Here is a 55,942-nt window from a genome sequence, read left to right as displayed (position 1 = left end):
CCAGGTAGCGGTCGTAGCAGTCGCCGGTCTTGCCCACGGGCACGTCGAAGTCCATGCGGTCATAGACCTCGTAGGGCTGCGACTTGCGCATGTCCCAGGCCACGCCGGAGGCACGCAGCATGGGGCCGGTCAGGCCCAGGTTCATGGCACGCTCGGCCGTCACCACGCCGATGTCCACGTTGCGCTGCTTCCAGATGCGGTTGTCGGTCAGCAGGGTCTCGTACTCGTCGGCGCACTTGGGGAAGCGCTGCGTGAAGTCGTCGATGAAGTCCAGCAGCGAGCCCTGGCGGTTGCGGTTCATGACCTCGACCGAGCGCGCATTGCGCACCTTGCTGGCCTTGTACTGCGGCATGGTGTCAGGCAGGTCGCGGTAGACGCCGCCCGGACGGAAATAGGCCGCGTGCATGCGCGCGCCGGAGACCGCCTCGTACATGTCCATGAGGTCTTCGCGCTCACGGAAGGTATAGATCAGCGTCGTGGAGCTGCCTGCATCGTTGCCGCTGGAGCCCAGCCACATCAGGTGATTCATGATGCGGGTGATCTCCGAATACATCACGCGGATGTACTGGGCGCGAATGGGCACTTCGATGCCCAGCAGCTTCTCGATGGCCAGGCAGTAGGCGTGCTCGTTGCACATCATGGACACGTAGTCCAGCCGGTCCATATAGGGCAGCGACTGGATGTAGGTCTTGCTCTCTGCCAGTTTTTCCGTCGCGCGGTGCAGCAGACCGATGTGCGGGTCTGCACGCTGCACCACTTCACCGTCGAGCTCCAGCACCAGGCGCAGCACGCCGTGCGCTGCCGGGTGCTGCGGACCAAAGTTCAGGGAATAGTTCTTGATTTCAGCCATGGTCGTCCATCAAAAAGGCGCCTGCAGCGCCTTCAGTGCAGGCCCCCGTAGTTGTCTTCGCGGATGATCCGCGGCGTGATCTCGCGGGGCTCGATGGTGACCGGCTGGTACACCACGCGCTGCTGTTCGGGGTCATAGCGCATCTCCACATGGCCCGACAGCGGGAAGTCCTTGCGGAAGGGATGGCCGATGAAGCCGTAGTCGGTCAGGATGCGGCGCAGGTCGTCATGGCCATCGAAGACGATGCCGAACAGGTCGAACGCCTCGCGCTCGAACCAGTTGGCGCCGGCCCAGATGGGAGTGACCGAAGCCACCACCGGAAAATCGTCGTCGGTACAGAAGACGCGAACGCGCAGGCGCTGGTTCAGGCTGATCGACAGCAGGTGGGACACCACGGCAAAGCGCGGCCCTTCGCGGCCGACTTCCGCATAGGTGGAATAGTCCACGCCACACAGGTCCACCAGGACCTCGAACCGGCAATCCGGGGCGCTGTGCAGAACCTGCATGGCCTCCAGATAGTTGGCAGCGGACACTTCGACCGTCACCTCGCCCAGGGCCACGGTCACGCTGCGCGCCTTGTCGCCCAAGGCAGCAGCCACCACATCCCGAAGCACTTCGGGGTGAATCGCAATAGCAGTCATCATCTAGCCCTTAGACGCGAGCGATGGTATGGGTGCGGCGGATCTTCTGCTGCAGCTGGATGATGCCGTAGATCAGGGCTTCCGCCGTGGGGGGGCAGCCAGGCACATAGACATCGACCGGCACGATGCGGTCGCAGCCACGCACCACGGAATAGCTGTAGTGGTAGTAGCCGCCGCCATTGGCGCACGAGCCCATGGAGATGACCCAGCGGGGCTCCGACATCTGGTCATAGACCTTGCGCATGGCGGGCGCCATCTTGTTGCACAGGGTGCCGGCCACAATCATCAGGTCCGACTGGCGGGGGCTGGCACGGAAGACTTCCGAGCCAAAGCGGCCAATGTCGTAACGCGCCGCCGCAGCGTGCATCATCTCGACCGCGCAGCAGGCCAGACCAAATGTCATGGGCCACAGCGAGCCCGTCTTGGCCCAATTCACCACCGAGTCGTAACTCGTGGTGATGAAGCCTTCCTTCATCACGCCTTCGATCATCGTGTTTCCTTAGTGAACCCGCATCAATCCCAGTCCAACGCACCCTTCTTCCATTCGTAGACAAAGCCCACGACGAGAACGGTCAGGAAAATCAGGACAGCGGCGAAACCAGCCCCACCCACGTCCCGAAGCGCAACGGCCCAGGGCAGCAGAAAGGCGATTTCCAAATCAAATAGGATGAACAGGATGGCGACGAGGTAGTAGCGCACATCGAATTTCATGCGCGCGTCTTCGAAGGCCTCGAAGCCACATTCGTAGGGAGAGTTCTTGGCGGCATCGGGCCGGTTCGGACCCAGCACATACCCCAGTACCAGGGGGACTACGCCGACACCCATGCCGACGAGAATGAACAAGAGAACGGGAAGATACTGGTCGATGTTCATCGTGTGCGGCTACCTTGAAAGGCATGCCCGCACCGATCAGCCTGATCAGCAGGGCAGGCTCTTAGTTATATCTTGGTGCCGTCGGCGAGACTCGAACTCGCACAGCTTTCGCCACTACCCCCTCAAGATAGCGTGTCTACCAATTTCACCACGACGGCTACGTCTCGATTTCGGCTGGCTCTTTATCTTCGTTGCAAAGATTCCGCCTACCGAACAATCTCTAGATTCTACTCTGAAAAACCCTCGGACCAGGAGGACCGAGGGCTTTGTTCGAAATTATTTCGTGGGGATCTGGGCCGCACCTTCAGCACCGGCAGCAGGCGCCTGACCTGCCGCAGGAGCAGGCACTTCGCCAGCAGCGCCAGGGACGGCGGGAGCCGGTGCCGTGATGGGGGCCGCGCCTTCCAGCACGCTGCCCGAGCTGACGGGACGCGCATTGCTCAGATAGGCCAGCGCCAGCGTGGTCACGAAGAACACCGTGGCCAGGCCTGCCGTGGAGCGCGACAGAAAGTTCGCGCTGCCCGAGGCACCGAACAGGCTGCCGGAGCTGCCGCTGCCGAACGAGGCACCCATGTCGGCGCCCTTTCCGTGCTGGATCAGGATCAGGCCGATCATGCCGAGTGCCGACAGCATCTGGACGGCGAGGATCACGCTTGCGAATGCATTCATTGGTTGTACCTGCTAGTAACGCGAGAGCTAAAAAAGCGAATGGAGAAACTGCTCCGGCTCACTGGGCCGCAGCGATGATGGTCAGGAAATCCGGCGCCTTGAGCGACGCCCCGCCCACAAGACCACCGTCAATGTCGGCCTGGGCCAGAAGCTGGGCTGCATTGGAGGCATTCATGCTGCCGCCGTAGAGCAAGGGGATGCGGTCAGCCTGCCGGCTGGCAGCCGCCAGCTGGGCGCGCAGCACGGCATGCACCTGCTGCGCCTGCTCGGGTGTTGCGGTCCTGCCGGTGCCGATGGCCCAGACAGGCTCGTAGGCCACGACCAGCTCACTGATGCACTGCCCCACCTGATGGATCACGGCTGCCAGCTGGCGCTTGACGACTTCCTCGGTCTGCCCCGCCTCGCGCTCTGCCAGCGTTTCGCCCACACAGACGATGGGCGTGACGCCCTTGGCCAGCGCAGCCTGCGCCTTCAAGGCCACCACGGCATCGGTTTCACCATGGTATTGGCGACGCTCCGAGTGCCCCACCAAGGTGTAGCGCACGTCAAAATCCTGGAGCATGGCAGCCGAAAGCTCTCCCGTGTAGGCGCCCGAGTCATGCTGCGACACATCCTGCGCAGCCACGCCAATGGACGACCCTGCAAGCTCGGCCTGGGCCTGGGCCAGATAGGCGGCCGGCACGGCCACCGCCACACCCGCATTTCCACCTTCGGGCAGCCCCTGCTTGAGGGCCTTGAGCAACACGGCATTGGCAGCCAGGCTGCCATTCATCTTCCAGTTGCCGACGATGAGTTTCTTCTTCATGGTTACCACGTCAAAACGATTTTGCCGGTGTGCTGACTCGACTCCATCAGCGCGTGCGCCTTGTCGGCATCAGCGGCAGCAAAGGTGCTGTGAATCACAGGGCGGATACCGCCTGCCTCGATGAGCGGCCAGACCTCGCGCCGCAGCGCCTGGGCGATGGCCGCCTTGAAGGCGACAGGACGCGGACGCAGCGTGGAGCCCGTCACCAGCAGGCGACGGCGCAGGACCAGGCCCGCATCGAACTCCGCCTTGATGCCGCCCTGCACCGCAATGATGACCAGACGGCCATCCTCGGCCAGGCTCTGCACTTCGCGCGCCACATAGCTGCCCGCCACCATGTCCAGGATCACGTCCACGCCCTTGCCGTCGGTGATGCGCTGCACCTCCGCGGCAAAGTCCTGGGTACGGTAGTTGATGGCATGGTCGGCGCCCAGCTTCAGGCAGTCGGCGCATTTGGCATCGGAGCCAGCCGTCACGATGACCGTGGCGCCACGCGCCTTGGCCAACTGGATGGCCGTCACGCCAATGCCGCTGCTGCCGCCCTGCACCAGCAGGGTTTCGCCCGCCTGCAAGGCGCCGCGATCGAACACATTGCTCCAGACGGTGAAGAAGGTTTCGGGCAATGCCGAAGCCTCCACCTCGCTGAGCCCCGCCGGGATGGGCAGGCACTGGGCCACTGGCGCAACGCAGTACTCCGCATAGCCACCACCGGCCAGCAGCGCGCACACGCGGTCGCCCACGCGCAGGCCTGCCAGCCGCATGGCGTCGTCGTCACCCGACACGATCACCCCGGCCACTTCCAGCCCGGGCAGATCCGAGGCACCGGGCGGCGGGGCGTAGTGCCCCTTGCGCTGCAACACATCAGGGCGATTGACACCGCTGGCCGAGACCTGGATCAGCAACTCCTGCGCGCCGGCCACGGGCAGCGGACGCTCGCCCAGGCGCAAGACATCGGGACCACCAAAGTCCGTGAGTTCCACGGCACGCATGATTTGCTTTTCCATTTTTCGAACTCGCAATCCCTGTCAAAAATGCCACAAGCGCTGAACAGGTCAGCGCTTTTTCCAGTCACCGCATGCACCTGCAAGGCCACCCCCCTTTTTGGGGAACGGCCTTGCCGGGCATTACTGCTGCTGTTGCTGTTGCTGCTCGCCCTCGGCAGCCGGACGGCCGCCGTCACGGGGCTCGCGAGGTTCACGCGGCTCGCGGTACTCGCGTTGCTGGCGGGGCTCACGCGGCTGGCGGAACTCACGCTCGGCAGGCGCGGGGCGCTCGCTGCGCTCCATGCCGGCAGGACGCTCGGTCAACGCCTTCAGCGACAGCTTGACACGACCCTTTTCGTCGGTCTCCATGACCTTGACCTTGATGATCTGGCCTTCCTGCAGGTAGTCGGCGACGCGCTCCACGCGCTCGTGGGCAATCTGGCTGATGTGCAGCAGACCGTCCTTGCCGGGCAGCAGGTTCACGAGAGCACCGAAGTCCAGGATCTTGGTGACCGGGCCTTCGTAGATCTTGCCGATTTCGACCTCGGCCGTGATCTCTTCGATGCGGCGCTTGGCTTCGTCGGCCTTGGCGGCATCGCTGGAGGCGATGGTGATGGTGCCGTCTTCGCCGATGTCGATCTGCGTGCCGGTCTCTTCGGTCAGTGCACGGATGGTGGAGCCGCCCTTGCCGATCACGTCACGGATCTTCTCGGGGTTGATCTTCATCGTGTACAGCTTGGGAGCGAAGGACGAGATCTCGGCCTTGGCTTCGCCCATGGCTTCCTGCATCTTGCCCAGGATGTGCATGCGCGCTTCCTTGGCCTGGGCCAGGGCGACCTGCATGATTTCCTTGGTGATGCCCTGGATCTTGATGTCCATCTGCAGCGCGGTGATGCCGCTGGTGGTGCCGGCCACCTTGAAGTCCATGTCGCCCAGGTGATCTTCGTCACCCAGGATGTCGGTCAGCACGGCGAAGCGGTTGTCTTCCTTGATCAGGCCCATGGCGATGCCGGCCACGTGGGCCTTCATCGGAACGCCCGCATCCATCATCGACAGGCAGCCGCCGCAGACCGAGGCCATGGACGAGGAGCCGTTGGACTCGGTGATTTCCGACACCACGCGAATGGTGTAGGGGAACTCTTCCTTGCTGGGCAGGCAGGCCGCCAGGGCGCGCTTGGCCAGACGGCCGTGGCCGATTTCGCGGCGCTTGGTCGAGCCCATGCGGCCCACTTCGCCAGTGGCAAAGGGAGGCATGTTGTAGTGAAACAGGAAGCGGTCCTCGAACTCGCCGGCCAGCGCGTCGATGCGCTGCGCGTCGCGCTCGGTACCCAGCGTGGACACGACCAGGGCCTGCGTCTCGCCACGCGTGAACAGGGCCGAGCCGTGCGTGCGGGGCAGCACGGAGTTGCGGATTTCGATGGGGCGCACGGTGCGCGTGTCGCGGCCGTCGATGCGCGGCTCGCCGGCCAGGATCTGGCTGCGAACGATGCGTGCCTCGATGTCGAACAGCATGCCTTCGACCTTGACGCCGTCGAACTCCACGCCCTGGGCCGTCAGGCCGGCCTTCACGGCGGCGTAGGCTTCGCGGCAGGCCTGCGTGCGGCTTTGCTTGTTGCGGATCTGGTAGGCCGCGCGCAGGGCTTCGTCACCCAGTGCGGCCACCTTGGCGATCAGCTCTTCATCCTTGGCGGGAGCGACCCAGTCCCAGACGGGCTTGCCGGCTTCGCGCACCAGTTCATGGATGGCGTCAATGGCGATGCGGCCTTGCTCGTGGCCGAAGACCACGGCGCCCAGCATCACGTCTTCAGGCAGTTGCTGCGCCTCGGACTCCACCATCAGCACGGCAGCTTCAGTACCGGCCACGACCAGATCCATCTGCGAATCCTTGCGCTGGGTCTGGCCGGGGTTGAGCACGTACTCGCCATTGATGTAGCCCACGCGGGCGGCACCGATGGGACCGTTGAACGGAATGCCCGACACGGACAGGGCGGCCGACGTGGCGATCAGGGCGGCGATGTCGGCATCGACTTCGGGGTTCAGCGACACGGTGTGGATAACCACATGCACGTCGTTGTAGAAACCTTCGGGGAACAGCGGGCGGATCGGACGGTCGATCAGGCGGCTGGTCAGGGTTTCGAGTTCGCTGGGCTTGGCTTCGCGCTTGAAGAAGCTGCCGGGGATCTTGCCTGCGGCGTAGGTCTTCTCGATGTAATCGACGGTCAGCGGGAAGAAGTCCTGGCCGGACTTGGCCTGCTTGGACGCCACCACGGTGGCCAGCACCACGGTGTCATCGATGTTGACCAGCACGGCGCCGGAAGCCTGGCGGGCGATCTCGCCGGTTTCCATGGTGACCGTGTGCTGGCCCCACTGGAAGGTCTTGGTGACTTTGTTGAAGATGGACATTGTTGCTCCTAGGGAATGTTGGCCAGATGCACTCATCCGGCCATGATGGAGAGCAATTCAGAACACGATGCCATTCCATTGCTGGATTTCTTGCTATCAAATCCGCAGCAATGGAATGACACAGCTTCGCTCTGTCTTGCTTTCTCCGAAGTAAAAAACGCCTGAGCTAGACAGGCTAACTCAGGCGTTTCGATCTCCCACCGTGCTTACTTGCGCAGGCCCAGCTTGGCGATCAGTGCGGTGTAGCGATCAGCGTCCTTGGACTTGAGGTAGTCCAGCAGCTTGCGACGGCGGCTCACCATGCGCAGCAGGCCACGACGACCGTGGTGGTCCTTGGCGTGTTGCTTGAAGTGAGGGGTCAGCTCGTTGATGCGTGCGGTCAGCAGGGCCACTTGCACTTCTGGGCTACCAGTGTCGTTGGCAGAGCGTGCGTTGGACTTGACGACTTCAGCCTTCACGGAAGATGCGATCATTTTTTTTCCTTGGAAATTGGCGCCTCAAAGACAAAAGCAAGGAGGCAGCCTTGGTTACTTGCGCCGGGACTGGAAAGGCCCCGACGTGCGTCTTGCACCATGCAAAACCCTGGGATTATAACAAGCACGCCCGGACCGGCATCCACACCTGATTTGCGGCCCTTTACCACTTCGGCCTGCTGCCCGCCCAGAATCCCGCAAAGCCCGCGCCACAGGCATGCCGTCACGAAGCACGGATATGTGGTGCGCAGGCATTCCATACACCAAGGGAGGGCCACGCCATGGCAGTGCGTTTTTCATTCATTCCATCGACCCGACAAGCGCAGCGGCGGCAATGCGCCCTGCTCTGCCTGGTCGCGGCCCTGGGCCTGGCCCTGCCTGCCCAGGCTGCGTCCCACCGCGCCGACGCATCGGCTGCGCAAGGCTACAAGCGCAAAAAGGGCGGGCAGCGGGTCCGGGTGCCGACGCAGCGCAGCAGCTCCGACGAGTCGCCCGAGCAACGCGACAAGCGGCTTTACCGCGAATGCCAGGGCAGGAACAACGCCGGAGCATGCGCCGGATACACCGGGCAGCCGCCGGGCAGGCGCCAGCGCTGACACGCTCCCAGAAACAGTCCTAGGCCGGCCTCGAATACCCAAAAATCCGGCAAAGCCTTGCCATCATTGGATTTTTTCGCACCTCTGCACGCCTGAATTCAGCCCCATTCACTGCACAACTCCTATTTTTTGACCAAAGAAACAGATTGGTCTGAAAGACATGCACGAACAACCCCAATAGATTGAGCGGCGCACGAAACAAGCAGCAACAACCAGCGTTGCGCAAGCCAATCGACGGGGAGGGATTCAAGAGATGTCATCGACCAGGCCTCAGGCTCGCCCGGGCGCCAAAGGCTTCACTGCCATCGAGTTGATGGTGGTCGTCGCCATCCTCGCCGTGCTCACCACGCTGGCAGCTCCCAGCTTCAACCTCATCATCGAGCGCTGGCGTGTTCGCCAGACCGTCGAGGCCCTGCAATCGACGCTGCAGTACGCGCGCTCCGAAGCCGTGCGTCGCGGTGGCGGCGTTTTCATCCAGAAACTGCCCCAAGGCACCAAGGGCTGCACCCTGGCGGCGCAGCACGCCGACTGGGGCTGCGGCTGGGTGGTGTTCGTCGACCGCAATGGCAACAGGCACTGGGATCCCAAGGAGGAGCTGCAGCGCTTCGACACGCCCGCCCGCACCCTCGTCACCCGCTCCCGGTCTGCCTCCATCATCAGTGTGGACCGCTGGGGTCAGTTGGGCGGACTCACCGCCATGGGTTTCGCCATTGCGCCATCTCCGGCCGGAATCACTTCCGCCGCAACCCAAGGCATTTGCGTCTCGTCCGGCGGACGCATCCGGGTGGTCGGCCAGGAGGGTATTCCATGCGCCTGACACGTACCCGCAATCGGCATCCCAATGGCTTTACCCTGATCGAAACCCTGGTCGCCACCGTCATCACGGCCCTGGGTGTTCTGGGAATCCTGGGACTGCAGATGCGCACCCTGGCCGACAACCAAAGCGGCGTGCGCCGCGCCCAGGCCATCCGGCTGATCGAGGACCTCAGCGAGCGCACGCACGCCAACCCCAACTCCCTCGGACAGATCGGCCGCTACGTTTCCGACTGGAATCACGCCCCCGAATCCGTCGCCGACTGCAGTGCCGCCGCATGCGGCCCGGACGCAATGGCCAGCTACCACCTCGCACGATGGAAGGCATCCGTTCGCCAACTGCTGCCAGGCGGGGCCGCCAAGGTCTTCCTCGCAGGAAACGAGGCAGCCGCCAGCGCCGGCAACGGGCGCCAGCTGGGGATCATGATCAGTTGGCGCGAGAACGAAAAGTCCGGCAAGGCCGACTACAAGGACCCCATCGGGCTTGATGGCGATGGCGATCTCATGCACGGAGACCAGGCCATGGCCTGTCCTGCAGGCAGAACCTGCCACCTGCAATACATCCCACTCAGCGCTCGCTGTGCTCCCTACCTTGCAAACAACGCAGTCCAGTTCTTCTGCGCAGGCCCATGAAACCCCATCGCATCGCCACCGCCATTGCGGCCAGACCGCGTCAACGCGGGCTGAGCCTCGTCGAACTGCTGGTCGGACTTTTCCTGGGACTGCTGATCATCGGCGTGGCCATGGGCGCACTCATGGCGTCACGCGCCGTGTCCGCCACCATCAGCGATGCCAGTCAGTTGCAACAGCAGGCTTCCCATCTCTTCCGCGTCATGGGCCGGCAGATCCGGCAGGCGGGGTCCCTGCGGCTGCTTCTTGCATCACACAAGAAGGCAACAGAAGCCATTGACGTGGCAGACCCCGTTGCATTCGAGGTGGGCGCACTGGACTTCAACCCCGCGCACGACACCATCCAGGGCCTCGATGCACCCGGGCGCTCCCAATACAAGCTCGCCGTGGGCTACAGCAATTACACGCAGCCGCTGCACACATCGGCCATCGAGACCTCACTGCAGCGCAATTGCCTGGGACAGACCAACAGCGACAGCCTCATCCTGAGCCGCTTTGTCCTGGACGCCAGTAAAAACACCCTGCGCTGCGCCGGAGCGCCCTCCGCGGGTGCCCAGCCCCTCGCCAGGAACGTCGCCAACTTCCAGGTGCGCTACCTGATCCAGGCGCCGGGGGGCGCCGCCCGCATCCAGTATGTCAACGCAGCCGCCGTAGGCCAGGACTGGCCTCGCGTCGTCGGCGCCGAGGTCTGCCTGGTGCTCTTCGGCAACGAGGCCATCGACATGCCCGCCAACAGCAGCTATACCGACTGCGCCGACAGCGACGGTACGGCCGAATCCATCCACATGGCCACGCTGCCTGCGCCCAGGACGCGGCGCCTGCACATGGTCTTTCGCAGCGTGTACCAGTTGCGCAGCCAGGGGTTGGCGGGATGACGCACAAGGCTGCAGGCATGCGACATGCCCACACCTGCGCAGCGCAGCGCCAAAAAGGCATCGCCCTGTTCATCGTGGTGGTCCTGGTCATGCTGTCCATGCTGCTCGCCCTGTGGGCGTCGCGCAGCGCACTGTTCAACGAAATGTTCGTGGGCAACGATGCCGACTACCAGCGTGCCCTGGAGGCTGCACAGGCCTTGCTGCAGGATGCCGAACTGGATATTCGGGGCGAACAGGCCAGCGGCGCCGCCTGCGCCGCCAGCAGCAGCCAGCCATCCGTCTGCCGCAGCGGTGCAGGCATCGCACAGTTCCCCCGGGAAACCGGGGAAGTCGGCCTGCTGCTGGCCAGCCTCGCTGAGGCCACACCCACTGGATGCCGCGATGGCCTGTGCACCAAGCGCACGGGACCTCAGGACTTCTGGAACAACGCGGACGAAGGCCAAGGGATCACGCTGGGCCAGATGACTGCCGCTGACGTCGGCGCACGCTACGGCCAGTTCACGGGCGCCATCGCTGGCGGAAAGAGCGACTCCATCCTGGCAAATCGTGAGGCAGGAAAGGGAGGCTGGTACTGGATAGAGATCCTGCCCTATGACGTCAACGCAGGGAACTCGGGCGTCATCGCCAACGGATCACCCCGACTGGCCCTTTACATGCAGCCCCAGGTGATCTATCGCATCACGGCCATTGCCCATGGCCGCAAGAGCAACACCCAGGTGGTGATGCAGCAGACCTACGCCCGGCAGAAACGCCGCGACTGACTCAGGACACCTGACATGCCCCACCTCTGCCATCCCTGGCTCCGGCGCATCCTGCTGCCAGCGCCGACAGCCGCAGCCATGGCCGCTGCAGTCCTGGCCGCGCAAAACAGCCAGGCAATGGACATGATTCAGTCGTCGCTTGGGCCCCGAGTCAAGGTCACGATAAAGCCTGGCCTGCCGGCACCCATCCAGGTCCAGCAGGTCTCGGAGGCAGACACTCCAGTTGCCAGGGTTCAGGCAGATGGCACCGAATTCGCCGCGCCCATTGAAGACTGCCCGGTCGGACAACAGGCAGATGCCAAGGGCCGCAGCAGCTCCATGGCCTCCAGCGGCAGCGTGATTACGCGGGCCGGCGTGGACATATTCAGCGCCCGCTACAGCGCAAAAGCGGCCTGGAGCGGCTGGATCAGCGCAGAAACCGTCCAGGCCGATGGCAGCCTCACCGCAACAGCCGGCTGGCAAGGCAAAACCACGGCCGGCCACCTGGATGCACTCAGCGACGAACAGGCAATCAATGACCGTCTGATCCTGACCTGGAGCGACAGACTGCAAAGAGGCGTGTCCTTCAAGTGGAATGAACTCGACCACCGGCAGAAAGCCTCCCTGGGCATCGATGTCGAAGGAAGAGCAGACAACCTGGGCAAGCACAGGCTCAACTTCATACGCGGCGACCGCCGCATGGAAGCGCCGGGACAACCGCCGCGCGTTGGCCCCACCCGTCCTTTTCGCCAGCGCAGCTCGCGCCAGGGCGACATCGTCAACTCCCAGATCTGGCATGCCGGCCATCCCGTGGACAACTGGCCCCTGCCGGGCTATGCCGCCTATACCCTCGCCCAGCAGAACCGCCAGCCCATGATCTATGCAGGCGGCAATGACGGCATGCTGCATGGCTTTTCGGCCACCGACGGCAGGGAAAAGATCGCCTACATCCCACGAGGCGTGATCTCCGGACTGGCAAGACTTTCCGACCCCGACTACGACGCCCGGCATCGCTACTTTGTGGACGGCTCCGCCATGAGCGGCGACATCCCCTCGGGCAGCGTTGCGTCCTCGCAGTGGCGCACTGTGCTGGCTGGCATGGCGGGCGCCGGAGCCAAGGGCTACTTCGTGCTGGACATCACCCATCCGGAGGCTTTCAGCGAGTCCGGTGCCAGCTCGCTGGTCCTGCTTGACCGAACCCAGACACGCAACAGCGATCCCGGCGACTGCACCAGCCTGGATGACATGCGCCAGCGCGCCACTTGCCAGGAAAACAAGGACCTGGGCCATATTTTGGCGGCGCCCGTGCTGGACGATGCCAACCCGCAACGCAGCACTCAGATCACGCAGTTGAACAACCACCGCTGGGCACTGGTGACGGGCAACGGCTACCACAGCACCAACCAGCGGCCCGTGTTGCTGATCCAGTATCTCGATGGCAACCAGGAGCTGTTGCGCCTCGTTGCCACGGGCAATACCCCAACCGGCACCACCCCCGAGACCACCCGCAACGGACTCTCCGCCCCGCGCCTCGTGGACATCAATGGAGACGGCCGGCCCGATGTGGTCTACGCAGGTGACATCCAGGGCAATCTGTGGAAATTCCTCATCGCCAGCGGTGCCTCCTCCCGCTGGGGCGTGGCCTTCGACGGCCGGCCGCTGTACACAGCCTGGGGTGGCAATTCTCCATCGGCCACTCGCAACCTGCGTCAAGCCATCACCGCCCCTCCTTCCGTACGCGCCAATGACCGGCGCAGGGCCAGCAAAAATGCCAAAGAAGGGCGCGAGCGCTTGACGGCAGGCGGCATGCTGGTGGCATTCGGTACCGGACGCCACATCACGCGGCAGGATTCTGGCAACACAGCGGTCCAGAGCATCTATTCCATCCTCGACAGCACCCGCTACAGGCTGCTCGCGGACGGCAGAGTGCAAGCTTGCCTCGATGGCAAGGATTCGGACTGCAGGCAGCCTGACGGACAGCGAGCGGCACCCGTTTCAGGCATCGGAGAACTGGCCAGGCGCTCGGTGAACCATCAGCCGGCAGGGGCGGCCGGCCAAGGCTTCTGGCGCGTTGACTCCACGACCGACCTCGACTGGACACGGCACAAAGGCTGGTACATGGACCTGCCCCTGCCGGGCGAGCGCCTGCTCAAGCCAATGGGCTTCTACGACGGCAGCAACATCCTCGCGATCTACAGCCAGATACCTGCCGGATCCCCCAGGCGCCCCGGCGAAAACGCAAGCCCGCCCGACGCCTGCAATGCGAGCGAGGAGCGCCAATTCCTGACATTCATGAACATCATGGATGGCAAGCGACCCGGCGTTCCGTTGATGGACAGCAACGGCGATGGGGTCTACGGCACGGCAGATGAGGAGGTCTCGCGCGCAAGCGTCGCCAGGGGATCCCAGGCCTTGCTCCACAAGGGCCATCACGCCATCGGCTACGACGCCGAAGGCCGCCGCAATGTACTCGCCCGCATGCCGGAGCAATCCCTGCGCCCCAGCTGGCGCCAAATGAAATGAGGCACCACATGCGCTGCCCTCGATCCCCAGGATTCACGCTCATCGAACTCATGATCGTCGTGGCCGTCATCGTCATCCTCGGCACGGTCGCCGTCCCCAGCTACAACGAGTACATCCGCGCAGTCCACCGCGCCGACGCCCGCGCCGGCCTGCTCCAGGCCCAGCAATGGCTGGAGCGCGCCGCCACCGCCAACGGCACCTACCCCACCGAGTTGCCAGCAGATCTGACCTGGGCCCACGACTCCAGCAAGCGCTACACCATCGACTTCCTGTCAACCAGCGGCCACGACGACGACACCTACACCCTGATCGCCACACGCCGCGGCTCCCAGTTCGGTGACCGATGTGGCGATTTCACGCTGACCCATACCGGAGAGCGCAGTGGTGCGAATGTGGCCTCCAGCACCACAGCCGCTGAATGCTGGGGCAGATAACCCTGCGCATACCAGCCCTGTTTCCCAGGCAATCACCCAGGGTCCATTGCGATCAACGGGCCCCATGCACCCTCGTGATGCGGGAACTACCCGCAGTTCCGCCAGCCACTCATCCCGAGGTTGCATCCATTCATCCGGCTCCTTCGCCTGCCTCTGGACACAATGCCTAGCATCCGGGTATGCATGCATTGTCTCCACGACGGCCACCACGAACCAGGTCTCCCAAACAGGGCTCCAGAGGGTTCACCACCCTGGAACTGATGGTGGTGGTAGCCATCCTGGCCATACTCACAGCGCTTGCTGTGCCCAGCTTCACCTTGATCATTGAACGCTGGCGCGCGCGCGGAGTGGTTGAGGACCTGCAAGCAACGATCTACCTTGCGCGTTCTGAGGCCATCAAGCGCGGCGGCAACGTCCTCATCGACAAACTAGCCAGCGGCAATGGTTGCACCAGCACCGTCGGCAACACCTCCTGGGACTGCGGCTGGCGTGTAGTAACCAGCGGCGGCACCGTGGTACAGCAAAGCTCTGCGCCCAACCGCGTAGAAGTCAATCTGACCAACCTCACGGGCAGCATTGCCGTGGACCGCTGGGGCATGCTGACTAGCGGTGGCGCAGACGCCACGGCCATGGCCATGGAGTTCGTCATCGTCCCCAAAGGCAAAGATGTCAGCGACAACAGCGCGATCCGCCTGTGTGCAGGCATGGGCGGACGAATCGTTCAGGCAAAGGGCAGCGAAGCATGTCCCTGAATTCAACCCGAGACCATCCCATGCACCAGCCGAAACACACCCGGCCAACCCCGCACCGCCGACAGGGTGGCATCACTTTGGTCGAGTCCCTGGTGGCCATCGTGGTGGCTGCCCTGGGCATTCTTGGCATTCTAGGCACACAGATGCGTACGCTGACCGATACGCAAACCACCCTACGCCGCGCGCAGGCCATTCGTCTGATAGAAGACCTGAGCGAGCGGATGAGGGTCAACCCCAACGCATTGGCCAGTCTTGACGCCTACGTTTCCGACTTCTCCAGCAGCCCTTCGCCCGGTGACTGCCGCAACACTGCGTGTACTCAGGATCTGCTGTCCACCTACGACATAGGCTCATGGAAGCAGTCCGTCAGAGACACACTTCCGCTGGGCCGGGCCAATGTGTTCATTGCACCAGCAGATACTTCCGCCACGAATCGTCGGCAACTGGGCGTTATGGTCGGCTGGCGTGAAAACGAGCGGGACATTGCCAACGCAGCCGACAAGAAAACCTACAAGGACAACATAGACGCCACCCAGGTGCGGGCAGCCGACGGCACCCTCAGTTCCGGGGCAGGCACAGCTGCCACCTGCCCGGATGGATTCACCTGCCATCTGCAATACATCCCCATCGCAGCCCGCTGCGCGCCTTACCAACCTCTAGGCAATCCAGTCCAGTTCTACTGCCCGGGAGCCTAACCATGGCCACACGAATCCAATTCTTTAAAACCCCGCGGCCCGGCGCACTAAGTGCTAAGCCCGCGCTTGCAAGCCCTCGGCGCGCCATGGCGCAACGCGGCGTCACCCTGATTGAATTGATGGTGGGCATTGCTATAGGCCTGCTGGTCGTGGCTGTGTCCATGGCGGCACTGATGGTGTCGCGCGGTGTCTCCGGCACAGTGAGCGATGCCAGCGGCCTGCAGCAGCAGGCCGCCTACGCCTTACGCGTCATCGGCCTACAGCTGCGCCAGTCCGGCTCTCTGTATCTCAACCTCAACCCGACCAGCGCGATCGCGGCCAACAGTTCCGCCGCTCCGGTGGCATTCGAGACCAAGGCGGAGTCAGTGAACAAGGGAAATACCTTCGATCCGGTCACCAATGCCATTCTGGGCACAGCCAGCCCGACCACACTCGCGGTGGGCTATCGCCGCTACAAGGAGCCTGTCTACAGCAGTGCCGACGAGCAATCGCTGGCGCGCAATTGCCTGGGAGGCCCTGCCAATGCCAGCACCGATCAGCGCGTGGAAAGTGTGTTCCAGCTCAGTGGCAGCCAACTCCAATGTCAGGGTAATGGGTCAACCCCTCAGACCCTGGCGCAGAACGTCGCCAGCTTCCAGGTTCGCTACTCGTTGCAGGACAACACGACCTTGGGCAAACCCAAGATCCAGTATGTGACTGCCACGAACGTGGACAACTGGGGCAAGGTGCAAGCGGTAGAGGTATGCCTGGAGATCTATGGCAACGAGCCCGTGGACATGCCCGCCGGAAGCACCTATGTGAACTGCAACGGTGCGGCCGTCGACATGACGACGCTGGCCGCCCCTCGGACCCGACGCATGCACCTGACGTTCCGCAGTGTCTACCAGCTCCGCAGCCAAGGGCTGGTGGGGACCGTGCTGTGACCCTTTTTGCCAACTCCTCCATGCACCTGCGCATGCAACTCTATTCAAAGGACCGCCGGCAGCGTGGCGTGGCGCTGTTCGTCGTCCTCGTGTTCGTCATGCTCTCTATGCTCCTGGCATTGTGGGCCACCCGCACCTCGCTGTTCAATGAGATGGTGGTCGGCAACGATGCCGATTACCAGCGCGCCTATGAGGCCGCCCAGGCACTGCTGCAGGATGCCGAGTTGGATATACGCGGCGAACAGTCCAACGGCGCGGAATGCAGTGGCAGCGGCGATGTCTGCCGCAAGACGACCGCAGACAAGATCCCTCTGGAGGCACAGGACGTCACTCCTTTGCTGGGCCAACTGGAAGCACAGCCCACCCGATGCCGCAATGGCCTTTGCGCCAAGCGCACGGGCAAGCAGGATTTCTGGAACAACTCGGACGAATCTCAGGGGCCCACGTTGGCACAGATGACGGCCAGTACGGTTGGTGCGCGCTATGGCCAGTACACGGGCGCAGCGAAAGGCTCCAGTTCCCAGCCCGCCAACCCCATCCTGACGGACACAGGCAGCGCCAATCGGGGAGGCTGGTACTGGATGGAGGTTCTTCCCTACCAGGACAACAAGAATTCCAGCCTCATCATGGGCGGCCCGCACAACCTGCTGCCGCTGAACCTCAAGCCCTTCGTGGTGTATCGCGTCACGGCGCTGGCCTATGGGCGCAAGCCGAACACCATGGTGGTCCTGCAGCAGACCTACGCACAGCAAAAACGCAAGAACTAGGCCAACACGCCTTGCCATCCGCCAAGGCATGCAAACCCTTCCACATTCACCATATTGACACTAAGAGGAGCAAGCGCCATGAAATGCAAGCCCCCCGTTTCGCTGCACACCTTCCGCCGGACCTTGCTTTCGCTGGCCGCGGCAGCCGCGCTGCTGCCGCAAGGCGCCATGGCGCTGGATCTTTCGCAGTCGCCGCCCGGCACTAAGGAACCTTACGTTTCACCCAACGTCATCATCTCCATTGACGATTCGGGAAGTATGAATTTCCGGCTCGACAGCGAAAGCACCAGCGGCGCGAGCAACCAGACCACACCCAACTCGGATGGTACTTGGCCCATGAGCAGCCGCCGTGTCAACGTACTCAAGTACGCACTCATCGGTAACAATGGATCCGGCGGTATCTTCCGAGACACCACGCTGCTGCCCGACAAGAAAATCCGACTGGCCTGGCAGGCCATGTGGAACAACGGTCGCTCTTCCGATGCCGGCAATGTGGACAGCGGCAGTGGCAGAAGCGCCGTCCAGATGAATACGAACTCCATGCGCCCGCTGCAAGGTTCGCATCGCACGAACTTCATCTCCTTCATCAACAACCTGAGCCCCAGCAACGGCACACCGTCGCACCTGATGTTCAGTCAGGCGGACAGTTACATGCGCCGCGCAGTCAGCAAGGACGGACCGTGGGCCAGCGATCCAGGCAATACCGGCGCGCCTTACCTTGCCTGCCGACGCAATTACCACATCATGATGACCGATGGCCGCTGGAATGGCACAGCTACCAATGTCCCCAATACGAATTGGAGAGACAATGCGACCAACCTGAAGTTCAGCGACAACATGGTGTACGGCGGCAGCACGGCGGACCAAAAGAAATCCGCCCTCTACCGTGACGAATCCAAAGGTACGACCTTGGCCGACTGGGCGTTCTACAGCTGGGCCAATCCGCTGCAGACTTCGGGGTTGACAGGGACCATGCAGCCTACCGCCGACTACCGCAAGGCCTCCTCCACCGAAACCTTCACCAATGCCAGCGGCACCTCTGCCACGCTGGATCGCTATTGGAATCCACGCTACAACCCGGCCACCTGGCCCCACATGGTGACCTACACCATCGGCTTCAGCAAGATGGCGTTCGAATGGAGCTATTCATCCATCACGCGTCCGACACAAATGGTACCGTTTGGCTACGACGGAAGTTTCCCAGGCTTGGCCAACGGCACCATCGGCTGGCCTGACCTGACCGCCAACACGGAGTCGCGCAATGCCCTGGATCTGTGGCATGCGGCACTCAATGGTCGCGGACGCTTTTATGCCGTGGAAAAAGGCGAGGATCTGGAAAAGGCCTTCCGTGAGATCTTTGGTCAGATCAACACGCAGACCGAACCCGACCTGACATCCACTGCCACCAGTGGCTCCAACGCCTCACGCAACGATGTCGGCAAATTCACCGGTGCCTATGAGCCGCAGAACGCCTGGAAGGGCTTCGTGACGGCAGAGACCGTGCAAAAGGATGGCACGACGATTTCCGCCCCCGGATGGGGCGGAAAAAATACGGCAGACAAGCTCGATGCGCTGACCAGCGTGGCTAGCCGTCTGATCCTGAGCTGGAGCGACAAATGGGACACCACCAAATACAAAGGAGGCACGTCCTTCAAATGGGCCAACGATGAGGCCAATCTGAGCACGGCGCAAAAGGCAATGCTGGGGTTCAACCCCAGCGACACCAGTGTCACCGTGGCAACGAACGGACAGAACCGGCTCAACTTCATCCGGGGTGACCGCAGCCTGGAAGGCTCCGACAACAATGGCTACACCACATCCCAACCATTCCGCGAACGCAAGAGCCGCCAGGGCGATATTATCAATTCCGTGGTGTGGTATCTCGGCAAACCTTCGAGCAGCTATGCCCTGACCGGCTATGCCGAATTCACACGCAACAATGCCGATCGCCCCCCCATGATCTATGTGGGCGGCAACGATGGCATGCTGCACGGTTTTTCGGCCGCCGACGGCAGCGAGAAAATTGCCTATGTCCCCCGCGGCGTGATTCCCAACCTCAAGCTGCTGACATCTCCCGATTACAACAGCACGCACAAATACTTCGTGGATGGCTCGCCAATGACTGGCGATGTGGACCTGGGCACTGGCATCCAGGCGACCGACGATCCTAACTATGCGATCAACTACGCGGCCAAATGGCGTACGTTGCTGGTGGGAGCCCTTGGCGCCGGAGGCAAGGGCTACTTCGTGCTGGATGTCACCAATCCAAACTCAGCCACCACCACGGATGGCGCTCTGGGCTTCACCGAAGCCAATGCCTCGCAACTGGTGAGACTCGACCGTACCCGCGGCGCTGGGGAGACGGTGCTTGACTGCGCAAGAACGGGTATAGGCGTGTCCGAGAAGGCCGCATGCCTGAAAGCCGTGGAAGAGGACAGGGATATCGGCCATATTACCGCCCGCCCCGTGCTCGACGAAAACGACCCCATGCGCACCACGCAGATCACACGCATGAACAACAACCGCTGGGCAGTGGTGATGGGCAATGGCTACAACAGTGCCAATCAACGCCCCGTGCTGCTGGTCCAGTATCTGGATGGCGCACAGGAATTGGTGCGTATCCCCGTCACCACGGAAACGGCTGGCACAGGCAAGGCGGCAGACAACGGCCTGTCGGCCCCGCGCCTGGTGGACATCGACGGCGATGGCCGACCCGACGTCATCTATGCCGGAGACAACCTGGGCAATCTCTGGAAGTTCGATGTGACCAGCATCAACGATTCCAACTGGAACGTGGCCTTCAGAGGTCAGCCCTTATTCACGGCAAAGGGGCCGACCGCACTGAACTCGTCCGCACGCACCAATGTACAGCCCATCACGGTCGCACCTACGGTGCGCACCAATGACCGCACCATGACGATAGGCACGGGAACAAATGCCAAGACGGTCCCCGTGACCGGCATGATGATCGCGTTCGGCACGGGCCGCAACGTCACCCAGGACGATCCCAACAGCGTACAGGTGCAAAGCCTTTACTCAGTTCTTGACAACACACGCTACCGCATCATCGACACCGCCAAAGGCAAGCGCCTGGAGGTGCACCCTGGCGACGGGGTCTGCGCGCCATCAGCAACCACCTGCGTGCCTTCACCGTTGGCCTTGGGCGAAGGCGTAGCCAATGCCAAGCTGGCCGAACAGAAAATCAGCGAACTCGGCAACGGCGAATACGGCACGGTGGATGCAAGGAATGCGGAAAACGAACTTAAGAAGGAAACCTGGGCCAACTACAACGGCTGGTTCATGGACATGCCCGCCATTGGGGAACGCCTGCTCAAGCCAATGGAGTTCTATGACGGAAGCAACATCCTGACGGTGTACTCGCAGGTGCCGGCCAAAGGTTCGAACGTGGATCTCAGCGTAGAAAGCTGCGAGTCCACTTCCGTGGATGAGGAGCGCCAGTACCGCACGCTGATCAACATCATGGACGGCAAGCGGCCGACCGTGCAGATCGTGGACAAGAACAAGGATGGCTTCTTCAATGTCAATGATGGCGGTGTCTCGCGCGCACAGGTCAGCAAGGGATCGCATACCGTGCTCTCCAGCAGCAAGATAAATATCGATATTGATTCGAAAAACGAGAAGGAGAAGCTCGCACCCATGCCTGAAGAATCCCTGCGCCCCAGTTGGCGCCACATCAAGTAGGCTTGCGGATGTTATCTTTCATCCCAGTTGAGCAGCCATATATGAAACGCAAGAACCAAGGCTTCACCTTAATCGAGATGATGATCGTGGTGGCGGTCGTCGGCATCCTCACGGCCATTGCCATACCCAGCTACTCCGAGTACATACGCCGCGGACACAGGGCCGATGCCCGTGCGGGGCTGCTGCAGGCCCAGCAGTGGCTGGAAAGGGCTTCTACCGCCACGGGCGTCTATCCCACTGCACTGCCGGCCGCCCTCACCTGGGCAGGCGACAACAGCAAGCGCTACACCATCGGATTCGCAGCAAACAATAGCAACGCAAGCTACACCTTGACGGCAGTGCCCCGTGGCCCGCAGACAGGCGACAAATGCGGAACCTATACGCTGAGCAACACCGGGCTGCGCGGCGCCGATGGAAAGGTCTCGTCGGACTCGGCATTCAACGCCGATTGCTGGGGCAAGTAAGACACACAGCCAAGCTGCCTTACCATGCCGGCCATGGCAGATTCCCCTCGACACATGCACCAAGCGCTTGGGCTCGCCGCCCAGGCGCTTTTTCTTTCCTCCCCCAATCCGCGCGTAGGCTGCGTACTGGTGGCACCTGATGGCCGGGTCGTTGGCCAGGGGTTCACCCAGCAGGCTGGTGGCCCACATGCCGAAGTGATGGCGCTGCGCGATGCCGCAGCACAGGGCGAGGATGTGCGCGGAGCAACCGCCTATGTGACGCTGGAGCCTTGCTCGCACCAGGGCCGTACAGGTCCCTGCTGCGATGCCCTGATCGCTGCAGGCGTTGCCAAGGTGGTAGGCGCACTCACCGACCCCAATCCCCAGGTAGCTGGCCAAGGTTTTGCGCGGCTGCGTGCTGCAGGTGTACAGGTGGAGGTGGGACCAGGTGCAGCCGAATCGCGCGAACTGAACATCGGCTTCTTCAGCCGCATGCTGCGCGGCATACCGTGGGTGCGCATGAAGGCCGCCAGTTCCCTTGACGGCGCAACCGCATTGCACAACGGTGTCAGCCAATGGATCACCTCGCCCGAGGCACGTGCCGACGGCCATGCCTGGCGCGCGAGGGCCTGCACCCTGCTGACGGGCATAGGCACGGTGCTGGAAGACGATCCGCGTCTGAACGTGCGTGAAGTGCCTACCCAGCGCCAACCGCGCATCGCGGTGGTGGATAGCCGGCTGGACACGCCGCTCACCGCCCAGGTGCTGAAGACGCCCGGCGGCTGCCTTATCTACACCAGCAGTCAGGATACTTTGCGGTCCGAAGATTTGCAGGCGGCTGGCGCGACGATCATCCACATGCCCAACGCGCACGGCAAGGTGGACTTGGCCGCCATGCTGCGTGACCTGGCCGCGCGCGGTACGAACGAGCTGCATGTGGAAGCAGGCTTCAAGCTCAATGGCTCGCTGATACGCGAAGGGCTGGTCGATGAACTGCTGCTGTACCTGGCCCCCAAGCTGCTGGGCACGGGTGGCATGGGCATTGCCAGTTTCGGGCCGCTGGACGCGCTGTCCGAGGCCCTTGCGCTAGAGTTGCACGATGTGCAGCGTATAGGGCCGGATCTGCGCGTTGTTGCTCGTGTTGAAGGGCGCGCCAGCTTCTGACGCGGACAGCAGCTTCCTGGACCAGCGGCTGGCGCAGCCGTCCGACACCCGATTGACCGATCCTTGGGCCAAATCTTCGAATCATGTCCGGCGCTCGCAACCTACAGCCTCTTCCATCCGTCAGCCTCTTCCGAGGCCTGCGGACCACGCTTGTCCTGCTGGTGTCCGCCGTGGTCTGCGGCTGCGCCAGCAGCTTGCCCTCTCAGGTCGATCGCCCCGTCACTGCCGCCTTGGAAGCTCCGCAAAGCACGCCATTGGGCTCTTTGGTGCAGCAATTGCGGCCAGCCAGCGTCAGGCCTCAAACCTCTGCCTTCACCCTCCTGTCCGGCGCCCAGGCCGCCTACGGCGCACGGCTGGCCCTGGTCGAGGGCGCGCAGCAGACGCTGGACCTGCAGTACTACGCCATCCATGCCGACGAGAGCACGCAGCGCCTGCTGCGCGGCGTGGTGGAGGCGGCGCGGCGTGGCGTGCGGGTGCGAGTGTTGCTGGACGACTTCCACAGCACGGGTGCGAATGCGCAGGTCATGCGGCTGGCCTTTGTGCCGGGCATAGAGATGCGCATGTTCAACCCGCTGGCGGGCGCACGCAGTTCCGTGCTGGGGCGGGCCTATACGCTGTTGACGGATTTCCAGCGGGCGCAGCAGCGCATGCACAACAAGCTCTTCATTGCCGACAACGCCATGGGCGTGATCGGGGGGCGCAATCTGGGCGATGCGTATTTCGACGCGGACAGCGCCAGCAATTTCGTGGACCTCGACGTGCTGGCTTCGGGGCCGGTGGTCGGCGATCTGTCACGCAGCTTCGACAGCTATTGGAACAACCCGCGCGCCTATCCGGTTCAGTCGCTCATCAGTCTCAAGGAGCTCAAGCAGCTGCGCGAGCGCTTTGCCGATGATGGCGATCAGGCGCAGGACGAGGACCCTACGCCAGCCGTTGCCGCCAAAGAGGCAAAGACGGCTGAGCAGGCCGCCGAACACAGCCGCATCATCTGGGACCAGCAGCCCATGGATTTGCGCAAGGCGCCATGGACCTGGGCCTCGGCCGCCGTGCTGGTGGACCAGCCGGCCAAGATCCCGCTGGACAGGGATGACAGCCCGAGCACCAGTGCGGACGCGTCTGCGCCAGCCACACCCGCCCCGAACAGCCCGCAGGCCAAGCCTGCTGGCACGCTGCCCATGGGCCAGCCAACTCCGGCCTTGCGCCAGGCGGCGCGCCCGGTACTGGAGGCCGATTCGGTAGTGGACGGCCTGCTGGCCCTGGTCCGCAAGACGCGACGCGATCTACTGGTGGTCTCGCCCTATTTCGTGCCCGGTCCGGACATGATGGAGGCGTTTCGCGGCGCGCGGCAACGCGGGGTGCGCGTGCGCATCCTGACCAATTCGCTGGCCTCCAATGACGCGCCCCTGGCCCATGCCGGCTATGCACGCCACCGCAAGGCGTTGCTGGAGATGGGCGTTGAACTCTATGAGATGCGCAGCACAGCGGCCAGTGTCCGCTCTGCGTTTGGCTCGGGCAGCAGTGGCGGTGGCGGTCCTTCAGGCGCCACGGGTGCCTCGCGCGCCATGCTGCATTCCAAGCTGCTGGTGGTGGATGGTCACTTGGTGGCAGTCGGCTCGATGAATCTGGACCTGCGCTCGCAACTGCAGAACACCGAGATCGCCCTGCTCATCGCCAGCCGCGAGTTCGGCAGGCTGGCCACGCAAAGTATTGACGAGGGCCTGCAGGACGGCAGCTGGCGCGTGGAGATCGACAAGGATGGAGGACTGGTCTGGCGGGCCTCGGAAGACAGCGACCGCGCCGACGAGCACAGCGAGCCCGATGCCAGCTGGGGCCTGCGCCTGATGCTCAAGCTCCTGGGCCCGCTGGCTCCGGACCACCTGCTGTAGGCGGACGACAGCGCTACAACCCCGCCCACTCCTGGCGCCGAGCCAGCGCCTGGACCCAGAGGGTGATCTCGCGCTGATCGGTCTGGGTGCGCACCTCCTGATAGGCCTGCTCGGCCTCGGGAAAGCGGCGGCGCAGCAGGTTCAGCCATTGCTTGAGACGGCCTGCGCGCTGGCGCGGCTCCAAGTCCTCGCAGACCATGTCCCAGAAGCGCTGAACCTGGGGCACGAGGTCGCTCCAGCACACCTCGGCGGCCGGGGTCTGCTCACCTTCAACGGCGGCGCGAATGGCCAGCGCCAGGCCCGGGTCGGCAACGATTCCCCGCCCCAGCATCAGGTCGCTGCAACCCGATTGCTCGCGGCAGCGCAGCGCCTCCTGCACCGTCCATATCTCGCCGTTGGCCACCACGGGCACGGTCACGGATTCGCGGATGCGCGGGATCATCTCCCAGTAGGCGGGCGGGCGGTAGCCATCGAGCTTGGTGCGGGCATGAACGACGATTTCGCAGGCACCGCCGGCCTGCATGGCCTGGGCGCATTCGGTCATCAGGGCGGTGTCATTGAAACCCAGCCGCATCTTGGCCGACACGGGCATGGCCGCTGGCACGGCGGCACGCACGGCGCCCACCACGCGCGCAATCTGTTCCGGGTCCTGCAGCAGCGCAGCGCCGCCGCCGTGGCGGTTGACCACCTTAGCCGGGCAGCCGAAGTTCAGGTCGATGCCCTCCGGCCCCAGGCGCGCCAGATTGGCCGCGTTGGCCGCCATGCTGTCCGGGTCCGATCCCAGCAACTGGGCCCGCACGGGCACCCCCGCCAGCGTCCGGCTGCCATTGTTCAATTCCGGCATGGTGCGCAGGAATACCTTGTCGGGCAGCAGCGTCCCCGTGACGCGGATGAACTCAGAGACGCAGCGGTCCGCACCGCCCACGCGCGTGAGCACATCGCGCAGCACGAAATCAAGCAAGCCCTCCATGGGCGCCAGCAACAGTCTCATCAGCTGTGTTCCGGGACCTGCAGCCCCGTCTTCCTGTTACAGATCAAACAATATTCCTGCAGCCCGTATTGGCCGCCTGCCCCTTCGAATCGCCCCTCATCAAGGCGGCGGCAGGCGATTGTGCCCTTGCCGCAGCAAGTTGCACCGGACCAGTTGTCATGGCTTTTTCACGCCACGGTCATTCATGTAACGTGCAATCGGGGCTTGTCGGACTCCCCTGCCCCAACCATGCTGCTGCAAAAAACCGCCAAGGCCCTTGAAGAGCTGCAGCCCGGCCGGCGCAGCCTGCCGCTGCGCGAGCGCTCGGTGCTGCTGATGGCCGATGGCCGCACCGAGGAGCAGCTGCAGCAGGTGCTGGGTGCCCAGGCCAGGGAGCTGGTACAGCAGCTGATAGACAGCGGCCATCTTCAGCGCCTGGCCGGCAATGCCATCGAAACATCGCCCCAGCCGCAGGGCCCCGCGATGGCGCCTGCCGCTGCCAGGCAACCCGCTTCACCAGGCCCTGCCGCCACGCTGAATCTGGCCGGCACACGCATGTATCTGTTCGACCTGTGCGAGCGCATGTTCGCCAACCGCCATGAGGACAAGGCCCAGGTGCTGCGCCATCTGCTGCGCGAAGCGCGCGACCTGGCGGCTCTGCAGGCCGCCGCCTTGCAGCTGCTGCAGACCGTGCAGGAGCATGCCGGCAACGAGCGCGCGGATGCGCTGCGCGAGCGGCTGCAGCATCTGCTGCCCCAGCAGGCAAACGAGTCAATGGCAGCGCAAGGCGCCTGACCGGGATGAAAGCGTGGGTGCCGGCGATCAGCGAGGCGCCAGGCGCCACAGCGAGGTGACTTCGGCAGCGCGTGCGGCGTGCAGCGGATCGGCAGCGTCCACAGCCTTCCCATGGCGTGGGCGGATGTCCTCTCGGCCCAGGACCTGCAGGCCAGCGGCCTCGATCCACTCCAGCAATTGCTCGCGCGAGCGCAGTTGCAGATGCTCGGCCAGATCCGACAGGATCAGCCAGCCTTCGCCGCCCGGCAGCAGATGCGCTGCAAGGCCTTGCACAAAGCCGCGCAGCATGCGGCTGCCTTCGTCGTAGACGGCCTGCTCCAGCAGGGAGCTGGCCTTGCCCGGCAACCACGGTGGATTGCAGACCACCAGGGCGGCCCGGCCTTCGGGGAACAGGTCTGCCTTGCGCAGGCTCACGCGCTGCGCCAATCCCAGTCGCTGCAGGTTGTCCTGCGCACAGGCCAGGGCCCGGTCGCTCAGGTCGGTGGCCACCACCTGCCGCACGCCACGGTGCAGCAAGAGAGCGGAAAGCACACCCGTGCCCGTGCCGATATCCCAGACTGCGGCATCGGCCTGCTGGGCTGCGGCCGGCAGGGGCGCCTGCGCCACCAGATCCAGGTACTCGCCGCGCACCGGGGAGAACACGCCGTAGTGCGGATGAATGCTGAACTCCGGCATGCCCGGCACAGCCAGGGCCACGCCCTTCTTGCGCCACTCATGCGCGCCCAGCGCGCCCAGCAGTTCACGCAAGGGAACGATGACGCTGCGCGCACCCTGATCGGCGGGAATGTCGCCCCAGGCCTCGCGGCAGGCCTCGCTCCAGTCCGGTGCGCGGCGCAGGGCGCAATGCCAGCTGGCATCGAGCTCGATCATCACGCTGGACAGAATGCGTGCCCGCTGCGCCAGCGCCTGGCGGTGCAGGTGGAAGGCATGGGGAAAGACAGGCTTGGCGTCTTCCTTGCCGGCCCGCCGATGGCGAGCCTTGGCGGACGTCTCACGTGCAGGCTTGTCCAGGCGGCGGCCCAGCGCCGACAGCAATTGCCTGGCATTCTGGAAATCGCCGCGCCACAGCATCGCCTGGCCTTCGCAGGCCAGGCGGTAGGCGCTGTCGGCAGACAGGCTGTCGTCGGCGATGACGATGCGGCGCGGTGCGGTCATGGTGCTGTCCGCGCGCCACAGCGCTGCCTGCGTGGCCTCGTTCTCCTGCCATTGCAGCAGGGACCAGTTCTGGGAAGAGGACAAGGCCTGCTGCTCCGTGAGTGATTTAGGGGGAAGGCGGGTCGGAGACCCGATCAGTTCAGTGCGCGCTTGAGCCGCACTTCCTCGATCTTGAGACCACCCACCTGGGCCGTCTTGGCGGTGGACATTTCGCGCTTGAAGCCGGCGAGCTCGTGAAAGCGCAGCGCGCGTTCATTGCGCAGCGGCACCCACGACGTGACATTGGTGCAGCCTTCTTCAAGCAGGCCGTCGCGTGCGGCGTCCCACAGGGCCACGCCCACACCCTGATTCCAGTGGGTAGGTGCAGCATAGATGGCCCAGATTTCACCGGTGGTCTGGCGCGACTTCTCATCGCGCGAGCGGTCGAAGCCGACGAAGCCGACGATCTTGTCGCCATCGATGGCGACCTGAACCTGGGGCTCGCAAAATTCAATGGCTTCGCGCCAATAGGCCTGGCGTTTTTCTACCGACGACATGCTCTTGAGCTGGTCATCGGGAACCAGACCTCGGTAAGCCTCCATGGCGGAAGCAGTATGGATCTGGGCAATCGCTTTTGCATCGCGGAGAGTGGCTGGACGAACCTGGATACTAGACATGGAAAAACCGAAACGAAAACAGGTGAAAATAGAAGGGCGTGATTTTCACCGGAATCGCGCTTTTTGCGTGCATCGAGCCCCTTAGCCATGCACGCAAGTACGGCTGTGCTCGTTTTCTTGCCCTCGGCTATCGGATGTGCTATGTGCTCTTCAAAAAAGAGCAGCTAGTGCATGCAACACAAGGCTCGCCAAGGAATCAGTTGACAATTCCTCACGATGCAGGCATGCCCGGCAGCACGCCCGATCGAGCCCTTGCTCACAGCCAGCGGCGCATCAGTTCCATGATGCGATCGAACTTCGCACCATAGGGCGGATACAGCATGGCGGCCCCTGACCAGCGCGACTGCACGAACACCGCCTTCTGATGGCTCAGCCGCGCAAAGCCCTGCTCCGAATGATAGGCACCCCAACCGCTGTCGCCCACGCCACCGAAGGGCAGGTTCTCGTGCGCGAAGTGCAGCAGGGTGTCATTGACCGTCACCCCGCCGCTGATGGTGCGTGACAGCACCGCATCACGCACCTTCTCGTCGCGGCCGAACCAGTACAGCGCCAGCGGCCTGGGCCCGGCATTGATGGCCGAGACCACGTCGTCCAGCCTGTCGTAGCTGATCACGGGCAGGATGGGGCCGAAGATCTCCTCCTGCATGAGCTGCATCTGGCTGGTGGCATTGAAGACCAGGGCCGGTGCCATCTGGCGCTCCACGGCATCACCCCAGGCCATGTCCGCCCCCTCCTGGCTGGCGCCGCCGTCCTCCATCCATTCGACATGGGCGCCCATGCCCTGGGCCTGGCGCAGCATCTGCCGCAGGCGGGCCAGGTGGCGCTTGGTGAGGATGGCGGCATAGTCCGGGTTGCCGGCAAAGCGCGGGAACAGCCGCTGCGCGGCGGCGCGAAAGGCCTCGGCGAATTCGGCCTCCTGTCCACGCGGCAGCAGCACGTAGTCGGGGGCAATGCAGGTCTGGCCTGCGTTGACGAGCTTGCCATGTGCGATCTTGAGCGCTGCCTCCTTCAGGTCGCAGTCGGTGGAGACGATGCAGGGCGACTTGCCGCCCAGCTCCAGCGTGGTCGGCGTCAGGTGCGCTGCGGCCGCCTGGGCCACGCGCCGGCCCACGGCCGTCGATCCGGTGAACAGCAGATGGTCGAAGTGCAGGCCCGAGAACTGCGTGGCCACGCTCACATCGCCCTCGATCACGGCGAACTCCTCGGGCGCAAAGAACTGCCCCACCAGCGCGGCCAGTTGCGCCGACGTGTGCGGCGTGAGTTCGCTGGGCTTGAGCATGACGCGGTTGCCCGCGGCCAGGGCCGTGATGGCAGGCCCCAGCGCCAGTTGCACCGGATAGTTCCACGGGGAGATCACCCCCACCACGCCCAGCGGCTGGCGCTCTATCCACCCACGGCCCGGCATGAGCATCAGCGGCGTGCGCACCCGCTGGCGCCCCGACCAGCGCGCCAGATGGCGCAGCGTGTGCTTGAGCAGGTTGCGCAGCACGAACAGCTCCACCATCTCGGTCAACCGTGGCGAGCGCATGCCGAAGTCGGCCTGCACTGCGGCAGCCAGCACGGGGCCGTGCTCGTCCAGCAGCTTTTGCATGCGCAGCAGCCTCTCGCGGCGCACCAGCAGCGGCACGTCCACCTGCGCCCGGCTGGCCTGGTACTGAAGTTCGAAGACGCGATGAAGATCCATCTGGGTCATAGGGCTCAATGGTAAGAAGACGCGGCAGACGCTCTCATGCTGCACAGGCCGCCTGCGGGTTGGCTGGATACGGCGGCAAGCAGCCAGAACGGCTCGGAGAAAAAAAAGGGAGCCTTGCACGGGCTCCCGAGGGTTACAGACTATACGGGCCGATATGCGCGGCCTGGGCGCGAAGATGCGCAGGCCGCGTAAAGGCTGCAGCAAGACGCTTCAGGGCTCGCGCACTTCACGGGGCTGAACGTCGGTCACCTCGCCCGCTCCCGGCAGCACGCCTGCGCCTGCACCTGCGCGACGGCCACCGCCTTCAGCCGCGCCGTAGGCGCGCTGCGGGCGCTGGGCCATCCACTCGGAGCCGGAGCGGTAGACGGTCTGCCAGCCAGCCCGCGGGCTCATGCGCATGGCCCAGGGCATGACCGGCTGGCCGGTGAGCCTGGCCCACAGCGCCCGCACGGCCCAGACCAGGGCCAGCAGCGCCGCTGCGGTGAGCAGGCTGACAAAGAAGACCAGGCCCACAAGCATCAGCAGGATGCGAACGGCCCAGCGGGTCAGGGTGGCGACGAAATCGTTCAAAGCAAAGCCTTTCTTGGCTGGCCCGGTGCGTCAGGCGGAGTCTGCCGCATCGAACCGGAATACGCCCGGTTCCTGTACCGGGTCCACATGCACCGCAATCGTGCTCTTGGGCGGGAAGCGCCCTTCAAGCAGCAGTTTCGACAACGGATTTTCGATCCGCTGCTGTATCGCGCGCTTGAGCGGCCGGGCCCCGAAAACGGGATCGAAGCCCACCTTGGCCAGTTCGGCCAGTGCCTGGTCGGACACCTGCAGCGCAAGGTCCATTTTCTCCAAACGCCGCTCCAGCAGCTTGAGCTGAATCCTTGCGATCGACTCGATATTCTTCGCGTCGAGCGCGTGGAACACCACGGTCTCGTCGATGCGGTTGAGGAATTCGGGTCGGAAATGGTTCTTGAGTTCCCCCCAGACCGCGTCTTTCACATCATCGTAATCCTCGCCGACCATGGCCTGGATCAGCAAAGAGCCTATGTTGCTCGTCATCACGATGACCGTATTCTTGAAGTCCACGGTGCGGCCCTGGCCGTCGGTCAGCCGGCCGTCGTCCAGTACCTGCAGCAGCACGTTGAAGACGTCGGGATGGGCCTTCTCCACCTCGTCGAGCAGCAGCACGCTGTAGGGCTTGCGGCGAACGGCCTCGGTCAGGTAGCCGCCTTCCTCGTAGCCCACGTAGCCGGGCGGCGCGCCGATCAGGCGTGCCACGGAATGCTTTTCCATGAACTCGCTCATGTCGATGCGCACCAGATGGTCTTCGCTGTCGAACAGGAAGCCGGCCAGCGCCTTGCACAGTTCCGTCTTGCCCACGCCCGTGGGGCCCAGGAACAGGAAGGAACCGGTGGGCCGGTTGGGATCGGACAGGCCCGAGCGCGAACGGCGTATGGCGTTGGCCACGGCCGAGATGGCCTCGTCCTGGCCGACGACGCGGTCATGCAGCCGGTCTTCCATGCGCAGCAGCTTGTCCTTCTCGCCCTGCATCATCTTGGCCACGGGAATGCCCGTGGCACGGCTGACCACCTCGGCAATCTCCTCGGCGCCCACATGGGTGCGCAGCAATCTGTGGGCGGGCGCACCGCCCTGCCCCTGCTCGCTGGCCTGGGCTTCGTTGAGCTGCTTTTCCAGCGAGGGCAGCTTGCCGTACTGCAGCTCGGCCACCTTGTTGAAGTCGCCCTTGCGCTTGAGCTCGTCGATCTGGATACGGATCTGGTCGATCTCCTTGCGGATCTGCTCGGAGCCCTGGGCGCTGGCCTTCTCGCTCTTCCACACGTCTTCGAGGTCGGCGTACTCGCGCTCCAGGCTGCCGAGTTCTTCCTCGATCAGTTGCAGGCGCTTTTGCGAGGCCTCGTCCTTTTCCTTCTTCATGGCCTCGCGCTCGATCTTGAGCTGGATCATGCGGCGCTCGAGCTTGTCCATGACCTCGGGCTTGGAGTCGATCTCGATCTTGATCTTGGCCGCCGCCTCGTCGATCAGGTCGATGGCCTTGTCGGGCAGGAAGCGGTCGGTGATGTAGCGGTGGCTCAGCTCGGCCGCAGCCACGATGGCCGGGTCGGTGATGTCCACGCCGTGGTGGGCCTCGTAGCGCACCTGCAGTCCGCGCAGGATGGCGATGGTGTCCTCCACGGAAGGCTCTTCGACCAGCACCTTCTGGAAGCGCCGCTCCAGCGCCGCATCCTTTTCGATGTACTTGCGGTATTCATCGAGAGTGGTCGCACCGATGCAGTGCAGCTCGCCGCGCGCCAGCGCGGGCTTGAGCATGTTGCCCGCATCCATGGCGCCATCGGCCTTGCCGGCGCCGACCATGGTGTGGATCTCGTCGATGAACAGGATGATGCGCCCCTCTTCCTGGGCCACTTCCTTGAGCACGGACTTCAGTCGCTCCTCGAAGTCGCCGCGGTACTTGGCGCCGGCCAGCAGGCCCGCCATGTCCAGCGACAGCACGCGCTTGTTCTTGAGGCTTTCGGGCACCTCGCCGGCCACGATGCGCTGGGCCAGGCCCTCGACAATGGCGGTCTTGCCCACGCCGGGCTCGCCGATGAGCACGGGGTTGTTCTTGCTGCGGCGCTGCAGCACCTGGATGGAGCGGCGGATTTCGTCGTCGCGGCCGATCACCGGATCGAGCTTGCCGATGCGCGCGCGCTCGGTCAGGTCCATGGTGTATTTCTTGAGGGCCTCGCGCTGGCCTTCGCCTTCGGCGCTGTCCATGGTCTGGCCGCCGCGCACGGCGTTGATGGCCGACTCCAGGCTGGAGCGCGTCACGCCGCTTTCCTTGAGCAGTTGGCCCGCACGCGTGGAGGCGCCGCTGCTGTCGGTCAGCGCCAGCAGGAACAGCTCGCTGGCAATGAACTGGTCGCCGCGCTTGAGGGCTTCCTTCTCGGTCACCTGCAGCAGGCGGCCCAGCTCGGAGCCGACCTGCACCTGATCCTGATGCTGCACGCGCGGCAGGTCTGCCAGAGCCTTCTCGGCCGCGGCCTGCAGCTGGCCCACGTTGGCGCCGGCGCGCTGCAAGAGCGAGCGCGGACCGTCGTCCTGGCGCAGCAGCGCCACGAGCAGGTGCAGGGGTTCGATGTTGGATTGGTCACCGCCCAGGGCCAGCGTTTGCGCGTCGGCCAGGGCTTCCTGGAACTTGGTTGTCAGTTTGTCGATTCGCATGGTGTTTCTTTTCGCTCCTGAAACAGGGTCATTGCGATTTATCTGATACCGGCAGGGCAAATTTCAAGCCATGCCCGGCCCGCAAGGACAGACGCTTGCGCCAGATCAAGGCCGGCGAGGCCGGCCATCCTTCTCAAGCATTGCGCTGAAAGATCGAGAACTGCGTAGGCGTAACGCCCAAATGCGCCCGGAAGCTGCGCACCAGGTGGCTGGCGCTGGAAAAGCCGCAATCCAGCGCCAGCTCGGCCAGCGGCGGCACGTTGCGCGCAGACAGGGCGCGCCGTGCCCGTGCCAGGCGCTGCTGCAGCACCCATTCGTGCACCGTGCAGCCCATGCTCTGGCGGAACATGCGTGCGAAATGGAATTCCGAAAGGCAGGCCTGTCTCGCCAGTGCCGGCAGCGACACGGCCTTGGAGTCATGCAGATGCGCCTCGATATGGGCAAGCACCCTGCGCCGCACGGCCGCAGAGAGCCCGCCCAGCGGCCGCTGCAGCGCCTGCACCTGGCGCGGCGTGGCGGACTGCAGCACCAGCCGGTCCACCAGCTGCTGGCCAATGGCATCGGCCGCCAGTTGCTGCTGCGGGTCCTGCCAGTCCAGTTGCATCAGCGCACGGGCACCGGCGTGGAAGGCCTGATCGTCCCCGTAGATCTGCGCACGCAAGGTGCGCGAGCGGGGCTCGGCATCCAGCATGCGGACCACGCGCCCCGCCCAGGCCAGGTCGGACACATACAGGTGCAGGAACTGCACGGGCGATCGCACCAGCCAGTGCGATTCGTCCTCTGGCGTGAAGATGCAGATGCGCCCCGGCGCCCCCATGGCCTCGGGCCGCGCCTTGAGTTGCGAGCCCTCGCCGCCGGCCAGGTAGACCGACAGCGTGTGGTGACCGGGCTGGCAGTAGCGCACCTCGTCGTCCACATTGGCCCAGACGGCCAGCTCCACCCCCTCGCTCAGGCGCACGCGCCGCTGCAGCCGGGCCTTGGAGCGTGACAGCACCTGGCACAGGTGGCTGGAGGGCAGCTCGGGCAGCGGCGTGGGCGTCATGGCAGCGATTGTGGTCCCGCAGCCATACCGACGCATGGCGCCAGGCCATCAAACCGCAGGAATCTGCCATGCCCGCCCAGCCTGCGGCGCCATCATCACCGGCCATGACTGCCACCCTCTATGCCCTGGTCGTGCTGATCTGGGGTTCGACCTGGATCGCCCTGAAGCTGCAGCTGGGCGCCGTGCCCGTGGAGCTGTCCATTGCCTACCGCTTTGCGCTGGCCGCCGTGCTGATGTTCGCCTGGCTGGCCTGGTCGCGCCAGCTGCGCGTGCCCCGCGGCCCGGCGCTGCCGCGCGTGCTGGCCCAGGGCCTGTGCCTGTTCAGCTTCAACTTCGTGTGCTTCATGCATGCCAGCGAGACGCTGGCCAGCGGCCTGGCCGCCGTGGTGTTCTCCAGCGCCAATCTCTGGAACGCGCTGCTGGCGCGCATCATCCACGGCCGCAGGCTGGCGCCCCATGTGCTGGCCGGCAGCCTCTTCGGCCTTGCAGGCCTGGTGGCGCTGTTCTGGCCCGAGCTGCGAGAAGGCCGGCATGCCAGCCTGCCCGGCCTGGGCTGGGCCGTGCTGGGCACGCTGTGCTTTTCCTGCGGGAACATGCTGTCGGCCTCGCTGCAGTCCATGGGCTGGCGGCCCGCACAGACCAATGCCTGGGGCATGCTGGCCGGCACGCTGCTGCTGACAGGCTATGCGCTGGTGGCAGGCCTGCCCTGGCGCTTCGATGCCAGCTGGACCTATGTGGGCGCCTGGCTGTACCTGGCCATTCCGGGCTCGGTGATCGCGTTCACGGCCTACCTGACCCTGGTCGGGCGCCTGGGCCCCGAGAAGGCGGCGTATGCGACGGTGCTGTTCCCCATCGTTGCGCTCAGTATCTCGGCCCTTTTCGAAGGCTATGTGTGGACGCCGCTGGCCGTGGGTGGCCTGCTGCTGGTGATGCTCGGCAACCTGCTGGTGTTCCGCCCGCCGCAATGGTTGCGGGGCGCCGCGCTCAAGGCCTGAAGGCCCGCCGCCTCACTGGCGCCAGCGCGCCAGCGCCTCTTCGTCGCTGACGCGCGCATCCACCCAGCGCGCGCCCTCGGGCGTTTGCTCCTTCTTCCAGAAAGGCGCCAGCGACTTGAGGTAGTCCATGATGTATTCGCAGGCCTGGAAAGCCATGCCCCGGTGCGATGCGGTGACGGCCACGAGCACGATCTGGTCCATGGGCTGCAGCGGGCCGATGCGGTGGATGACGCGCGCGCCATGGATGCCGAAGCGCTGCACGGCCTCGTCGATGATGGCCTCGATGGATTTCTCGGTCATGCCCGGGTAGTGCTCCAGCTCCATGCTGGCCACGGCGGCGCCCTCGTTGCGGTCACGCACCGTGCCGATGAAGCTGCAGACCGCGCCCACGCGCGCGTCGCCGCCGCGCAGGGCGGCGAGTTCGGCCGATACGTCGAAATCCTCGGTCTGGATGGATACACGGGCTGCTTGCATGCCCGCATTGTCGCAGGGCGGCGGCGCACCAGGGCGCACCAGGGACTGGCGAACGCGGTAGCATTGCCCTCCCCCGCCGCCGGCCTTTTGCTGCAGCGGGCCATGCATGGCCACACTCACGATCACCACCCCCGAATACACGCTCTACCCGTCGCCGCGCAACGAGCAGCGCGTGGTCTACGAGCATCAGCTGTTCGTGTCCCATCCCTACACCATCATCCATCTGCCCGACTACAACTTTCGCGGCAAGGCCACGCTGTTCGCAGCCCACCGCCTGGCCGACGGCAAGATGGGCCAGCTCGTGAGCTGCGAGCTGGCCGAGGACCTTGCACGCTTCGAGCGCTTGTTCGAACCCGATTGAGGCGCGCCATGGACGAGACCAGCCAGATACAGCCGCCGCCGAGCTTTGCCGCCCTGTATGCCGACCGGCACGGCCGGCTCAAGGCATCGATTGCAGACGTGGTCGGACGTTATGAACTGTGCGAGGACCTGGCCAGCCACCTGGTCGAGCAGGCGCAGACGCTCTATCACTCCGGCAACTCCTCGGAGCAAGGCGTGCTGCTGGGCATGCACGCGGGCCTGGCGGCCGAGGGCTCCATCGTCAGCCCTGGCGAGGCGCGCTGGATCGTGCAGCGCCTGGCCGAGCTGCTGGAGTGGCAGGCACCGCTGCTGCCCGATGCATCACCCCCTCCCGGCGCCGAAGGCGCGGCCTGAAGGTCACCCACCACCCCTCACCCAGGCGCTCAGGCGCGCTACACTGCGCGCCATGCCTTCAATCTTTGCCTTCCCCACATGCCACGGTGATGCCGTGCGCCTGTGCCTGGGCAAAGCCTGCAAACCCCAGCTCGTCTGACCGGAGCTGAGGTTCCGTCCAGATGAGCGACGGAACCGGCCCGGCAGCCTCCATCTCCCCTTCCCGCATCCCTTCAGGCGCCTGCCTTTCCGCCCTCGGTCTGGCCGGTGGCTGCGTACGGTCGTTCATTGTTTGAATCACCCGAAGGGATCTTCCATGTCTTTGCCTTCCACCACCTCGCCGCAAGCCCGATTCAAGGGGCTGTGGCTTCCGCTGGTCACGCCCTTTCTTCCTGGAGATGAGACGGCAGTGGACCACGAGGCTCTGCGCGCCCTGGTGCAGCACTACAACGCCACCGGCATCGCCGGCTACGTGGCCTGCGGCTCGACCGCCGAGGCCGCCGCGCTGAGCGAAGCGGAGCACGATGCCGCCCTGTCCACCATCCTCTCAGCGGCCCAGGGCATGCCCGTGGTCATGGGAGTTTCTGACTGCCACCTGGGGCATGCGCTGGCCCGTGTCCAGACACTGAACGCCCTGCCGCTGGCCGGCATTCTGGTGCCCGCGCCACATTACATACGCCCGTCGCAGGCGGGGCTGCTGCAGTGGTTCACGACGATTGCCGAGCGCAGCGCCCATCCGGTCATCATCTACGACATTCCCTACCGCACCGGCGTGGTGCTGGAGCTGGCCACGCTGCGTGCGCTGGCCGCCCATGAGCGCATCGTGGCCATCAAGGATTGCGGGGGCGATGCCGCCAAGACCCAGGCACTGATCGCCGATGGGCAGCTGCAGGTGCTGGCTGGCGAAGACGCGCAGATCTTTTCCACGCTGGCCCTGGGCGGTGCGGGAGCGATTGCTGCCAGCGCGCACGCGCATACACGGCACTTCGTCGAGTTGATGCAATGCCTGGAGCGTGGCGACCTGCCCGCTGCCCGTGCGCTGTGGCAGCCGCTGCAGCCGCACATCGCCGCCTGCTTTGCCGAGCCCAATCCCGCACCCATCAAGGCCTTGCTGGCGCAGCAGGGCCGAATGCGGGCAACGCTGCGGGCGCCCATGCAGGCTGCATCGGCCGCGCTGGCGCAGCGGCTGGCCGGGATTCAGCTGCCGCTGCTGCCGTCTGCAGACGGTGTTGCAGAGCGCAGGTCGGCATAGCGGTTCAGGATGCGTTGCACCTGACCGTGCGTCCACTCGCCACCCCGGGCCGCGGCAATGCCGCGCGCATTGAGTTCGGCGGCCATGGCGCGGTGCGTCAGGCCGCGCGCCTGCAGTTCGGCGAACAGCGCCTCATGCTGCTGGGCGAAGGCATCGGCCGTGGATTTGCGCTTTTCCACGGTGGCGCGCAGGTTGTCTGCGCCTGCGCGGCCCAGTTGCACGCCGCGCGCCTTGGCTTCGGACAGGGCCTTGCGCGTGCGCGCGCTGATGGCCTGGTCCACGGGCTTGTCGGTGGTCATTTGGGTCAACCTCCGGTCACGGGAGGGAAGAAAGCCACCTCGTCCCCCTGGCGAATGGCGGCACCGGCATCGCACAGGACCTGGTTCAGCGCCATGCGCACGGCCTTGCCAGGGGCCAGCGCTTCGGCGGCTGCACCGCCACGCGCAATCAGTTCCTCACGCAGCGCGCCCACGGTGGCGGCCTCGGTGGACAGGGTTTCGCTGCCCGTGCCCAGGGCTTCGCGGATGGAGGCGAAATAGCGCACGGTGATGGTGATGGCGATGGGGACGGCCTGGCTCATGACAGCAGCTCCGAAAAGGCGATGAAGCGCACCCGGTCGCCCGGCGCAATGGCCTGGCCTGGCGGGTTGTCTACCACGCCATCTCCCCAGGCTGCCGAGGTCAGCACGCCCGAACTCTGGTTGCGGAACAGCTCCAGGCCACCGCTGTCGTTGTAGCGCACGCGCAGGAATTCGCGGCGCTTGTCCCCGCGCGGCCAATGGAAGTCGGCGCGCACCTCGACCGAGCGCGGCAGCGCCTGCTGCACGCCCTGCAGGCGCAGCACGAAGGGGCGCACCAGCAAAAGGAAGGTGACGAAGCTGGAGACCGGGTTGCCGGGCAGGCCGATGAAGTGGGCAAAGCCTTCGCCCTCGCGGTTTACGCGGCCATAGGCGAAGGGCTTGCCGGGCTTGACGGCGATCTGCCAGAGGTCGAGCTGGCCCAGCGCCTGCACGGCGGGCTTGACATGGTCCTCTTCGCCGACAGACACCCCGCCGCTGGTCAGGATCAGGTCATGCGCGCGGGCCGCCTCGCGCAAAGCATCCACAGTGGCCTCGCGCCGGTCGGGGACGATGCCGAAGTCGGTGACCTCGCAGCCCATGCGCTGCAGCAGGGCGCGAAGGAAGAATCGGTTGCTGTTGTAGATGCTGCCGGGCGGCATCTGCTCGGGCGCCACGGTGCCCGGCATGACCAGTTCGTCACCTGTGGAGAACAGGGCCACGCGCGGCTTGCGTGCCACGCGCAAAGAGGCCAGGCCGATGCTGGCGGCCAGGCCCAGCTCGGCCGGCGACAGGCGCGTACCGGCCGCGATGACGGTGGCGCCGCGCCGGATGTCTTCGCCCGAGCGGCGTATCCATTGCCCGGCCTCGGGCCGCGCCTTGATGCGCACGCGACCGTCTTCCAGGACTTCGCAGTCTTCCTGCATGACGATGGCATCGGCACCTTCGGGCACCGGAGCCCCCGTGAAGATGCGCGCCACCGTACCCACGGCCAGCGGCTGGCCCACGGCGCCTGCGGGGATGCGCTGCGAGACGGGCAGCTCGGCATTGCCCTGCGTGCATTCGGCGCTGCGCACGGCGTAGCCGTCCATGGCGCTGTTGTCCTGGGGCGGCACCTGCAGCGGCGAGACGGCGTCGGCCCGCAGCACGCGGCCATCGGCGTCAAAGCAGTCCACGGTGTCATCGCCAGCCAGCGGCAGTGCCTGGGCCAGCAGTTCGGCCAGCGCTTCATCGAGGGGCTTGAGCGGGGCTCGCATGGTTTTTCTCCTAGTCTTGGCCGCTGTCAGGTGCACGGTAGCGCAGGCGCTCCCCCTGATCCAGCAGCCATTGCAGTATCTGCGCTGGCGCGTTGAGGTCCAGCACGGGCTGGCGCGGCGGCTCGGGCAGGCGGGCCGGCGCATCGGTTGCCACGGCCAGCACATGGGGATCGTGCGGGAACAAAGGCGCCTGGGTCTTGCCGGCGCTGGTGCGCTCGGGCTGCTCGCGCCAGATTTCTATCTTGGGCAGGTCGGCGTGCTTGAAACCCTCTACCAGCACCCAGTCCACGAGGGGGTCCAGCTCGGCCAGCATGTCGTGCACCGACAGCTCCGTGGGCCGGGGGAATTCGCGCATCAGCGCCAGACGGCGATCGGAAGCCAGCACCACCTCATAGGCACCCGCCTTGCGGTGGCGCCAGCTGTCCTTGCCCTCGTGATCGACATCGAAATGGTGGTGGGCATGCTTGACCACCGAAACGCTGAGCCCCTGCGCACGCATCAGCGTGATCAGGGGCTCCACCAGGCTGGTCTTGCCCGAGCCGGAGTAGCCGGCGAAGCCGATGACCTTCATCGCCATGCACTCCAGCTGCGGACCTGCGGACAGCCCGGCCGTGGCATCAGTCGCAATGCCGGGCGATGTAGGCCTTGACCTGCTCGGCGTCGGCCGGCAAGTCGGTCACGCGCTTGGGCAGGTCCTCGATGCCTTCGAACTTGGCCGGGCGATCGGGCAGGCGGCCCAGGGCCTCCTCGATGGTGGCGGCGAACTTGATGGGCAGTGCCGTCTCCAGCACGATCATGGGCACGCCGGCCTGCAGCTGCTCGCGCGCCACCTTGACGCCGTCGGCCGTGTGCGTGTCGATCATGGTGCCGAAGCGCTCGAAGGTATCGCGGATGGTGGCCAGGCGGTCGGCATGCGTGCTCTTGCCGCTGACGAAGCCGTAGCGGGCAGCAGCTTCCTGGAACAGCGGATTGCCGCCCAGGTCGAAGCGGCCCTGGCGTGCCACGCCCTCGGCGAACAACTCGCGCGTGGCCTGTCCATCGCGACCCAGCAGGTCGAACACGAAGCGCTCGAAGTTGCTGGCCTTGGAGATGTCCATCGAGGGGCTCGATGTCTCGTAGGTGTGCTCGCTGCCGCGCACCACGTAGGCGCCCGTGCGGAAGAACTCGTCGAGCACGTCGTTCTCGTTGGTCGCCACCACCAGGCGTTCGATCGGCAGGCCCATCTGGCGCGCCACATGGCCGGCGCAGATGTTGCCGAAGTTGCCGCTGGGCACCGTGAAGCTGACCTTCTGGTCATTGCTCTGCGTGGCCTGCAGGTAGCCGGCAAAGTAGTAGACGACCTGGGCCAGCAGGCGGGCCCAGTTGATCGAGTTGACCGTGCCGATCTTGTACTTCGCCTTGAAGGCGTGGTCGTTGGAGACGGCCTTGACGATGTCCTGGCAGTCGTCGAACACGCCCTCGATGGCGATGTTGTGGATGTTGGCATCCTGCAGGCTGAACATCTGGGCCTGCTGGAAGGGGCTCATGCGGCCGCGCGGGCTGGTCATGAACACGCGCACGCCCTTTTTGCCGCGCATGGCGTACTCGGCCGCGCTGCCGGTGTCGCCGCTGGTGGCGCCCAGGATGTTCAGCTCCTCGCCACGGCGGCCCAGTTCGTACTCGAACAGGTTGCCCAGCAGCTGCATGGCCATGTCCTTGAAGGCCAGCGTGGGGCCGTTGGACAGGGCTTCGAGCCACAGGCCGTCTTCCAGCGGGCGCAGCGGCGTGATCTCGGCCGTGCCGAACACCTGCTGCGTATAGGTCTTGGCGCACAGGGCGCGCAGATCCTCGGCCGGAATGTCGTCGATGTACAGGCTCAGGATCTCGAAGGCCAGGGCCGCGTAGCCCTGCTCCTTGTAGATGCTGCGCAGCTCGCCCAGGCGGGCGGCATCGATCTGCGGATAGCGCTCGGGCAGGTACAGCCCGCCATCGGGCGCCAGGCCCTCGAGCAGGATGTCGCAAAAGCGCTTGCGGTCCGCGTGGCCGCGCGTGGAAAGATAAAGCATGTCGCTTCCTCGTCAGTATTCTGTGAGACGGGGCGCGGCCGATGCCAGGGATGCCGAGCAAGGGCCGCCCCGCAGCGAGGGCGTCGTCCCCCTCCCGCGTGCGAGAGAGGGGGAAGCGGCGCAGCCGCTCAGGGGGTGTCTTAGTTCAACTCTTCCTTGCGGATGCGGTTGATAGGGGCCAGCACCGTGGGCAACTGCTGGATCTGCGCCAGGGCAGCATCCATGTCGCCTTCGCGCGTGGCGTGGGTCAGGATGATCAGGTCGGTCTGCGGCACGCCCTGGCTGCCTTCGCTGTCGCCGCTCACCTCGCCAGCCTCGCGCTGCAGCAGGGCATCGATGCTGATGCCGGCACCGGCGAGGATGCTGGTGATCTTGGCCAGCACGCCGGCTTCGTCGGCCACGCGGATGCGCAGGTAGTAGCTGGTGACCACCTCGCTCATGGGCAGCACGGGCAGCTCGCCACCTGCGGCGACCAGCGTGTTCGACTGGAAGGCCAGCGGGGGCACACGGTGCTCGGGGTCGGCCGTGTGCAGGCGGGCAATGTCCACCAGGTCGGCAATCACGGCGCTGGCCGTGGGCTCGGAGCCCGCGCCCTTGCCGTAGTACAGCGTCGTGCCCACGGCGTCGCCATGGACGACGACGGCGTTCATCGCGCCTTCCACGTTGGCGATCAGGCGCTTGGTCGGCACCAGGCTGGGGTGCACGCGCAGCTCGATGCCCTTGTCCGTGCGCTTGGTGATACCCAGCAGCTTGATGCGGTAGCCCAGTTGCTCGGCGTACTTGATGTCGGCCGCAGACAGCTTGGTGATGCCTTCCACATGCGCCTTGTCGAACTGCACGGGAATGCCGAAGGCGATGGCGCTCATCAGCGTGACCTTGTGGGCGGCGTCCACGCCTTCGATGTCGAAGGTCGGATCGGCTTCGGCATAGCCCAGGCGCTGGGCCTCCTTGAGCACCACGTCGAAGTCCAGGCCCTTGTCGCGCATCTCGGACAGGATGAAGTTGGTCGTGCCGTTGATGATGCCGGCCACCCACTGGATCTGGTTGGCCGTCAGGCCTTCGCGCAGCGCCTTGATGATGGGAATGCCACCGGCCACGGCTGCTTCGTAGGCCACCATCACGCCCTTCTCGGCGGCGGCCTTGAAGATTTCGCTGCCATGCACGGCCAGCAGGGCCTTGTTGGCCGTGACCACATGCTTGCCGGCGGCAATGGCCTCCAGCACCAGGGCCTTGGCAATGCCGTAGCCGCCGATCAGCTCGATCACCACGTCGATCTCGGGGTTGGCGATGATCTCGCGCGCATCGCCGACCACCTTGGCCGTGTCGCCCACGACGGAGCGTGCGCGTTCCGTATCCAGGTCGGCCACCATGGCAATCTCAATACCGCGGCCCGCGCGGCGGCGGATCTCTTCCTGGTTGCGCTGCAGCACGTTGAAGGTGCCGCTGCCCACGGTGCCAATGCCCAGAAGGCCTACTTGGATCGGTTTCATAAACTACTTGCCAGTCAAAAAATGCTGCGGCGCCCAGAGGGTGCGCGCCGGCAGCCGGTAAAAAGCGATGGTCGGCGCAAGGCCCTCTCCCCCGCCGGCCCCCGCACAGCTCAGCCGCGGTCCGTGCCGTGGCGCTTGCGGTATTTCTCGAGGAACACGGCCAGGCGGCGGATGGCCTCGCGCAGGTCGGTGTCGTGCGGCAGGAAGACGATGCGGAAATGGTCGGGGTGCGGCCAGTTGAAGCCTGTTCCCTGCACCAGCATGACCTTGGTTTCCTGCAGCACTTCCAGGAAGAACGCCTGGTCATCCTTGATCGGGTAGATCTCGGGGTCCAGGCGCGGGAACATGTACAGCGCGGCCTGCGGCTTGACGCAGCTCACGCCGGGGATTTCGGTGATCAGTTGGTAGGCCAGGTCGCGCTGCACGCGCAGCCGGCCGCCTTCCTGCACCAGCTCGTCGATGCTCTGATGCCCGCCCAGCGCCGTCTGCACGGCCCATTGGCCAGGCACATTGGCGCACAGGCGCATGTTGGAGAGCATGTTCAGGCCCTCGATATAGTCCTTGGCCGCCTTCTTGTCGCCCGAGACCACCATCCAGCCGGCGCGGTAGCCGCAGCTGCGATAGGCCTTGGACAGCGAGTTGAAGGTCAGCGTCAGCACATCGGTGGACAGGCTGGCCAGCGGCGTATGCACGACGTCGTCGTAGAGCACCTTGTCATAGACCTCGTCGGCGAAGATCACCAGGCCATGCTCGCGGGCCAGCGCCACGATGCTTTGCAGCAGCTGCTTGCTGTACAGGGCACCTGTCGGATTGTTGGGGTTGATGACGACGATGCCCTTGGTGCGCGGCGTGATCTTGGCGCGGATGTCGTCCAGGTCGGGCATCCAGCCGTTGGACTCGTCGCACATATAGTGCACGGGCGTGCCGCCGGACAGGCTGGTCACGGCGGTCCACAGCGGATAGTCGGGCGCCGGCAGCAGCATCTCGTCGCCGTCGTCCAGCAGCGCGTTCGTGGCCAGGCTGATCAGCTCGGATGCGCCATTGCCCAGGTAGATATCGTCCAGCGTCACGCCCAGGATGCCCTGGCGCTGGGTTTCGTGCATCACGGCCTTGCGCGCCGCGAAGATGCCCTTGCTGTCCGAGTAGCCTGCCGAATTGGGCAGGTTGCGGATCATGTCCTGCTGCACTTCCTCAGGAGCGTCGAAGCCGAACACGGCCAGATTGCCGATATTGAGCTTGATGATCTTCTGGCCGTCCTCTTCCATCTTCTTGGCCGCGTCCATGATGGGCCCGCGGATGTCATAACAGACGTTGGCTAGTTTTGCGGATTTGAGAACGGTTTTCATGCTGAGAATATGAAAGTGGCCGGCGCGGGCTTGCGGCCTTCATGCACGCCAAAGTGCCCCATGCACCCTGGTGAAACCTATAATTTGACCACAGTTCCGCAATGCAGCATCGCCCTGGCCCCGACCCATGTGGCGGCCACCCCCATCGCGCAGACCGCGCCACCCTCATCCATGAAATTCCACGCCGACAAATCCGAAGCACAGAGCATCACGGGCTATGGCCCCGGCTGGGTCGCCGTGGACCGGGAAAAGTTCGAACACAGCCTGCTTGTCGGCGCCAAAGGCCTGCGCCAGGCCTGGGACTGTGCCCGCTTCGAAGACCTGACGCCTGAGCATTTCGAGGCCCTGTCCCAGCTGGATGCAGAGGTCATCATCCTGGGCAGCGGCCAGCGCAACCGCTTCCCGCCAGCGGCCTGGCTGCGCCCGCTCATGGCCCGACGCATCGGCCTGGAAAGCATGGATACGCAGGCCGCGTGTCGCACCTACAACATCCTTGCCAGCGAAGGCCGTAACGTCGTCGCGGCCCTACTCTTGGAGTAGACTCCTGCCCCCCTGATTGGGAGAAATTCCGTTTTCAGGGTAAAATTGCAGGTTGCGGTTGGGGGCATTTCCGATAAAAGCAAAAACACAAACACGGCCCTCGGCATTTCAACGACTACACCCGAGAGATATAAGCGCATGGCGATCGTTGTCAACAAACCCCTTCCCGAATTTGAAGCCAACGCTACCGGCGGGATCAAGGTGACCAACACCTCCCACACGGGCCAGATTCTGATCCTGTATTTCTACCCCAAGGACAATACGCCTGGCTGCACCACCGAAGCCATGCAGTTCCGCGACAAGTACAAGGACTTCGTGAAAGCTGGCGCCACCGTGTTTGGCGTCTCGCGCGACAACATGAAGTCGCACGACGACTTCAAGGAAAAGCTGGAACTGCCGTTCGAGCTGATCGCCGATACGGAAGAGAAGATGTGCCACATGTTCGGCGTGGTCAAGAACAAGATCATGTACGGCAAGAAGGTGAAGGGCATCGAGCGCTCCACCTTCCTGGTCGGAGCCGATGGCCTGCTGGTGCAGGAATGGCGCGGCCTGAAGGTTCCCGGCCACGTTGACGAGGTGCTCAAGGCTGTCAAGACCCTGAAGGCATTGAAGCAGGCTGCCTGATAGCAACAATCCGACAGGTGACAGAGTGCCGGCCGACATATTCAGGCCGTCCGCCTATGCATAATGGGGCAATGCCTCTTAGCAAAGACGCTTTTCCCTGTCACCCCTCCAAAGCCGCCTCGGTTTCCAGGCGGCTTTGTGCTTTTTGATCCTTGTTGAGGAACGGTTCGTCCACCATGCCCCTGCCCCCCGCACCCGGCCGCCGTGCCGCCAAGCTCTCCCCCGAAGCCTTTCTTCCCGTGCGCGGTGCCCAGCACGCAGACCCCCTGCCCGCTGACGATCTTCCCGATGCAGTCGAGGCCGTAGCTGCCGCCGCGCCACGCAAGCGCAAGCCGGCCCCGGCCTCCGCCTCCAACACCACCACCACAGCTGCAAAGCCCGCACCGGCGCGCGGCCGCAACACCAAGGCCGCATCACCGGCTCCTGCGCCCGCAACTGCAGCCCCTGCCAATCGGCAGCGCCGCGCAACCGACAATTCCAACGCAACGGCAGCGCCGTCCAGCGCCCGGTCGGCCAACAGGTCGGCCACGGAAGCCAAGCCGGCAGCACTGCTGGCAGCACCGGTTCGCCCACGCCGCACGCGCACAGGCCCGAAGACGCTGTTCGTGCTCGACACCAACGTGCTGCTGCACGACCCGACCAGCCTGTTCCGCTTCGAGGAGCACGACATCTTCCTGCCCATGGTGGTGCTGGAAGAGCTCGACGGCCACAAGAAGGGAATGACCGAAGTGGCGCGCAACGGCCGCCAGGTCAGCCGCACGCTGGATTCACTGGTCGCCTCCCAGCCCTCCGAGACGCTGGACAAGGGCCTGCCGCTGAATGCCACGGGCCAGCGCAGCGCCACCGGCATGCTGTATTTCCAGACGGAACCGCTGGAGACCTCGCTGCCCGACAGCCTGCCCCAGGGCAAGGCGGACAACCAGATCCTGGGCGTGGTCGCCGCGCTGCGCAAGAAGTTCAGCGAGCGTGAAGTCGTGCTGGTGTCCAAGGACATCAACATGCGCGTCAAGGCACGCGCCCTGGGCCTTGCGGCCGAGGACTACCAGAACGACAAGGTACTGGACGACGGCGACCTGCTGTACGCAGGCGCCCTGGCCCTGCCCCAGGACTTCTGGGCCAAGGCCGGCAAGAACGTCGAAAGCTGGCAGGAAGGCGCCATCACCTACTACCGCATCAGCGGCGCCATCGTCGACCAGCTGATGATCAACCAGTTCGTCTACCACGAGGCACCGGGCGAGCCCAGCCTGTTCATGCGCGTGACCGAGATCCGCGACAAGACGGCCGTGCTCAAGACGCTCAAGGACTTCGGCAATCCCAAGTACGCCGTCTGGGGCGTCACGGCGCGCAACCGCGAACAGAACTTCGCGATGAACCTGTTGATGAACCCGGACATCGACCTGGTCACGCTGACCGGCACGGCCGGCACGGGCAAGACCCTGCTGGCCCTGGCCGCCGGCCTGTCCCAGGTGCTGGACGACCGCCGCTACACCGAGATCATCATGACGCGCGCCACGGTCAGCGTGGGTGAGGACATCGGCTTCCTGCCCGGCACCGAGGAAGAGAAGATGGGCCCCTGGATGGGCGCCCTCGACGACAACCTCGAATTCCTGGCCAAGGGCGATGGCGGCAATGCCGGCGAATGGGGCCGCGCCGCCACCAACGAGCTGATCCGCAGCCGCATCAAGATCAAGAGCATGAACTTCATGCGCGGCCGCACCTTCCTGAACAAGTACGTCATCATTGACGAGGCCCAGAACCTGACGCCCAAGCAGATGAAGACCCTGATCACGCGCGCCGGCCCCGGCACCAAGATCATCTGCATGGGCAATCTGGCGCAGATCGACACGCCCTACCTGACCGAGGGCTCGTCGGGACTGACCTACGCCGTGGACCGCTTCAAGGGCTGGCCCCACAGCGGCCACATCACGCTGGCGCGCGGCGAGCGCTCGCGCCTGGCCGACTTCGCCAGCGAGGTGCTGTAAGCCATGGCGATCAGCTGGATCACGGCGCTGAAGCTGGTGCCCTGGGGCGATGTCATCGAGGCCACCCCCCAGGTCGTCAAGGCAGCCAAGAGCCTGCTGCGCAAAAAGGATGCGGAGCAGGCGGTCGGCGCGCAGCCGGCTGCAGCCGGCGAGCCGCTGGCAGCCCCGCGCTCGGCTGGCGAACAGGCTCTGCTGCTGATCCAGGCCCAGGAAGCCCGCATCACGCAGCTGGAGCAGTCACAGCGCCAGTCGCTGGAACTGATCGAGAAGCTGGCCGAGCAGAATGCCCAGATCGTGGCCACCGTGGGTGCGCTGCGCATGGGCGCCCAGCGGCTGGCCTGGGCCTGCGCCATCCTCGGCGCCTGCGTGGCAGGTCTGCTGATCCATGCCTGGCGTACATAGACCGCCCACTGCAAAAAAACCAAACGGCCCCTCGGGGCCGTTTTTCATGGAAAGCCTGAAAGCCAAGTGCTGCAATCAGTACTCGTCGCCACCACCGTAGCCCACGGCCAGGTTCTCGAAGCGCGTCTGGTTTTTCTGGAAGAACAGCTTGACCGTGCCGGTCGGGCCGTTACGCTGCTTGCCGATGATGACTTCGGCAATGTTGGGCTCCTTGCTGTCCTTGTTGTAGTAGTCATCGCGGTAGATGAACATGATGATGTCGGCATCCTGCTCGATGGCGCCCGATTCGCGCAGGTCGGACATCATGGGGCGCTTGTCGGTGCGCTGCTCCACCGAACGGTTGAGCTGGGACAGGGCAATCACCGGGCACTGCAACTCCTTGGCCAGCATCTTCAAGCCCCGCGAAATCTCGCCCAGCTCGGTCGCACGGTTGTCGGAACTGGCGGCCGAACCCGAGCCGCTCATCAGCTGCAGATAGTCGACCACGATCAGGCCCAGCTTGCCGCAGGTACGCGCCAGGCGCCGCGCATTGGCGCGCAGCTCCGTAGGCGACAGGCCTGGCGTCTCGTCGATGTGCAGGGATACCGTGCGCAGCCGCTCGATGGCTTCCGTCAGGCGCGGCCACTCGTCATCGTTGAGCTTGCCCGTGCGCAGATTGCCCTGGTTGACGCGGCCGATGGAGCCGACGATACGCACCGCCAGCTGGGCCGCGCCCATTTCCATGGAGAAAATAGCGACCGGCAGGCCTTCGTTGAGCGCCACGTGCTCGGCGATATTCACCGCAAACGAGGTCTTGCCCATCGAGGGGCGTGCGGCCAGCACCACCAGGTCGCCAGCCTGCAGGCCACTGGTCATGCGGTCCAGATCGACGAAGCCCGTGGGCACGCCGGTCACGTCCATGGGGTTGTCGGCCATCTCCTGGACACGGTCCAGCAGGTCCACCACCAGCGTGTCGAGCGACTGGAAACCCTGCTTGTTGCGCGCCCCCTCCTCGCCGATGGCCAGGATCTTCTGCTCGGCCTCGTCAAGGATGCGGTCCACCGTCTTGCCCTGCGGATTGAAGGCATTGGTGGCGATGTCATCACTGGCCGTCACCAGCTTGCGCAGGATGGAGCGCTCGCGCACGATCTCCGCGTAGCGCCGGATGTTGGTGGCACTGGGCACGTACTGCGCCAGCTGGTTCAGGTACAGCAGGCCGCCAATTTCCTCGGCCTTGCCCATGCCCTGCAAATGCTCGTACACCGTGATCACGTCGGCCGGCTTGCTGGCATTGATCAGCTTGCCGATGGCCTCGTAAATCAGCTTGTGCTCATGGCGGTAGAAATCACCATCCACCAGCAGATCGCCCACGCGGTCCCAGGCACTGTTGTCCAGAAGCAGGCCACCCAGCACGCTGGACTCGGACTCCATCGAATGCGGCGGCACGCGCAACTGCGCGACCTGCTGGTCGCCAGCGGGCAGCAGCGGTGCGAACGCATCATCGAGATCGAGCGGGGGCATTACGGACGACATGGAATTCCTGGAGATGAGCCCGCCATCGTAGCGGCTGGCAAAAGGCCGCGCCACCCGGCGTCATCACCCGGGCGCGGCAAAGCAAAAAGCCGCCCGAAGGCGGCTTTTTGGTGATACGGGACAAGCCCCGGATCAGGAGTGGTCGCCGTAGACCGACACCGACACTTCGACGCTGACGTCGGTGTGCAGTGCCACGACCACGGTGGCGTCGCCCACGGTCTTGATGGGACCGTTGACCAGGCGAACTTGCGACTTGGCAACGGCGAAGCCGGCCTTGGTCAGTTCTTCGGCGATGTCGGCATTGGTCACCGAACCGAACAGGCGGCCGTCAACGCCAGCCTTCTGGGTCAGCTTGACGTTCACGCCGTTGAGCTTTTCGCCCAGTTGCTGGGCAGCAGCCAGCTTTTCAGCCGCTTGCTTTTCCAGTTCGGCGCGCTTGGCTTCGAACTCGGCCTTGGCGGAAGCCGTGGCGCGACGGGCAGCGCCCGTGGGGATCAGGAAGTTGCGGGCGTAGCCGTCCTTGACCTTGACGATATCGCCGAGGCCACCGAGGTTCACAACCTTGTCGAGCAGAATGACTTGCATGGGTTGTATTCCTTAGATCTTGTGCTGGTCAGAGTAAGGAACCAGAGCCAGGAAGCGGGCGCGCTTGATGGCAGTGTTCAACTGACGCTGGTAGATGGCGCGCGTGCCGGTCAGGCGAGCGGGGACGATCTTGCCGTTTTCACCGATGAAGTCACGCAGGGTGTCCACATCCTTGTAGTCGATTTCTTCGACGCCGGCGACGGTGAAGCGGCAGAAGCGCTTGCGCTTGAACAGCAGCGACTGCGTGTTGCGCTTGGGGCGCTTGTCCTTGTTGAATTTCTTGAACGTGGCCATTTCTGGACCTCTTGAAAATTAGTTTTGTTGAATGTCCTGGATGTGAAGAACCAGCAATTTGCCGTTGCGGGGCGTTGCCAGGAAGCCTAGGAACTTCCACTGGCTGCCGAGCGCCTGGCGGGCCAGCTTTTCAGCCAGCGCACCAAAGGCCACCGCCTTGACAGATGCCGTCACGCTGCGCTCGCTTCCCGCCTCTTTCTGCCGCGACGCATGCTCGAGTCGCAGTTCAAGGGCTGGCAGCCCTGCCGGCGTGTAGCGCAGTGCTTGAAGCTCTGCGATGGCGGCCGTCAGTACAACGTGGTTCTCCACTCCTTCAGGTTCTGACAGGGCTGGGCTCAGGCCTGTTCGGTCTGGCTGGCCTTGCGGGCCTCTTCACGCTCGACGGTCTTCATCATCGAGGAAGGAGCCGTATCGGCCTTCTTCTTCTGAACCGTCAGGTGACGCAGCACGGCATCGTTGAACTTGAAGGCATGCTCCAGCTCAGCCATCACAGCCTGGTCGGCTTCGATGTTCAGGCACAGGTAGTGGGCCTTGGCGAGCTTGTTGATCATGTAAGCCAGTTGGCGACGGCCCCAGTCTTCTTCGCGATGGACCTTGCCACCGCCAGCGGTGATCATGCCCTTGTAGCGTTCCAGCATGGCGGGAACCTGCTCGCTCTGATCCGGGTGGATCAACAAAACGATTTCGTAATGACGCATATCGACTCCTTTTGGGAAAACGCCGCCCACTGCGTCTTGTAGCGGTGCGGCAAGGCAAAGCATTGGATTCTAGCGCAGCCCTCTTCCATCTGTACACTTCGCACTGCCCGAGACCCCGGATCTGTGTGGGGCTTTTGCCCCGTCGCCCGGCTTTTGCCCTCACCGTGTACCTCTGCCGCGCGGATGCACATGCACAAAGCCCTTGAAAATACACCGATCCGCTCGCATCTCGATTCAAGATCGTGCAATCGCCTGGCCTCCAGTCTGGCGACCGCTTTGTTTTGTAGCTGAAGTCTCTATCCATGTCTGAACAAAACTCCAACCCCTTGCAAGACGCAGCCCCGGAAGAAATCGAAGCCGCCATGGCGGCCAATGCAGCCGACGAGCTGCAGCGCCTGCAGGCCGAGCTGGCCGAACTCAAGGCCAAGAGCGCCGAGCTGGCAGACCAGTTCCTGCGCGCCAAGGCCGAGGCCGAGAATGTGCGCCGCCGCGCGGAAGACGAAGTCTCCAAGGCGCGCAAATTCGGCATCGAGAGCTTTGCCGAAAGCCTTCTGCCTGTCTGCGACAGCCTGGATGCCGCCCTGGCCATTCAACAGGCCACGCCGGAACAGCTGCGCGAAGGCGCCGACGCCACGCTGCGCCAGCTGACCTCGGCCCTTGAGCGCAACAAAGTCGTGACCATCAATCCGGCTGCCGGCGAGAAATTCGACCCCAACCTGCACCAGGCGATCAGCATGGTGCCTGCACAGCAGGAAGCCAACACCGTGGTATCGGTGCTGCAAAAGGGCTACCTGATCGCCGACCGCATCCTGCGCCCGGCCCTCGTGACCGTGGCCCAGCCCCAGTAAGCGGGCACTCACGGCAGCACTGACAAAAAAGGGGACAAGCCCCTTGAAGCTGCGCGAGCCGGCCACAAGTTAGCAGTCATTCAAACATTTCACAGAACGCGGAGAGAACTCAAAATGGGAAAAATCATCGGTATTGACCTGGGCACCACCAATAGCTGCGTGGCCATCATGGACGGCAACACCACGCGCGTGATCGAGAACAGCGAAGGTGCGCGCACCACGCCGTCGATCATTGCGTACCAGGAAGACGGCGAGATCCTCGTCGGCGCCTCGGCCAAGCGCCAGGCGGTCACCAACCCCCGCAACACCATCTATGCCGCCAAGCGCCTGATCGGCCGCAAGTTCGACGAGAAGGAAGTGCAAAAGGACATCGACCTGATGCCCTACACCATCTCGCGCGCCGACAACGGCGACGCCTGGGTGGAAGTGCGCGGCCAGAAGCTGGCCCCGCCGCAGATTTCCGCCGAAGTGCTGCGCAAGATGAAGAAGACCGCCGAGGACTACCTGGGCGAGCCCGTGACCGAGGCCGTGATCACCGTGCCCGCTTACTTCAACGACGCCCAGCGCCAGGCCACCAAGGACGCCGGCCGCATCGCCGGCCTGGAAGTCAAGCGCATCATCAACGAACCCACGGCGGCGGCCCTGGCCTTCGGCCTGGACAAGACCGACAAGGGCGACCGCAAGATCGCCGTGTATGACCTGGGCGGCGGCACCTTCGACGTGTCCATCATCGAAATCGCCGATGTGGACGGCGAAAAGCAGTTCGAAGTGCTGTCGACCAACGGCGACACCTTCCTGGGCGGCGAAGACTTCGACCAGCGCATCATCGACTACATCATCACCGAGTTCAAGAAGGAACAGGGCGTCGATCTGTCCAAGGACGTGCTGGCGCTGCAGCGCCTGAAGGAAGCCGCCGAGAAGGCCAAGATCGAGCTGTCGAACTCGGCCCAGACCGACATCAACCTGCCCTACATCACGGCCGATGCCTCGGGTCCCAAGCACCTGAACATCAAGCTGACCCGCGCCAAGCTGGAAAGCCTGGTCGAGGACCTGATCGAGCGCACCATTGCGCCCTGCCGCACGGCCATCAAGGACGCAGGCGTGTCCGTGTCCGACATCGATGACGTCATCCTGGTCGGCGGCATGACCCGCATGCCCAAGGTGCAGGAAAAGGTCAAGGAATTCTTCGGCAAGGATCCCCGCAAGGACGTGAACCCCGACGAAGCCGTGGCCGTGGGCGCCGCCGTGCAGGGCCAGGTTCTGTCGGGTGACCGCAAGGACGTGCTGCTGCTGGACGTGACACCGCTGTCGCTGGGCATCGAGACGCTGGGTGGCGTGATGACCAAGATGATCACCAAGAACACCACCATCCCGACGAAGTTCGCACAGACCTTCTCGACGGCCGACGACAACCAGCCTGCCGTGACGATCAAGGTGTTCCAGGGCGAGCGCGAAATGGCTTCGGGCAACAAGATGCTGGGCGAGTTCAACCTCGAAGGCATCCCGCCGGCCGCGCGTGGCGTGCCCCAGATCGAAGTGGCCTTTGACATCGACGCCAACGGCATCCTGAACGTGTCCGCCAAGGACAAGGCATCGGGCAAGGAAAACAAGATCACCATCAAGGCGAACTCCGGCCTGTCCGAGGAAGAGATCCAGAAGATGGTCAAGGACGCCGAGCTGAACGCCGCCGACGACAAGAAGAAGCTGGAACTGGTCCAGGCCCGCAACCAGGGCGAGGCTGCCGTGCACAGCGTCAAGAAGAGCCTGGGCGAGCATGGCGACAAGCTCGACGCTGGCGAGAAGACCGCCATCGAGAGCGCCGTCAAGGACCTGGAAGAAGCGCTCAAGGGCGAGGACAAGGACGCCATCGACGCCAAGACCACGGCGCTGATGACGGTCAGCCAGAAGCTCGGCGAGAAGATGTACGCCGATGCACAGGCAGCGGGCGCCCCCGAGGCAGCCGCCGCCGCAGCAGCCGCCGGTGCTGCAGGTGCCTCGGCCGGTGCTGCAGCCGCTGACGACAACGTCGTCGACGCCGAAGTCAAGGAAGTCAAGAAGGACTGAACCCAGCGCGTGGTCCCTTGACGACCGCTTGCCGCCGCGCTCGGCCCTGCCAAGGGGCTGACGCGGCGTTCCTGTTCTCACTGACTGGCTAGCAAACACCATGTCCAAACGCGATTTTTACGAGGTCCTCGGCGTTGCCAAGAACGCCTCGGACGACGACATCAAGAAGGCTTATCGCAAGCTGGCGATGAAGTACCACCCTGACCGCAACCAGGGGGATGCCGCACGCGAGGCGGAAGAGAAATTCAAGGAGGCCAAGGAGGCCTACGAGATGCTCTCCGACAGCAACAAACGCGCGGCCTACGATCAGTACGGCCACGCAGGCGTGGACCCCAACCGCGGCATGGGCGGCGGCGCAGAAGGCTTTGGCGGCTTTGCCGAGGCCTTTGGCGACATCTTCGGCGACATGTTCAACCAGGGCGGGCGGCGCGGCGGCGCAGGTGGCGGCCGCCAGGTCTACCGTGGCAACGACCTCAGCTATGCCATGGAGATCACGCTGGAAGAGGCTGCCCACGGCAAGGATGCGCAGATACGCATCCCCAGCTGGGACAGCTGCGACACCTGCCACGGCAGCGGCGCCAAGCCCGGCACCAGCGCCAAGACCTGCACCACCTGCAACGGCATGGGCAGCGTGCAGATGCGCCAGGGCTTCTTCAGCGTGCAGCAGACCTGCCCGCACTGCCGAGGCACCGGCAAGATCATTCCCGAACCCTGCACCAGCTGCGGCGGCCAGGGCAAGGTCAAGCGCCAGAAGACGCTGGAAGTGAAGATTCCCGCAGGCATCGACGACGGCATGCGCATCCGCTCCTCGGGCAATGGCGAACCCGGCACCAATGGCGGGCCTGCAGGCGATCTCTACATCGAGATCCGCATCAAGGACCACGACATCTTCGAGCGCGATGGCGACGATCTGCACTGCAACGTGCCCGTGAGCTTCATCACGGCGGCGCTGGGTGGCGAGATCGAGGTACCCACCCTCTCGGGCAAGGCGGCCATCGACATCCCCGAAGGCACCCAGGCCGGCAAGCAGTTCCGCCTGCGCGGCAAGGGCATCAAGGGCGTGCGCTCCAGCTACCCCGGTGACCTGTACTGCCACATCGTGGTCGAGACGCCCGTCAAGCTGACCGAGTACCAGCGCAAGCTGCTGCGCGAGCTGGAGGAATCGCTCAAGAAGGGCGGCGCCAAGCATTCGCCCAGCGGCGAGAGCTGGACCGACAGGCTCAAGAGCTTCTTCAGCTGATGCAGCACTGAGCCCCCCAAAAAAAACGCCTCTTCCGAGGCGTTTTTCATTGGTGCATCCTCAACAGGGCTCAGGGAGCGGGTTTGGCCTTCCAGGCCGCCGCCTGCCGCTCCGCACGTGCGCGCTCTGCCGCGCTCAGCGGCTGGGCCATGCTGTCGCGCTTGGCCGCCAGAGAGCTGTCCTTGCCCGCTGCCAGCAGCATCCAGAAATAGGCCTGTGACGGGCTGCGCTCCACGCCCTTGCCCGAGGAATAGAGGCTGGCCAGATTGGACTGCGCCAGCGCGTCGCCCTGCTGGGCGGCACGCTCCAGCCAGCGCGCGGCCTGCTTGTCGCTGGCAGGCACGCCCTGGCCATTGGCATACAGAACGCCCAGGTTGGACTGGGCTGCGGCACTGCCCTGCTCGGCCGCCTTCTCCAGCCAGTGTGCGGCCTGCGCCATGTCGCGATCGACCACGCCACCCTCGGCATAGAGCATGCCGGCGTTGAATTGCGCATCGACATGGCCCTGGCCTGCCGCCGCCACAAACCAGCGCAGCGCCTGCGCCACATCCTCGGCCACGCCCCGGCCCGTGGCATACATCACGCCCAGGCTGTACTGGCCGGCCGCCTCCCCCTGTTCGGCCGAGCGCTGGAACCATTGCACGGCCTGGACGGGATCCTTGACGGCTCCGCGCCCCTCGGCCAGCATCAGGCCCAGGTTGTTCTGTGCCACGGCGTCACCCTGCTCGGCCGCCTTGCGATACCACTGCACGGCCTGCGCATCGTCGCGCACCACGCCACGGCCATTGGCGTACATCAAACCCAGGTCGGACTGAGCCGGCGCATAGCCTTGCTGGGCCGATTTCTCATACCACCGGGCAGCAGTCTCCGCATCCAGGGCAA

Annotated in this window: 57 protein-coding genes and 1 tRNA gene (1 of these 58 cut by a window edge); 27 read left to right on the top strand and 31 right to left on the bottom strand. The window is 64.6% G+C overall.

What is annotated here, in order from left to right; translation table 11 throughout:
• From L995_RS03575 to rpsO, 10 genes are all read right to left on the bottom strand, one after another.
• On the bottom strand, positions 1-850 hold the 5' portion of the coding sequence (locus tag L995_RS03575; RefSeq protein WP_016447710.1) for an NADH-quinone oxidoreductase subunit D. The gene continues 404 nt to the left of window position 1, outside the view; only the first 850 of its 1,254 coding nucleotides appear in the window; the start codon lies at positions 848-850; its stop codon lies off the left edge, out of view.
• Between the two features lie 32 nt (positions 851-882).
• Positions 883-1,491 carry an NADH-quinone oxidoreductase subunit C gene (locus tag L995_RS03570; protein ID WP_026062051.1) on the bottom strand — a complete coding sequence of 203 codons (609 nt, stop codon included), beginning with the start codon at positions 1,489-1,491 and terminating at the stop codon, positions 883-885.
• A 10-nt stretch (positions 1,492-1,501) separates the two neighbouring features.
• Positions 1,502-1,981, bottom strand: a complete 480-nt coding sequence (locus L995_RS03565; protein ID WP_012206978.1) for a NuoB/complex I 20 kDa subunit family protein — start codon at positions 1,979-1,981, stop codon at positions 1,502-1,504.
• Between the two features lie 23 nt (positions 1,982-2,004).
• Positions 2,005-2,364: an NADH-quinone oxidoreductase subunit A gene (locus L995_RS03560; protein WP_012206979.1), complete on the bottom strand. Its 360-nt coding sequence runs from the start codon at positions 2,362-2,364 to the stop codon at positions 2,005-2,007.
• Between the two features lie 73 nt (positions 2,365-2,437).
• Positions 2,438-2,522 (bottom strand) — tRNA-Leu (locus tag L995_RS03555).
• Positions 2,523-2,640: 118 nt separating this feature from the next.
• Positions 2,641-3,033 carry a preprotein translocase subunit SecG gene (gene secG, locus L995_RS03550; protein WP_016447712.1) on the bottom strand — a complete coding sequence of 131 codons (393 nt, stop codon included), beginning with the start codon at positions 3,031-3,033 and terminating at the stop codon, positions 2,641-2,643.
• Positions 3,034-3,091: 58 nt separating this feature from the next.
• On the bottom strand, positions 3,092-3,838 hold the full coding sequence (gene tpiA, locus L995_RS03545; RefSeq protein ID WP_017404094.1) for a triose-phosphate isomerase: 747 nt from the start codon (positions 3,836-3,838) through the stop codon (positions 3,092-3,094).
• A gap of 2 nt (positions 3,839-3,840) precedes the next feature.
• On the bottom strand, positions 3,841-4,842 hold the full coding sequence (locus tag L995_RS03540) for an NAD(P)H-quinone oxidoreductase (protein ID WP_017404093.1): 1,002 nt from the start codon (positions 4,840-4,842) through the stop codon (positions 3,841-3,843).
• Positions 4,843-4,962: 120 nt separating this feature from the next.
• Positions 4,963-7,224 (bottom strand): polyribonucleotide nucleotidyltransferase, encoded by a 2,262-nt coding sequence (pnp, locus tag L995_RS03535; protein WP_016447715.1) that lies wholly within the window; start codon positions 7,222-7,224, stop codon positions 4,963-4,965.
• Positions 7,225-7,430: 206 nt separating this feature from the next.
• The gene (gene rpsO / locus L995_RS03530) at positions 7,431-7,697 is read right to left on the bottom strand and encodes a 30S ribosomal protein S15 (protein WP_012206984.1); all 267 of its coding nucleotides are present in this window, start codon (positions 7,695-7,697) and stop codon (positions 7,431-7,433) included.
• A gap of 281 nt (positions 7,698-7,978) precedes the next feature.
• On the opposite strand from rpsO, the gene L995_RS03525 reads away from it, so the two are divergent.
• The 15 genes from L995_RS03525 to L995_RS03455 all read left to right on the top strand — a co-directional run bounded on the left by L995_RS03525 (position 7,979) and on the right by L995_RS03455 (position 24,640).
• The gene (locus L995_RS03525) at positions 7,979-8,293 is read left to right on the top strand and encodes a hypothetical protein (protein WP_047469201.1); all 315 of its coding nucleotides are present in this window, start codon (positions 7,979-7,981) and stop codon (positions 8,291-8,293) included.
• A gap of 253 nt (positions 8,294-8,546) precedes the next feature.
• Positions 8,547-9,110, top strand: a complete 564-nt coding sequence (locus tag L995_RS03520) for a GspH/FimT family pseudopilin (protein ID WP_082001476.1) — start codon at positions 8,547-8,549, stop codon at positions 9,108-9,110.
• Positions 9,101-9,739 (top strand): type IV pilus modification protein PilV, encoded by a 639-nt coding sequence (gene pilV, locus L995_RS03515; RefSeq protein WP_047469196.1) that lies wholly within the window; start codon positions 9,101-9,103, stop codon positions 9,737-9,739. The genes L995_RS03520 and pilV (L995_RS03515) overlap by 10 nt, the downstream gene beginning before the upstream one ends.
• On the top strand, positions 9,736-10,611 hold the full coding sequence (locus L995_RS03510; RefSeq protein WP_047469194.1) for a type IV pilus assembly protein: 876 nt from the start codon (positions 9,736-9,738) through the stop codon (positions 10,609-10,611). Before pilV (L995_RS03515) ends, L995_RS03510 begins: the two co-directional genes overlap by 4 nt.
• A complete protein-coding gene (locus L995_RS03505) occupies positions 10,608-11,372 on the top strand; it encodes a pilus assembly PilX family protein (protein WP_016447720.1) in 765 nt (254 codons plus the stop codon). The genes L995_RS03510 and L995_RS03505 overlap by 4 nt, the downstream gene beginning before the upstream one ends.
• Positions 11,373-11,450: 78 nt before the next feature.
• Entirely contained in the window at positions 11,451-13,874 is a 2,424-nt protein-coding gene (locus L995_RS03500; protein ID WP_231574346.1) for a pilus assembly protein, read from the top strand.
• Positions 13,875-13,882: 8 nt separating this feature from the next.
• Positions 13,883-14,308, top strand: coding sequence for a type IV pilin protein (locus L995_RS03495; RefSeq protein ID WP_082001477.1), 426 nt, complete (start codon positions 13,883-13,885; stop codon positions 14,306-14,308).
• Between the two features lie 179 nt (positions 14,309-14,487).
• On the top strand, positions 14,488-15,060 hold the full coding sequence (locus tag L995_RS03490) for a GspH/FimT family pseudopilin (RefSeq protein ID WP_080649845.1): 573 nt from the start codon (positions 14,488-14,490) through the stop codon (positions 15,058-15,060).
• A 20-nt stretch (positions 15,061-15,080) separates the two neighbouring features.
• On the top strand, positions 15,081-15,755 hold the full coding sequence (gene pilV, locus L995_RS03485) for a type IV pilus modification protein PilV (RefSeq protein WP_047469186.1): 675 nt from the start codon (positions 15,081-15,083) through the stop codon (positions 15,753-15,755).
• Between the two features lie 2 nt (positions 15,756-15,757).
• Positions 15,758-16,678 (top strand): PilW family protein, encoded by a 921-nt coding sequence (locus L995_RS03480; RefSeq protein ID WP_016451205.1) that lies wholly within the window; start codon positions 15,758-15,760, stop codon positions 16,676-16,678.
• Between the two features lie 20 nt (positions 16,679-16,698).
• On the top strand, positions 16,699-17,445 hold the full coding sequence (locus L995_RS03475) for a pilus assembly PilX family protein (RefSeq protein WP_034363848.1): 747 nt from the start codon (positions 16,699-16,701) through the stop codon (positions 17,443-17,445).
• 78 nt (positions 17,446-17,523) lie between these two features.
• On the top strand, positions 17,524-21,147 hold the full coding sequence (locus tag L995_RS03470) for a pilus assembly protein (RefSeq protein ID WP_047469181.1): 3,624 nt from the start codon (positions 17,524-17,526) through the stop codon (positions 21,145-21,147).
• Positions 21,148-21,188: 41 nt separating this feature from the next.
• A complete protein-coding gene (locus L995_RS03465; RefSeq protein WP_016447728.1) occupies positions 21,189-21,611 on the top strand; it encodes a type IV pilin protein in 423 nt (140 codons plus the stop codon).
• Between the two features lie 24 nt (positions 21,612-21,635).
• Positions 21,636-22,754 carry a bifunctional diaminohydroxyphosphoribosylaminopyrimidine deaminase/5-amino-6-(5-phosphoribosylamino)uracil reductase RibD gene (gene ribD, locus L995_RS03460; RefSeq protein ID WP_082001475.1) on the top strand — a complete coding sequence of 373 codons (1,119 nt, stop codon included), beginning with the start codon at positions 21,636-21,638 and terminating at the stop codon, positions 22,752-22,754.
• Between the two features lie 83 nt (positions 22,755-22,837).
• Positions 22,838-24,640: a phospholipase D family protein gene (locus tag L995_RS03455; RefSeq protein WP_047469178.1), complete on the top strand. Its 1,803-nt coding sequence runs from the start codon at positions 22,838-22,840 to the stop codon at positions 24,638-24,640.
• Positions 24,641-24,653: 13 nt separating this feature from the next.
• Here the strand turns inward: L995_RS03455 and L995_RS03450 are convergent, their stop codons facing one another.
• Positions 24,654-25,631, bottom strand: a complete 978-nt coding sequence (locus tag L995_RS03450; protein ID WP_016447731.1) for a tRNA dihydrouridine synthase — start codon at positions 25,629-25,631, stop codon at positions 24,654-24,656.
• 228 nt (positions 25,632-25,859) lie between these two features.
• On the opposite strand from L995_RS03450, the gene L995_RS03445 reads away from it, so the two are divergent.
• A complete protein-coding gene (locus L995_RS03445; RefSeq protein ID WP_047469175.1) occupies positions 25,860-26,405 on the top strand; it encodes a hypothetical protein in 546 nt (181 codons plus the stop codon).
• 27 nt (positions 26,406-26,432) lie between these two features.
• Here L995_RS03445 and L995_RS03440 read toward each other — a convergent pair whose 3' ends face one another.
• From L995_RS03440 to L995_RS03415, 6 genes are all read right to left on the bottom strand, one after another.
• Entirely contained in the window at positions 26,433-27,644 is a 1,212-nt protein-coding gene (locus L995_RS03440; RefSeq protein ID WP_047469171.1) for a N5-glutamine methyltransferase family protein, read from the bottom strand.
• Positions 27,645-27,694: 50 nt separating this feature from the next.
• On the bottom strand, positions 27,695-28,216 hold the full coding sequence (locus L995_RS03435) for a GNAT family N-acetyltransferase (RefSeq protein ID WP_026062042.1): 522 nt from the start codon (positions 28,214-28,216) through the stop codon (positions 27,695-27,697).
• A 256-nt stretch (positions 28,217-28,472) separates the two neighbouring features.
• On the bottom strand, positions 28,473-29,909 hold the full coding sequence (locus tag L995_RS03430) for an aldehyde dehydrogenase family protein (RefSeq protein WP_016447735.1): 1,437 nt from the start codon (positions 29,907-29,909) through the stop codon (positions 28,473-28,475).
• A 210-nt stretch (positions 29,910-30,119) separates the two neighbouring features.
• A complete protein-coding gene (locus tag L995_RS03425) occupies positions 30,120-30,479 on the bottom strand; it encodes a hypothetical protein (RefSeq protein ID WP_016447736.1) in 360 nt (119 codons plus the stop codon).
• A 30-nt stretch (positions 30,480-30,509) separates the two neighbouring features.
• The gene (gene clpB / locus L995_RS03420) at positions 30,510-33,122 is read right to left on the bottom strand and encodes an ATP-dependent chaperone ClpB (protein WP_047469168.1); all 2,613 of its coding nucleotides are present in this window, start codon (positions 33,120-33,122) and stop codon (positions 30,510-30,512) included.
• A 133-nt stretch (positions 33,123-33,255) separates the two neighbouring features.
• Positions 33,256-34,164 carry an AraC family transcriptional regulator gene (locus L995_RS03415; protein WP_017404082.1) on the bottom strand — a complete coding sequence of 303 codons (909 nt, stop codon included), beginning with the start codon at positions 34,162-34,164 and terminating at the stop codon, positions 33,256-33,258.
• A gap of 104 nt (positions 34,165-34,268) precedes the next feature.
• Between L995_RS03415 and L995_RS03410 the strand changes: the two genes are divergently transcribed.
• Positions 34,269-35,159: a DMT family transporter gene (locus tag L995_RS03410; protein WP_231574345.1), complete on the top strand. Its 891-nt coding sequence runs from the start codon at positions 34,269-34,271 to the stop codon at positions 35,157-35,159.
• Positions 35,160-35,171: 12 nt separating this feature from the next.
• Here L995_RS03410 and L995_RS03405 read toward each other — a convergent pair whose 3' ends face one another.
• Positions 35,172-35,633, bottom strand: coding sequence for a molybdenum cofactor biosynthesis protein MoaE (locus tag L995_RS03405; RefSeq protein WP_047469218.1), 462 nt, complete (start codon positions 35,631-35,633; stop codon positions 35,172-35,174).
• Positions 35,634-35,739: 106 nt separating this feature from the next.
• Between L995_RS03405 and L995_RS03400 the strand changes: the two genes are divergently transcribed.
• The 3 genes from L995_RS03400 (at position 35,740) to dapA (ending at position 37,578) form a co-directional block, all read left to right on the top strand.
• A complete protein-coding gene (locus tag L995_RS03400; protein ID WP_012207010.1) occupies positions 35,740-35,994 on the top strand; it encodes a hypothetical protein in 255 nt (84 codons plus the stop codon).
• Between the two features lie 8 nt (positions 35,995-36,002).
• Positions 36,003-36,347, top strand: a complete 345-nt coding sequence (locus tag L995_RS03395) for a hypothetical protein (RefSeq protein WP_013801035.1) — start codon at positions 36,003-36,005, stop codon at positions 36,345-36,347.
• A 295-nt stretch (positions 36,348-36,642) separates the two neighbouring features.
• Complete coding sequence (dapA, locus tag L995_RS03385) at positions 36,643-37,578, top strand: 4-hydroxy-tetrahydrodipicolinate synthase (RefSeq protein ID WP_047469161.1); 936 nt, start codon at positions 36,643-36,645, stop codon at positions 37,576-37,578.
• On the opposite strand, the gene L995_RS03380 is transcribed toward dapA, so the two are convergent.
• From L995_RS03380 to L995_RS03350, 7 genes are all read right to left on the bottom strand, one after another.
• Positions 37,524-37,877: a recombinase family protein gene (locus tag L995_RS03380; RefSeq protein ID WP_016447744.1), complete on the bottom strand. Its 354-nt coding sequence runs from the start codon at positions 37,875-37,877 to the stop codon at positions 37,524-37,526. The two genes, dapA and L995_RS03380, sit on opposite strands and share 55 nt — an antisense overlap.
• 5 nt (positions 37,878-37,882) lie before the next feature.
• Complete coding sequence (moaD, locus tag L995_RS03375; RefSeq protein WP_013801032.1) at positions 37,883-38,158, bottom strand: molybdopterin converting factor subunit 1; 276 nt, start codon at positions 38,156-38,158, stop codon at positions 37,883-37,885.
• Positions 38,155-39,390 carry a molybdopterin molybdotransferase MoeA gene (locus L995_RS03370; protein ID WP_047469157.1) on the bottom strand — a complete coding sequence of 412 codons (1,236 nt, stop codon included), beginning with the start codon at positions 39,388-39,390 and terminating at the stop codon, positions 38,155-38,157. The genes moaD and L995_RS03370 overlap by 4 nt, the downstream gene beginning before the upstream one ends.
• Before the next feature lie 10 nt (positions 39,391-39,400).
• Positions 39,401-39,961, bottom strand: coding sequence for a molybdopterin-guanine dinucleotide biosynthesis protein B (gene mobB, locus L995_RS03365; protein WP_016447747.1), 561 nt, complete (start codon positions 39,959-39,961; stop codon positions 39,401-39,403).
• A 46-nt stretch (positions 39,962-40,007) separates the two neighbouring features.
• Positions 40,008-41,435, bottom strand: coding sequence for a threonine synthase (gene thrC / locus L995_RS03360; RefSeq protein ID WP_016447748.1), 1,428 nt, complete (start codon positions 41,433-41,435; stop codon positions 40,008-40,010).
• A gap of 140 nt (positions 41,436-41,575) precedes the next feature.
• Complete coding sequence (locus L995_RS03355) at positions 41,576-42,925, bottom strand: homoserine dehydrogenase (protein ID WP_016447749.1); 1,350 nt, start codon at positions 42,923-42,925, stop codon at positions 41,576-41,578.
• A 110-nt stretch (positions 42,926-43,035) separates the two neighbouring features.
• Complete coding sequence (locus L995_RS03350; RefSeq protein ID WP_016447750.1) at positions 43,036-44,271, bottom strand: pyridoxal phosphate-dependent aminotransferase; 1,236 nt, start codon at positions 44,269-44,271, stop codon at positions 43,036-43,038.
• 171 nt (positions 44,272-44,442) lie between these two features.
• Here L995_RS03350 and L995_RS03345 point away from each other — a divergent pair, with 171 nt between their 5' ends.
• From L995_RS03345 to L995_RS03330, 4 genes are all read left to right on the top strand, one after another.
• Complete coding sequence (locus L995_RS03345) at positions 44,443-44,811, top strand: Mth938-like domain-containing protein (RefSeq protein ID WP_017407848.1); 369 nt, start codon at positions 44,443-44,445, stop codon at positions 44,809-44,811.
• Positions 44,812-44,949: 138 nt separating this feature from the next.
• Positions 44,950-45,435, top strand: coding sequence for a peroxiredoxin (locus tag L995_RS03340; protein ID WP_012207021.1), 486 nt, complete (start codon positions 44,950-44,952; stop codon positions 45,433-45,435).
• A 176-nt stretch (positions 45,436-45,611) separates the two neighbouring features.
• Complete coding sequence (locus L995_RS03335) at positions 45,612-47,417, top strand: PhoH family protein (protein ID WP_047469152.1); 1,806 nt, start codon at positions 45,612-45,614, stop codon at positions 47,415-47,417.
• Positions 47,418-47,420: 3 nt separating this feature from the next.
• Positions 47,421-47,819: a hypothetical protein gene (locus L995_RS03330; protein ID WP_047469151.1), complete on the top strand. Its 399-nt coding sequence runs from the start codon at positions 47,421-47,423 to the stop codon at positions 47,817-47,819.
• A 75-nt stretch (positions 47,820-47,894) separates the two neighbouring features.
• Here L995_RS03330 and dnaB read toward each other — a convergent pair whose 3' ends face one another.
• The 5 genes from dnaB to rpsF form a co-directional block, all read right to left on the bottom strand.
• Entirely contained in the window at positions 47,895-49,331 is a 1,437-nt protein-coding gene (gene dnaB, locus L995_RS03325) for a replicative DNA helicase (RefSeq protein ID WP_016447754.1), read from the bottom strand.
• A 132-nt stretch (positions 49,332-49,463) separates the two neighbouring features.
• A complete protein-coding gene (gene rplI, locus L995_RS03320) occupies positions 49,464-49,916 on the bottom strand; it encodes a 50S ribosomal protein L9 (protein ID WP_016447755.1) in 453 nt (150 codons plus the stop codon).
• A 12-nt stretch (positions 49,917-49,928) separates the two neighbouring features.
• Positions 49,929-50,210: a 30S ribosomal protein S18 gene (gene rpsR / locus L995_RS03315; RefSeq protein ID WP_012207026.1), complete on the bottom strand. Its 282-nt coding sequence runs from the start codon at positions 50,208-50,210 to the stop codon at positions 49,929-49,931.
• 18 nt (positions 50,211-50,228) lie between these two features.
• On the bottom strand, positions 50,229-50,519 hold the full coding sequence (gene priB / locus L995_RS03310) for a primosomal replication protein N (RefSeq protein WP_047469148.1): 291 nt from the start codon (positions 50,517-50,519) through the stop codon (positions 50,229-50,231).
• A gap of 26 nt (positions 50,520-50,545) precedes the next feature.
• Positions 50,546-50,908 (bottom strand): 30S ribosomal protein S6, encoded by a 363-nt coding sequence (rpsF, locus tag L995_RS03305; protein WP_012207028.1) that lies wholly within the window; start codon positions 50,906-50,908, stop codon positions 50,546-50,548.
• 302 nt (positions 50,909-51,210) lie between these two features.
• Here rpsF and grpE point away from each other — a divergent pair, with 302 nt between their 5' ends.
• From grpE to dnaJ, 3 genes are all read left to right on the top strand, one after another.
• Entirely contained in the window at positions 51,211-51,756 is a 546-nt protein-coding gene (gene grpE, locus L995_RS03300; RefSeq protein WP_016447757.1) for a nucleotide exchange factor GrpE, read from the top strand.
• Between the two features lie 114 nt (positions 51,757-51,870).
• Positions 51,871-53,820: a molecular chaperone DnaK gene (gene dnaK / locus L995_RS03295; protein WP_016447758.1), complete on the top strand. Its 1,950-nt coding sequence runs from the start codon at positions 51,871-51,873 to the stop codon at positions 53,818-53,820.
• 100 nt (positions 53,821-53,920) lie between these two features.
• The gene (dnaJ, locus tag L995_RS03290; RefSeq protein ID WP_017405356.1) at positions 53,921-55,060 is read left to right on the top strand and encodes a molecular chaperone DnaJ; all 1,140 of its coding nucleotides are present in this window, start codon (positions 53,921-53,923) and stop codon (positions 55,058-55,060) included.
• 70 nt (positions 55,061-55,130) lie between these two features.
• On the opposite strand, the gene L995_RS03285 is transcribed toward dnaJ, so the two are convergent.
• A partial coding sequence (locus tag L995_RS03285; protein ID WP_047469143.1) for a tetratricopeptide repeat protein occupies positions 55,131-55,942 on the bottom strand: 812 nt, incomplete at its 5' end.

This window comes from Delftia sp. ZNC0008, from assembly GCF_000799035.1.
GTDB classification, from domain to species: domain Bacteria; phylum Pseudomonadota; class Gammaproteobacteria; order Burkholderiales; family Burkholderiaceae_C; genus Comamonas; species Comamonas tsuruhatensis.
Note: the sequence above shows the minus strand (reverse complement) of the source record. Positions and strands in the feature narration are given on the sequence as shown.

Excerpts from the sequence above, each read along its gene's own strand:
- L995_RS03450 (WP_016447731.1), bottom strand. The coding sequence starts at position 25,631 with ATGAGACTGTTGCTGGCGCCCATGGAGGGCTTGCTTGATTTCGTGCTG.
- L995_RS03330 (WP_047469151.1), top strand. The coding sequence starts at position 47,421 with ATGGCGATCAGCTGGATCACGGCGCTGAAGCTGGTGCCCTGGGGCGAT.
- secG (WP_016447712.1), bottom strand. The coding sequence starts at position 3,033 with ATGAATGCATTCGCAAGCGTGATCCTCGCCGTCCAGATGCTGTCGGCA.
- rpsR (WP_012207026.1), bottom strand. The coding sequence starts at position 50,210 with ATGGCCACGTTCAAGAAATTCAACAAGGACAAGCGCCCCAAGCGCAAC.
- L995_RS03430 (WP_016447735.1), bottom strand. The coding sequence starts at position 29,909 with ATGACCCAGATGGATCTTCATCGCGTCTTCGAACTTCAGTACCAGGCC.
- L995_RS03465 (WP_016447728.1), top strand. The coding sequence starts at position 21,189 with ATGAAACGCAAGAACCAAGGCTTCACCTTAATCGAGATGATGATCGTG.
- L995_RS03480 (WP_016451205.1), top strand. The coding sequence starts at position 15,758 with ATGGCCACACGAATCCAATTCTTTAAAACCCCGCGGCCCGGCGCACTA.
- L995_RS03340 (WP_012207021.1), top strand. The coding sequence starts at position 44,950 with ATGGCGATCGTTGTCAACAAACCCCTTCCCGAATTTGAAGCCAACGCT.
- pnp (WP_016447715.1), bottom strand. The coding sequence starts at position 7,224 with ATGTCCATCTTCAACAAAGTCACCAAGACCTTCCAGTGGGGCCAGCAC.
- L995_RS03355 (WP_016447749.1), bottom strand. The coding sequence starts at position 42,925 with ATGAAACCGATCCAAGTAGGCCTTCTGGGCATTGGCACCGTGGGCAGC.
- thrC (WP_016447748.1), bottom strand. The coding sequence starts at position 41,435 with ATGCTTTATCTTTCCACGCGCGGCCACGCGGACCGCAAGCGCTTTTGC.
- L995_RS03520 (WP_082001476.1), top strand. The coding sequence starts at position 8,547 with ATGTCATCGACCAGGCCTCAGGCTCGCCCGGGCGCCAAAGGCTTCACT.
- rpsO (WP_012206984.1), bottom strand. The coding sequence starts at position 7,697 with ATGATCGCATCTTCCGTGAAGGCTGAAGTCGTCAAGTCCAACGCACGC.
- dnaK (WP_016447758.1), top strand. The coding sequence starts at position 51,871 with ATGGGAAAAATCATCGGTATTGACCTGGGCACCACCAATAGCTGCGTG.
- L995_RS03455 (WP_047469178.1), top strand. The coding sequence starts at position 22,838 with ATGTCCGGCGCTCGCAACCTACAGCCTCTTCCATCCGTCAGCCTCTTC.
- L995_RS03345 (WP_017407848.1), top strand. The coding sequence starts at position 44,443 with ATGAAATTCCACGCCGACAAATCCGAAGCACAGAGCATCACGGGCTAT.
- L995_RS03470 (WP_047469181.1), top strand. The coding sequence starts at position 17,524 with ATGAAATGCAAGCCCCCCGTTTCGCTGCACACCTTCCGCCGGACCTTG.
- L995_RS03445 (WP_047469175.1), top strand. The coding sequence starts at position 25,860 with ATGCTGCTGCAAAAAACCGCCAAGGCCCTTGAAGAGCTGCAGCCCGGC.
- L995_RS03400 (WP_012207010.1), top strand. The coding sequence starts at position 35,740 with ATGGCCACACTCACGATCACCACCCCCGAATACACGCTCTACCCGTCG.
- pilV (WP_047469186.1), top strand. The coding sequence starts at position 15,081 with ATGCACCAGCCGAAACACACCCGGCCAACCCCGCACCGCCGACAGGGT.
- L995_RS03335 (WP_047469152.1), top strand. The coding sequence starts at position 45,612 with ATGCCCCTGCCCCCCGCACCCGGCCGCCGTGCCGCCAAGCTCTCCCCC.
- L995_RS03570 (WP_026062051.1), bottom strand. The coding sequence starts at position 1,491 with ATGACTGCTATTGCGATTCACCCCGAAGTGCTTCGGGATGTGGTGGCT.
- tpiA (WP_017404094.1), bottom strand. The coding sequence starts at position 3,838 with ATGAAGAAGAAACTCATCGTCGGCAACTGGAAGATGAATGGCAGCCTG.
- L995_RS03540 (WP_017404093.1), bottom strand. The coding sequence starts at position 4,842 with ATGGAAAAGCAAATCATGCGTGCCGTGGAACTCACGGACTTTGGTGGT.
- rplI (WP_016447755.1), bottom strand. The coding sequence starts at position 49,916 with ATGCAAGTCATTCTGCTCGACAAGGTTGTGAACCTCGGTGGCCTCGGC.
- L995_RS03525 (WP_047469201.1), top strand. The coding sequence starts at position 7,979 with ATGGCAGTGCGTTTTTCATTCATTCCATCGACCCGACAAGCGCAGCGG.
- moaD (WP_013801032.1), bottom strand. The coding sequence starts at position 38,158 with ATGAGCCAGGCCGTCCCCATCGCCATCACCATCACCGTGCGCTATTTC.
- dapA (WP_047469161.1), top strand. The coding sequence starts at position 36,643 with ATGTCTTTGCCTTCCACCACCTCGCCGCAAGCCCGATTCAAGGGGCTG.
- L995_RS03350 (WP_016447750.1), bottom strand. The coding sequence starts at position 44,271 with ATGAAAACCGTTCTCAAATCCGCAAAACTAGCCAACGTCTGTTATGAC.
- L995_RS03415 (WP_017404082.1), bottom strand. The coding sequence starts at position 34,164 with ATGACGCCCACGCCGCTGCCCGAGCTGCCCTCCAGCCACCTGTGCCAG.
- L995_RS03380 (WP_016447744.1), bottom strand. The coding sequence starts at position 37,877 with ATGACCACCGACAAGCCCGTGGACCAGGCCATCAGCGCGCGCACGCGC.
- L995_RS03490 (WP_080649845.1), top strand. The coding sequence starts at position 14,488 with ATGCATGCATTGTCTCCACGACGGCCACCACGAACCAGGTCTCCCAAA.
- L995_RS03565 (WP_012206978.1), bottom strand. The coding sequence starts at position 1,981 with ATGATCGAAGGCGTGATGAAGGAAGGCTTCATCACCACGAGTTACGAC.
- pilV (WP_047469196.1), top strand. The coding sequence starts at position 9,101 with ATGCGCCTGACACGTACCCGCAATCGGCATCCCAATGGCTTTACCCTG.
- L995_RS03510 (WP_047469194.1), top strand. The coding sequence starts at position 9,736 with ATGAAACCCCATCGCATCGCCACCGCCATTGCGGCCAGACCGCGTCAA.
- rpsF (WP_012207028.1), bottom strand. The coding sequence starts at position 50,908 with ATGCGTCATTACGAAATCGTTTTGTTGATCCACCCGGATCAGAGCGAG.
- grpE (WP_016447757.1), top strand. The coding sequence starts at position 51,211 with ATGTCTGAACAAAACTCCAACCCCTTGCAAGACGCAGCCCCGGAAGAA.
- L995_RS03370 (WP_047469157.1), bottom strand. The coding sequence starts at position 39,390 with ATGCGAGCCCCGCTCAAGCCCCTCGATGAAGCGCTGGCCGAACTGCTG.
- dnaJ (WP_017405356.1), top strand. The coding sequence starts at position 53,921 with ATGTCCAAACGCGATTTTTACGAGGTCCTCGGCGTTGCCAAGAACGCC.
- L995_RS03405 (WP_047469218.1), bottom strand. The coding sequence starts at position 35,633 with ATGCAAGCAGCCCGTGTATCCATCCAGACCGAGGATTTCGACGTATCG.
- L995_RS03410 (WP_231574345.1), top strand. The coding sequence starts at position 34,269 with ATGACTGCCACCCTCTATGCCCTGGTCGTGCTGATCTGGGGTTCGACC.
- L995_RS03475 (WP_034363848.1), top strand. The coding sequence starts at position 16,699 with ATGCACCTGCGCATGCAACTCTATTCAAAGGACCGCCGGCAGCGTGGC.
- mobB (WP_016447747.1), bottom strand. The coding sequence starts at position 39,961 with ATGAAGGTCATCGGCTTCGCCGGCTACTCCGGCTCGGGCAAGACCAGC.
- dnaB (WP_016447754.1), bottom strand. The coding sequence starts at position 49,331 with ATGTCGTCCGTAATGCCCCCGCTCGATCTCGATGATGCGTTCGCACCG.
- L995_RS03435 (WP_026062042.1), bottom strand. The coding sequence starts at position 28,216 with ATGTCTAGTATCCAGGTTCGTCCAGCCACTCTCCGCGATGCAAAAGCG.
- L995_RS03505 (WP_016447720.1), top strand. The coding sequence starts at position 10,608 with ATGACGCACAAGGCTGCAGGCATGCGACATGCCCACACCTGCGCAGCG.
- L995_RS03395 (WP_013801035.1), top strand. The coding sequence starts at position 36,003 with ATGGACGAGACCAGCCAGATACAGCCGCCGCCGAGCTTTGCCGCCCTG.
- L995_RS03500 (WP_231574346.1), top strand. The coding sequence starts at position 11,451 with ATGGCCGCTGCAGTCCTGGCCGCGCAAAACAGCCAGGCAATGGACATG.
- L995_RS03560 (WP_012206979.1), bottom strand. The coding sequence starts at position 2,364 with ATGAACATCGACCAGTATCTTCCCGTTCTCTTGTTCATTCTCGTCGGC.
- ribD (WP_082001475.1), top strand. The coding sequence starts at position 21,636 with ATGCCGGCCATGGCAGATTCCCCTCGACACATGCACCAAGCGCTTGGG.
- clpB (WP_047469168.1), bottom strand. The coding sequence starts at position 33,122 with ATGCGAATCGACAAACTGACAACCAAGTTCCAGGAAGCCCTGGCCGAC.
- L995_RS03495 (WP_082001477.1), top strand. The coding sequence starts at position 13,883 with ATGCGCTGCCCTCGATCCCCAGGATTCACGCTCATCGAACTCATGATC.